The sequence below is a fragment of the Mycobacterium sp. IS-1742 genome (assembly GCF_001500125.1).
In the GTDB taxonomy this organism is placed as follows: domain Bacteria; phylum Actinomycetota; class Actinomycetes; order Mycobacteriales; family Mycobacteriaceae; genus Mycobacterium.
Map to the genome: position 1 here is coordinate 1 of NZ_LQIV01000008.1, position 57,097 is coordinate 57,097.

General features: G+C 69.5%; 53 protein-coding genes (1 of these 53 cut by a window edge). 22 read left to right on the forward strand and 31 right to left on the reverse strand.

The window, feature by feature from the left end:
* A partial coding sequence (locus AU196_RS06410; RefSeq protein ID WP_059094269.1) for an Mrp/NBP35 family ATP-binding protein occupies positions 1-1,073 on the forward strand: 1,073 nt, incomplete at its 5' end.
* 4 nt (positions 1,074-1,077) lie between these two features.
* On the opposite strand, the gene tatB is transcribed toward AU196_RS06410, so the two are convergent.
* From tatB to sigE, 4 genes are all read right to left on the reverse strand, one after another.
* Complete coding sequence (tatB, locus tag AU196_RS06415; RefSeq protein ID WP_059094270.1) at positions 1,078-1,491, reverse strand: Sec-independent protein translocase protein TatB; 414 nt, start codon at positions 1,489-1,491, stop codon at positions 1,078-1,080.
* Positions 1,491-2,984, reverse strand: coding sequence for a serine protease HtrA (gene htrA, locus AU196_RS06420; protein WP_059094271.1), 1,494 nt, complete (start codon positions 2,982-2,984; stop codon positions 1,491-1,493). The genes tatB and htrA overlap by 1 nt, the downstream gene beginning before the upstream one ends.
* 71 nt (positions 2,985-3,055) lie before the next feature.
* A complete protein-coding gene (gene rseA / locus AU196_RS06425) occupies positions 3,056-3,454 on the reverse strand; it encodes an anti-sigma E factor RseA (protein ID WP_059094376.1) in 399 nt (132 codons plus the stop codon).
* Positions 3,455-3,540: 86 nt separating this feature from the next.
* On the reverse strand, positions 3,541-4,320 hold the full coding sequence (sigE, locus tag AU196_RS06430) for an RNA polymerase sigma factor SigE (RefSeq protein WP_059094272.1): 780 nt from the start codon (positions 4,318-4,320) through the stop codon (positions 3,541-3,543).
* Between the two features lie 178 nt (positions 4,321-4,498).
* On the opposite strand from sigE, the gene AU196_RS06435 reads away from it, so the two are divergent.
* From AU196_RS06435 to AU196_RS06450, 4 genes are all read left to right on the forward strand, one after another.
* A complete protein-coding gene (locus AU196_RS06435; RefSeq protein ID WP_059094377.1) occupies positions 4,499-5,161 on the forward strand; it encodes an O-methyltransferase in 663 nt (220 codons plus the stop codon).
* Positions 5,162-5,237: 76 nt separating this feature from the next.
* Positions 5,238-5,924: a TetR/AcrR family transcriptional regulator gene (locus AU196_RS06440; RefSeq protein ID WP_059094273.1), complete on the forward strand. Its 687-nt coding sequence runs from the start codon at positions 5,238-5,240 to the stop codon at positions 5,922-5,924.
* Positions 5,887-6,828: an ABC transporter ATP-binding protein gene (locus AU196_RS06445; RefSeq protein ID WP_059094274.1), complete on the forward strand. Its 942-nt coding sequence runs from the start codon at positions 5,887-5,889 to the stop codon at positions 6,826-6,828. Before AU196_RS06440 ends, AU196_RS06445 begins: the two co-directional genes overlap by 38 nt.
* Entirely contained in the window at positions 6,825-8,426 is a 1,602-nt protein-coding gene (locus tag AU196_RS06450) for an ABC transporter permease (protein WP_059094275.1), read from the forward strand. The genes AU196_RS06445 and AU196_RS06450 overlap by 4 nt, the downstream gene beginning before the upstream one ends.
* 16 nt (positions 8,427-8,442) lie before the next feature.
* On the opposite strand, the gene glgC is transcribed toward AU196_RS06450, so the two are convergent.
* Complete coding sequence (gene glgC / locus AU196_RS06455) at positions 8,443-9,657, reverse strand: glucose-1-phosphate adenylyltransferase (RefSeq protein WP_059094276.1); 1,215 nt, start codon at positions 9,655-9,657, stop codon at positions 8,443-8,445.
* A 173-nt stretch (positions 9,658-9,830) separates the two neighbouring features.
* Between glgC and glgA the strand changes: the two genes are divergently transcribed.
* Positions 9,831-10,994 carry a glycogen synthase gene (gene glgA, locus AU196_RS06460; protein ID WP_157546095.1) on the forward strand — a complete coding sequence of 388 codons (1,164 nt, stop codon included), beginning with the start codon at positions 9,831-9,833 and terminating at the stop codon, positions 10,992-10,994.
* A gap of 75 nt (positions 10,995-11,069) precedes the next feature.
* On the opposite strand, the gene AU196_RS25035 is transcribed toward glgA, so the two are convergent.
* The 7 genes from AU196_RS25035 to log all read right to left on the reverse strand — a co-directional run bounded on the left by AU196_RS25035 (position 11,070) and on the right by log (position 16,600).
* On the reverse strand, positions 11,070-11,237 hold the full coding sequence (locus AU196_RS25035; protein ID WP_005059648.1) for a DUF3117 domain-containing protein: 168 nt from the start codon (positions 11,235-11,237) through the stop codon (positions 11,070-11,072).
* A 114-nt stretch (positions 11,238-11,351) separates the two neighbouring features.
* A complete protein-coding gene (locus tag AU196_RS06465; RefSeq protein ID WP_059094277.1) occupies positions 11,352-11,954 on the reverse strand; it encodes a DNA-3-methyladenine glycosylase I in 603 nt (200 codons plus the stop codon).
* Complete coding sequence (locus tag AU196_RS06470) at positions 11,951-12,274, reverse strand: DivIVA domain-containing protein (RefSeq protein ID WP_059094278.1); 324 nt, start codon at positions 12,272-12,274, stop codon at positions 11,951-11,953. The genes AU196_RS06465 and AU196_RS06470 overlap by 4 nt, the downstream gene beginning before the upstream one ends.
* A gap of 32 nt (positions 12,275-12,306) precedes the next feature.
* Complete coding sequence (locus AU196_RS06475) at positions 12,307-13,281, reverse strand: glucosyl-3-phosphoglycerate synthase (RefSeq protein WP_059094279.1); 975 nt, start codon at positions 13,279-13,281, stop codon at positions 12,307-12,309.
* The gene (gene folP, locus AU196_RS06480) at positions 13,278-14,102 is read right to left on the reverse strand and encodes a dihydropteroate synthase (RefSeq protein WP_231737431.1); all 825 of its coding nucleotides are present in this window, start codon (positions 14,100-14,102) and stop codon (positions 13,278-13,280) included. Before folP ends, AU196_RS06475 begins: the two co-directional genes overlap by 4 nt.
* Before the next feature lie 69 nt (positions 14,103-14,171).
* A complete protein-coding gene (gene fadD6 / locus AU196_RS06485) occupies positions 14,172-15,980 on the reverse strand; it encodes a long-chain-acyl-CoA synthetase FadD6 (RefSeq protein WP_059094281.1) in 1,809 nt (602 codons plus the stop codon).
* A gap of 53 nt (positions 15,981-16,033) precedes the next feature.
* Positions 16,034-16,600, reverse strand: a complete 567-nt coding sequence (log, locus tag AU196_RS06490) for a cytokinin riboside 5'-monophosphate phosphoribohydrolase (RefSeq protein ID WP_059094282.1) — start codon at positions 16,598-16,600, stop codon at positions 16,034-16,036.
* Between the two features lie 26 nt (positions 16,601-16,626).
* Between log and AU196_RS06495 the strand changes: the two genes are divergently transcribed.
* Entirely contained in the window at positions 16,627-18,735 is a 2,109-nt protein-coding gene (locus AU196_RS06495; RefSeq protein ID WP_059094283.1) for an ATP-binding protein, read from the forward strand.
* Positions 18,736-18,744: 9 nt separating this feature from the next.
* The gene (locus AU196_RS06500; RefSeq protein ID WP_231737410.1) at positions 18,745-19,098 is read left to right on the forward strand and encodes an ESX-1 secretion-associated protein; all 354 of its coding nucleotides are present in this window, start codon (positions 18,745-18,747) and stop codon (positions 19,096-19,098) included.
* A gap of 3 nt (positions 19,099-19,101) precedes the next feature.
* Here AU196_RS06500 and AU196_RS06505 read toward each other — a convergent pair whose 3' ends face one another.
* Positions 19,102-20,715 (reverse strand): ABC-F family ATP-binding cassette domain-containing protein, encoded by a 1,614-nt coding sequence (locus AU196_RS06505; protein WP_059094284.1) that lies wholly within the window; start codon positions 20,713-20,715, stop codon positions 19,102-19,104.
* 98 nt (positions 20,716-20,813) lie between these two features.
* Positions 20,814-21,914 carry a succinyl-diaminopimelate desuccinylase gene (gene dapE / locus AU196_RS06510; RefSeq protein WP_059094285.1) on the reverse strand — a complete coding sequence of 367 codons (1,101 nt, stop codon included), beginning with the start codon at positions 21,912-21,914 and terminating at the stop codon, positions 20,814-20,816.
* On the opposite strand from dapE, the gene dapD reads away from it, so the two are divergent.
* Positions 21,913-22,887, forward strand: coding sequence for a 2,3,4,5-tetrahydropyridine-2,6-dicarboxylate N-succinyltransferase (gene dapD / locus AU196_RS06515; RefSeq protein ID WP_197415720.1), 975 nt, complete (start codon positions 21,913-21,915; stop codon positions 22,885-22,887). The two genes, dapE and dapD, sit on opposite strands and share 2 nt — an antisense overlap.
* Here dapD and AU196_RS06520 read toward each other — a convergent pair.
* Complete coding sequence (locus AU196_RS06520) at positions 22,862-24,223, reverse strand: MBL fold metallo-hydrolase (protein WP_059094287.1); 1,362 nt, start codon at positions 24,221-24,223, stop codon at positions 22,862-22,864. The genes dapD and AU196_RS06520 overlap by 26 nt on opposite strands.
* Before the next feature lie 13 nt (positions 24,224-24,236).
* Positions 24,237-25,010, reverse strand: coding sequence for a sulfite exporter TauE/SafE family protein (locus AU196_RS06525; RefSeq protein WP_059094288.1), 774 nt, complete (start codon positions 25,008-25,010; stop codon positions 24,237-24,239).
* Positions 25,011-25,181: 171 nt separating this feature from the next.
* On the opposite strand from AU196_RS06525, the gene AU196_RS06530 reads away from it, so the two are divergent.
* A complete protein-coding gene (locus AU196_RS06530) occupies positions 25,182-25,451 on the forward strand; it encodes a metal-sensitive transcriptional regulator (RefSeq protein ID WP_059094289.1) in 270 nt (89 codons plus the stop codon).
* A 36-nt stretch (positions 25,452-25,487) separates the two neighbouring features.
* Positions 25,488-25,886 (forward strand): DUF302 domain-containing protein, encoded by a 399-nt coding sequence (locus tag AU196_RS06535; protein ID WP_059094290.1) that lies wholly within the window; start codon positions 25,488-25,490, stop codon positions 25,884-25,886.
* A gap of 7 nt (positions 25,887-25,893) precedes the next feature.
* On the opposite strand, the gene AU196_RS06540 is transcribed toward AU196_RS06535, so the two are convergent.
* The gene (locus tag AU196_RS06540; RefSeq protein ID WP_059094291.1) at positions 25,894-26,241 is read right to left on the reverse strand and encodes a VOC family protein; all 348 of its coding nucleotides are present in this window, start codon (positions 26,239-26,241) and stop codon (positions 25,894-25,896) included.
* Entirely contained in the window at positions 26,232-27,635 is a 1,404-nt protein-coding gene (locus AU196_RS06545; RefSeq protein WP_059094292.1) for an acyl-CoA synthetase, read from the reverse strand. The genes AU196_RS06540 and AU196_RS06545 overlap by 10 nt, the downstream gene beginning before the upstream one ends.
* Positions 27,636-27,676: 41 nt before the next feature.
* On the opposite strand from AU196_RS06545, the gene AU196_RS06550 reads away from it, so the two are divergent.
* From AU196_RS06550 to AU196_RS06565, 4 genes are all read left to right on the forward strand, one after another.
* A complete protein-coding gene (locus AU196_RS06550) occupies positions 27,677-28,222 on the forward strand; it encodes an NUDIX domain-containing protein (RefSeq protein WP_059094293.1) in 546 nt (181 codons plus the stop codon).
* 85 nt (positions 28,223-28,307) lie between these two features.
* Positions 28,308-29,942 (forward strand): HNH endonuclease signature motif containing protein, encoded by a 1,635-nt coding sequence (locus AU196_RS06555; protein ID WP_059094294.1) that lies wholly within the window; start codon positions 28,308-28,310, stop codon positions 29,940-29,942.
* Between the two features lie 43 nt (positions 29,943-29,985).
* The gene (locus AU196_RS06560; RefSeq protein ID WP_059094295.1) at positions 29,986-30,378 is read left to right on the forward strand and encodes a YybH family protein; all 393 of its coding nucleotides are present in this window, start codon (positions 29,986-29,988) and stop codon (positions 30,376-30,378) included.
* Between the two features lie 115 nt (positions 30,379-30,493).
* A complete protein-coding gene (locus tag AU196_RS06565; protein ID WP_059094296.1) occupies positions 30,494-31,018 on the forward strand; it encodes an Rv2253 family sensor-like surface protein in 525 nt (174 codons plus the stop codon).
* Between the two features lie 89 nt (positions 31,019-31,107).
* Here the strand turns inward: AU196_RS06565 and AU196_RS06570 are convergent, their stop codons facing one another.
* Together AU196_RS06570 and pruA are read right to left on the reverse strand one after the other, a co-directional pair.
* Positions 31,108-32,064, reverse strand: coding sequence for a proline dehydrogenase family protein (locus AU196_RS06570; protein WP_059094297.1), 957 nt, complete (start codon positions 32,062-32,064; stop codon positions 31,108-31,110).
* Between the two features lie 3 nt (positions 32,065-32,067).
* Positions 32,068-33,696, reverse strand: a complete 1,629-nt coding sequence (gene pruA / locus AU196_RS06575; protein ID WP_059094298.1) for an L-glutamate gamma-semialdehyde dehydrogenase — start codon at positions 33,694-33,696, stop codon at positions 32,068-32,070.
* An 83-nt stretch (positions 33,697-33,779) separates the two neighbouring features.
* Here pruA and AU196_RS06580 point away from each other — a divergent pair, with 83 nt between their 5' ends.
* Positions 33,780-35,435 (forward strand): PucR family transcriptional regulator, encoded by a 1,656-nt coding sequence (locus AU196_RS06580; protein WP_059094299.1) that lies wholly within the window; start codon positions 33,780-33,782, stop codon positions 35,433-35,435.
* On the opposite strand, the gene AU196_RS06585 is transcribed toward AU196_RS06580, so the two are convergent.
* From AU196_RS06585 to mshB, 7 genes are all read right to left on the reverse strand, one after another.
* The gene (locus AU196_RS06585) at positions 35,336-37,081 is read right to left on the reverse strand and encodes an acyl-CoA dehydrogenase family protein (RefSeq protein WP_059094300.1); all 1,746 of its coding nucleotides are present in this window, start codon (positions 37,079-37,081) and stop codon (positions 35,336-35,338) included. The two genes, AU196_RS06580 and AU196_RS06585, sit on opposite strands and share 100 nt — an antisense overlap.
* A 31-nt stretch (positions 37,082-37,112) precedes the next feature.
* On the reverse strand, positions 37,113-38,198 hold the full coding sequence (dapC, locus tag AU196_RS06590) for a succinyldiaminopimelate transaminase (protein ID WP_082695637.1): 1,086 nt from the start codon (positions 38,196-38,198) through the stop codon (positions 37,113-37,115).
* Between the two features lie 55 nt (positions 38,199-38,253).
* Positions 38,254-38,577: a ferredoxin gene (fdxA, locus tag AU196_RS06595; protein WP_059094301.1), complete on the reverse strand. Its 324-nt coding sequence runs from the start codon at positions 38,575-38,577 to the stop codon at positions 38,254-38,256.
* Positions 38,578-38,842: 265 nt separating this feature from the next.
* Positions 38,843-39,409, reverse strand: a complete 567-nt coding sequence (locus AU196_RS06600) for a YceI family protein (RefSeq protein WP_059094302.1) — start codon at positions 39,407-39,409, stop codon at positions 38,843-38,845.
* 99 nt (positions 39,410-39,508) lie between these two features.
* Positions 39,509-42,088, reverse strand: a complete 2,580-nt coding sequence (locus AU196_RS06605) for a bifunctional FO biosynthesis protein CofGH (RefSeq protein ID WP_059094303.1) — start codon at positions 42,086-42,088, stop codon at positions 39,509-39,511.
* 95 nt (positions 42,089-42,183) lie between these two features.
* Positions 42,184-42,591 carry a hypothetical protein gene (locus AU196_RS06610; RefSeq protein ID WP_059094304.1) on the reverse strand — a complete coding sequence of 136 codons (408 nt, stop codon included), beginning with the start codon at positions 42,589-42,591 and terminating at the stop codon, positions 42,184-42,186.
* 112 nt (positions 42,592-42,703) lie between these two features.
* Positions 42,704-43,555, reverse strand: a complete 852-nt coding sequence (gene mshB, locus AU196_RS06615; RefSeq protein WP_059094305.1) for an N-acetyl-1-D-myo-inositol-2-amino-2-deoxy-alpha-D-glucopyranoside deacetylase — start codon at positions 43,553-43,555, stop codon at positions 42,704-42,706.
* A 192-nt stretch (positions 43,556-43,747) separates the two neighbouring features.
* Between mshB and AU196_RS06620 the strand changes: the two genes are divergently transcribed.
* The 3 genes from AU196_RS06620 (at position 43,748) to AU196_RS06630 (ending at position 51,634) form a co-directional block, all read left to right on the forward strand.
* Complete coding sequence (locus AU196_RS06620) at positions 43,748-44,914, forward strand: hypothetical protein (protein WP_231737419.1); 1,167 nt, start codon at positions 43,748-43,750, stop codon at positions 44,912-44,914.
* Positions 44,915-45,978: 1,064 nt separating this feature from the next.
* On the forward strand, positions 45,979-49,989 hold the full coding sequence (locus AU196_RS06625; protein WP_231737422.1) for a hypothetical protein: 4,011 nt from the start codon (positions 45,979-45,981) through the stop codon (positions 49,987-49,989).
* Between the two features lie 409 nt (positions 49,990-50,398).
* A complete protein-coding gene (locus tag AU196_RS06630) occupies positions 50,399-51,634 on the forward strand; it encodes a hypothetical protein (RefSeq protein ID WP_059094307.1) in 1,236 nt (411 codons plus the stop codon).
* 52 nt (positions 51,635-51,686) lie between these two features.
* Here AU196_RS06630 and AU196_RS06635 read toward each other — a convergent pair whose 3' ends face one another.
* Both AU196_RS06635 and typA read right to left on the reverse strand, forming a co-directional pair.
* Positions 51,687-53,573: an ABC transporter family substrate-binding protein gene (locus tag AU196_RS06635; RefSeq protein WP_059094308.1), complete on the reverse strand. Its 1,887-nt coding sequence runs from the start codon at positions 53,571-53,573 to the stop codon at positions 51,687-51,689.
* Between the two features lie 34 nt (positions 53,574-53,607).
* Complete coding sequence (typA, locus tag AU196_RS06640) at positions 53,608-55,497, reverse strand: translational GTPase TypA (RefSeq protein WP_059094309.1); 1,890 nt, start codon at positions 55,495-55,497, stop codon at positions 53,608-53,610.
* Positions 55,498-55,592: 95 nt separating this feature from the next.
* Between typA and AU196_RS06645 the strand changes: the two genes are divergently transcribed.
* Entirely contained in the window at positions 55,593-55,811 is a 219-nt protein-coding gene (locus tag AU196_RS06645) for a hypothetical protein (RefSeq protein ID WP_059094310.1), read from the forward strand.
* A gap of 100 nt (positions 55,812-55,911) precedes the next feature.
* Entirely contained in the window at positions 55,912-56,184 is a 273-nt protein-coding gene (locus AU196_RS06650) for a hypothetical protein (RefSeq protein ID WP_059094311.1), read from the forward strand.
* 1 nt (position 56,185) lies between these two features.
* On the opposite strand, the gene AU196_RS06655 is transcribed toward AU196_RS06650, so the two are convergent.
* A complete protein-coding gene (locus tag AU196_RS06655; RefSeq protein ID WP_059094312.1) occupies positions 56,186-56,584 on the reverse strand; it encodes a (deoxy)nucleoside triphosphate pyrophosphohydrolase in 399 nt (132 codons plus the stop codon).
* Between the two features lie 27 nt (positions 56,585-56,611).
* Here AU196_RS06655 and AU196_RS06660 point away from each other — a divergent pair, with 27 nt between their 5' ends.
* Entirely contained in the window at positions 56,612-56,896 is a 285-nt protein-coding gene (locus AU196_RS06660) for a 4a-hydroxytetrahydrobiopterin dehydratase (RefSeq protein ID WP_059094313.1), read from the forward strand.
* Here AU196_RS06660 and AU196_RS06665 read toward each other — a convergent pair.
* Positions 56,841-57,097, reverse strand: the 3' portion of a protein-coding gene (locus AU196_RS06665; protein ID WP_059094314.1) for a mannosyltransferase. It continues 1,066 nt past the right edge of the window; the window shows 257 of its 1,323 coding nt (coding positions 1,067-1,323); its start codon lies beyond the right edge, outside the window; its stop codon occupies positions 56,841-56,843. The two genes, AU196_RS06660 and AU196_RS06665, sit on opposite strands and share 56 nt — an antisense overlap.

Sequence of the window (57,097 nt, forward strand, 5' to 3'; positions counted from 1 at the left end):
GCCGACCGATCACCGAGCTCGGCATGGTCAAGAACGTCACCGTCGATCCCGGTGACGGCTCGGTCCACGTCGAGGTGTACCTGACCACCGCGGCGTGCCCCAAGCGCGCCGAGATCACCGAACAGGTTCAGCGGGCGGTCGCCGATGTGCCCGGCACCGGCGCGGTCCGGGTCAGCCTCGACGTGATGAATGACGAGCAGCGCGCCGAACTGCGCAAGCAGCTGCGCGGCGACTCCCGCGAGCCGGTGATCCCGTTCGCCCAGCCCGGTTCCCTGACGCGCGTCTACGCCGTCGCGTCCGGTAAGGGCGGGGTCGGCAAGTCGAGCGTCACGGTCAACCTCGCCGCGGCCATGGCGGCCCGCGGCCTGTCCGTCGGGGTGCTCGACGCCGACATCTACGGCCATTCCGTGCCGCGCATGATGGGCACCACCGACCGGCCCGTCCAGGTCGATTCGATGATCGTGCCGCCCGTCGCCCATGACGTGAAGGTCATCTCGATCGCGATGTTCACCCAGGGCAACACGCCCGTGGTGTGGCGCGGCCCGATGCTGCACCGCGCGCTGCAGCAGTTCCTCGCCGACGTGTTCTGGGGCGATCTCGACGTACTGCTGCTCGACCTGCCCCCGGGCACCGGTGACGTCGCGATCTCCGTCGCCCAGCTGATCCCCGGCGCGGAGATCCTCGTGGTCACCACACCGCAGCTGGCGGCCGCCGAGGTGGCCGAGCGGGCCGGGGCGATCGCCCTGCAGACCCGCCAGCGCATCGTCGGCGTCGTCGAGAACATGTCGGGTCTGCTGATGCCCGACGGCACGACCATGCAGCTGTTCGGTGAGGGCGGAGGCCGTCAGGTCGCCGAACGGCTCACCCGCGCGGTCGGCGCCGACGTACCGCTGCTCGGTCAGGTCCCGCTGGATCCGGCGCTGGTCGCCGCGGGCGACTCGGGCGTGCCGTTGGTGCTCTCGGCGCCCGATTCACCGGCCGGCAAGGAACTGCGCGGCATCGCCGACGCCCTGTCCGCGCGCAAACGCGGGCTGGCCGGCATGTCGCTCGGTCTGGATCCCGCGGGCCGCTGACCCGCTAGGTGGCGTCGCTGTCGAACGGCGTCGCCGTCGACTCGCTCGACGGCGCGGCCGCGGCGGACGGGTTCACCTGGCTGACCGGCTTCTCCTGGCCGGTGGCCGGTTTACCGTTCTGCTGCTCGAACTTCCCCGTGAAGAACGACTCGTCGCCGTCGAGCAGGTGTTTGGTCAGCGCCGCGCGCGGGGTCATACCGCGCAGCTTCTGCAGTTCGGTGATGGGTTCGCGGAGGTCTTCGAACTCCGGGCCGAAATCCTGGCGCAGCTGCGTGGTCGCGCCGCTGACGTAGTCGCGGGCCTGGCGCAGCGCGCCGGAGGTCCAGCGGATCGCCCCGGGCAGCCGTTCCGGCCCCAGGATCACCAGCCCGGCGATCACCAGGATCAGCATCTCCCCCCAGCCGATGTTCGCGAACATCAGTCGGTGCTGGCGTCCGGCGTGGGCGTGACGGTCAGCGTCACCGGGCGGCCATCGCGCATGACCTCGATCGGCGCGGGTTCGCCGATCTTGAGCTGACGTACGGCCACCACGAATTCGTCGGCGTCCGCGACGTCGCGGTTGCCGACCTTGACCACCACATCGTTCTCCAGGATGCCTGCGCGTTCGGCGGCGCTGCCCGCCTTGACGTTGGCGACCTGGGCGCCGGAGGCCACGTCGTTGCTGACGGATTTCGCGGTCAGGCCGAGCGTCGGGTGGGAGATCTTGCCGTCCCTGATCAGCGCCTCGACGACGGTCTTGACCTCGTTGACCGGGATCGCGAAGCCCAGGCCGCTGGCGCTGTCGGACAGCGACTTGCCCGCGGTGTTGATGCCGATCACGTTGGCGTCCATGTCGATCAACGGGCCGCCGGAGTTGCCGTGGTTGATCGACGCGTCGGTCTGCACCCCGTCGATCACGGTGTCGGTGTCGGAGCCGTCGCCCGACAGCGGCACCGGCCGGTGCAGGGCGCTGATGATGCCGGAGGTGACGGTGCTGCGCAGACCCAGGGGCGCGCCCGCGGCGATCACTTCCTCGCCGACCTGAAGCGTGTCCGAGTCGCCCATCTTGGCGACCGTGAGGTTGTCGACGTTGTCGACCTTGAGCACGGCGAGGTCGGTCTTCGGGTCACGGCCGACGAGGTTGGCGGGCACCTCTTTGCCGTCGTTGAACACGACGGCCATCTTGTACTTGGCGGGGTTGGTGGCCGCCTCGGAGATCACGTGGTTGTTGGTGACGATGTAGCCGCGGCCGTCGATCACCACACCGGAGCCCTGGGAGCCCTCCTGGTCGCTCTTGGCCTCGATGGTCACCACGGAATCGGCGACCGCGTCGGCCACCTTGGTGATGCGTCCCTCCGGCGGGTCACCGCTGTCGCTGGTCTCGAGCGTCACCTTCGAGGTGGTGAACGCCTGCACCGTCTCGGCGGTCTTGTTGCCGACCCAGCCGCCGAGCGCGCCCACCATCAGCGCGGTGAGCAGGAGGATGGCGAGGCCGACGTAGGACACCTTCCGGCCGAAGAGCACGTCGCGGACACCGAGTCTGCCGACCTGTGCGGGGGCGTGCGTCGGGGCGGGGGCGTGGACGGCCGGAGTGCCCAGCGCCACCGGCGCGTTGGGGTCGCGCCACGGATCGGGTTCGATGTCGCCGGTGTCGCCGCCCCGTTCGGCGTCGAGCGCCCCGGCGTCGGCGGGGTGGCGCTGCAGGGAGTCGGCACCGGCGTACGGGGGACGGCCGAAGGCTTCGGCCAGCACCGGATCGGGCGCCTTGTTCGTCGGGGTGTACTCCCCCTGGTCACGGAACTTGTCGACACCGAGGAACGAACCGCTGACACCGTTCGGCCGGCCGAACGCGCGTTGGGCAGCCGGGTCGACCGGGGGCCGCTCGACGGGGCGAGGTGCCATGCGTCGGCTGGCCTGGTCCTGGTTGGTCACCGGTGGTATCACTCTCTATCGGAGCACCCGGCACGGCCGGGCGCAGCGCTGCTCGACTCCTGGAATCCAGCCTACCGGCGTCTGCGCCGGTCACGCGTGGGGTCGTCAGCAAACTTCGGTTGCTCGGTGTCCTCAACCGGCGAATGGGGCATGTGCTGAGGGATCTGCGACAACATCCCGAGGAGTGTGTTGGGTATCGCGATCGGCTGGGAGTCCCGCAACGCCTTCCGGGCCTGCCCCTGCGCATCGACCTCCGCGGCGCACTGCGGGCACAGCGACAGGTGATTGGCCGCCCGCATGTGTGCGGTCATGCTCAGTTCCCCGTCGACGAAGGCCGCGACGGCCTCGATGGACAGATGCTCCGTGGAGCCGAATTGGCGGGGTGCGCCCACCGGGGCATCACTCTGGGAAGCGAACTGAGCGGGGAGCCAGGAAAACGCCCGCCGGAACATATGTCCGGGATCGACCATCACCTGACTCCTCTCGGTTCGCTCACCGGTCTGTACGTCACCGCTCCCACGAATGTAGCGCGGACGGGTCCGCCGGGACATCGTGATCAGGCGGATGCGGCGGCGTCCGGCGCGTGACGGGCCAGGTAGTCGCGCAGCGCCTGGCGGCCACGGTGGATCCGGCTGCGGACCGTTCCCAGCTTGACGCCGAGCGTCGCACCGATCTCCTCGTAGGACAGACCTTCGATGTCGCACAGGACGACCGCGGCGCGGAACTCCGGCGGCAGCGAGTCGAGCGCGGCCTGCAGGTCCGGACCGAGCCGGGAGTCGTGGTAGATCTGCTCCGGGTTCGGATCGTCGGCGGGCACCCGGTCGTAGTCCTCGGGCAGCGCCTCCATGCGGATGCGGCCACGACGCCGCACCATGTCGAGGAACAGGTTCGTGGTGATGCGGTGCAGCCAGCCCTCGAAGGTGCCGGGCTGATAGTTCTGCACGGAACGGAAGACGCGGATGAACGTCTCTTGCGTGAGGTCCTCGGCGTCGTGCTGATTGCCCGAGAGGCGGTAGGCCAGCCGGTACACCCGGTCGGCGTGCTGACGCACCAGCTCGTCCCAGGACGGCATCGTCGTCTTGTCTCCGGTGGCGTCGAACACGGCCGTCCCGGTGAGTTCGTCGGTCGGCTCGACCCAGTCCGAATCGCTGAACTGTTCGAGATGCGCCATCGAAACGGGAGCGGCTTGCGCCGCAGTCGTGGTGGTCGTCGGATCCTCCAAGTCAAGGCCGGCTGAGTCGTGACCGGCGTCGGTCATGGTCGTCGGCTGGTCACTGTGGGCAACACGATCGGCGGGGTGCCTATTCCCGAAGCGCAGACGCCTCCCGTGTTCCATGCCAGCCACCGTCCCCGAGCGGGGTGTGGTAGCGGTATGAGCAATATGAACGTTCCCTGAGAATGCCGGATACCCGTTTGTTCACCTGCGAAAACAGGCTCAATCGGACATACATCACACGTTGCCGCGCGGGCGTGTCGCGGGCGCGCGCCTCGCGGCGGCGCTCTACAGTGCGGGCATGGCCAGCACCGACGACCCGGCGGGTCAGCGACCGAGCCGCGCCGAGGCGATCGTCGCGCACGCCGAACAATCCATCTCCGAGGACGCGATCGTCGCGGCGGCCCGCGATCGCGCGGTCGACATCGGTGCCGGCGCGGTCACCCCCGCGGTGGGGGCGCTGCTGTCCGTGCTCGCCCGGCTGACCGAGGCGAAGGCCGTCGTGGAGGTCGGCACCGGCGCGGGCGTGAGCGGGTTGTGGCTGCTGTCGGGCATGCGCGAGGACGGCGTGCTGACGACCATCGACGTCGAGCCCGAACACCAGCGCATCGCCAAGCAGGCGTTCATCGAGGCCGGCATCGGACCCGGCCGGACCCGACTCATCAGCGGTCGGGCCCAGGACGTGCTGACCCGGCTGGCCGACGAGTCCTACGACCTGGTGTTCATCGACGGCGATCCGGTCGATCAGCCGCAGTTCGTGGTCGAGGGAGTGCGGCTGCTGCGCTCCGGCGGCGCGATCGTCGTGCACCGCGCCGCGCTCGGCGGCCGCGCCGGCGACGCCGGCGCCAACGACGCCGAGGTCAGCGCCGTCCGTGAGGCGGCCCGGCTGATCGCCGAGGACGAGCGCCTCACGCCGGTGCTCGTCCCGCTCGGCGACGGCCTGCTTGCCGCCGCCCGCGACTGACCACTCTCTGACTGCGAGACGTCGATCTCGCATCAACCCTTGACCGGCGACTGAACGCGCGTTTAGCATATTGAACATGCGTTCAGCCACGGAGGACCGCACGACCATCGCCCGCATCCGCGATGCGGCGATCGAGCAGTTCGGTCAGCACGGCTTCGGTGTCGGGGTGCGCAGGATCGCCGAATCCGCCGGGGTGAGCGCCGCTCTGGTGATCCACCACTTCGGTTCCAAGGACGGTCTGCGCCGGGCGTGCGACGACTACGTCGCCGAGGAGATCCGCAGTGGGAAGTCGGCGTCGATCCAGAGCAAGGACCCGGCGACCTGGCTGGCGCAGATGGCCGAGATCGAGTCGTACGCCCCGCTGATGGCCTACCTGGTACGCAGCATGCAGTCCGGCGGGGACCTGGCGAAGACGTTGTGGCGGCGCATGATCGACAACGTCGAGCAGTACCTCGACGAGGGGGTCAGGGCGGGCACCGTCAAACCCAGCCATGACCCCCGGGCCCGGGCCCGCTTCCTGGCGATGGCCAACGGCGGCGGGTTCCTGCTGTACCTGCAGATGCACGACGACCCGACCGATCTGCGCCGGGTCCTGCGCGACTACTCCTCCGACATGGTCCTGCCCGCACTCGAGCTCTACACCAGCGGGCTGATGGCCGATTCGACGATGTACGACGCCTTCCTCGCACAGCGCGACGCCCTTCTCACACATCAAGGAGACGGTGATGACGGTTCAGACGAGCAGGTCCCCGCGACGGCCTGAGGGCACCGCCCCCCGTGCCGTCGAGATCCGCGGACTGGTCAAGACTTTCGGCCGCACCCGGGCGCTCGACGGTCTCGACATGAGCGTGTCCCCCGGTGACATAGCCGGATTCCTCGGCCCCAACGGGTCGGGCAAATCCACCACGATCCGGGTCCTGCTCGGGTTGCTGCGCGCCGACGCCGGCGAGGTGCGCCTGCTCGGCGGCGACCCGTGGCGTGACGCGGTCGACCTGCACCGCCGCATCGCCTACGTGCCCGGCGATGTCACGCTGTGGCCGAATCTCACCGGCCTGCAGGCCATCGACTTCCTCGCCCGGTTGCGCGGACCGGACGCGCTCGACATCCGCCGCCGCGACGAACTGATCGAACGCTTCGAACTCGACCCGCACAAGAAGGCCCGCACCTACTCCAAGGGCAACCGGCAGAAGGTGGCTCTGGTCGCCGCGTTCTGCACCGGGGCCGATCTCTTCATCCTCGACGAGCCGACATCCGGATTGGACCCGTTGATGGAGAAGGCTTTTCAGCACTGCGTCCAGGAGGTGGCCCGCGACGGGGCGGCGGTCCTGCTGTCCAGCCACATCCTCGCCGAGGTCGAGAAACTCTGCGACACCGTGACGATCATCCGGGCGGGCCGCACCGTGCGCTCGGGACCACTCGACGAACTGCGCCACCTGATGCGCACCACGGTGACCGCGCGAACCCGCGGCGACGCCGCCGTGCTGAGCGACGCCCCGTTCGTCCACGAGTTCACCGCGGTCGACGGCGGGGTTCGGTTCGCAGTGGACCGCGCGGATCTCGACGCGGCCATGGCCCGGTTGTCCGAACTGGGAATCCTCGAACTCACCGTCACCCCTGCGTCGCTCGAGGACATGTTCCTTCGCGAGTACTCAGGGGCCGGGCGATGACCACCACCATGGCGGCACAGGCCCGTACCGCGTCCCCGTACACCGGTGTGGGCCAACTGATCCGGCTCGCGTTGCGCCGCGACCGGTTGCGGCTCGGCGTGTGGATCGCCGTGCTGACACTGATGATGGTCTACGCCCCGAACGCGGTGAAGCTCGCCTATCCCGACGAGCCGCAGCGGCTGGCCCGGGTCAACCTGATGAAGACGCCCGCGGGAATCATCATGGGCGGCCCCATGTTCGGCGTTCGCGAGACCGACCTGGGCGCGATGATGGCCAACGAGCTGATGCTCACGATGATCGTGGCCGCCTCGATCCTGTCCATCCTCACCGTCATCCGGCACACCCGGGCCGAAGAGGAGAGCGGCGCAGCCGAACTGGTGTTGTCCTCGGTGGTCGGCCGCTATGCGCGCACGACCGCGGCACTCACCCTGGTCGGCGCGGTCAACGCCGTGCTCACGGTCACGATGGCGGTGGCGATGTCGGCGGCGGGTTTCCCGTTCGTGGACACCTTCGCGATGTGCCTCGGCGTCACCTCGGTCTCGATGCTCTTCGGCGCCGTCGCCGCGGTCACCGCCCAGCTGTGGCGGCAGGCCCGGGCGGCGACCGGCGCCGCGATGGGGGCGCTGGCGGCAGCCGCGCTGGTCCGCGGGATCGGTGACGTCATCGACAACTCGGGGAGCGCGCTGAGCTGGTTCTCCCCCATCGCCTGGGCCCAGCAGATGCGGGCGTTCGTCGCGCTGCGCTGGTGGCCGCTCGCGCTGCTCGTCGCCGTCACCGTCGCGCTCATCGCGCTCGCCGCGTACCTGGAGAACCGCAGGCAGTACGACGACGGCACACTGCCCACCCGCGGTGACCGGCCCGGCGCCCCGGCCATCCGCGGCGTGCTGGGTCTGCACCTGACGCTGCAGCGCGGCCTGACCGTCGGCTGGGTTGTCGGCCTGTTCCTCGGCGGACTGGCGTTCGGCTCGATGACCAGATCGCTGATCGACGCCGCCGCGACCAACGAACTGCTGGCCCGGGTGCTCGCCGTGCAGGGCAACGACGGCGTCTACACCACGATGACGCAGTTCCTGGCGGCCGCGGCGACCGCGTACGTGGTGAGCGCGGTGCTGCGGGTGCACGCCGACGAACAGTCAGGCACCGGCGAAGCCGTGCTCGCCGGTGCGGTGTCCCGGTGGCGCTGGCTGCTGGGCGCGGTGGCCGCCGCGATGCTGGGGGCCACGCTGCTGATGCTCGGCGCGGGCCTCGGCAACGGGCTGGGCGCCGGCCTGACCCTCGGCGAGCCGGCGACCATCGCGAGGCTCACCGTCGCCGGGCTGGCGTTCGTCCCTGCGCTCGCGGTGGTCGCCGGTGTCGCGGCCCTCGCCGTCGCGGTGCGCCGGCCCTGGATCGCCTGGCTGGCGGTGGCCTACATCGTCGTCTCGCTGTACCTCGGCGCGCTGCTGCGGCTGCCGCAGTGGCTGCTCGACGCGTCACCGGTCCTGCAGACGACCGCGCCCACCGACTACCCGGTGACGGCGATGGTGGTCATGGCTGTGGTGGCCGCAGCGCTGGCCGCGCCGGCCGGGTGGCTGTACCGCCGTCGGGACGCGGTGTGACCGAGCGGGTGACCGCTCAGATCCAGATGCCCTTGCCGACCGCCACCACGCCGCCGGCGCTGACGGAGAACCGTTCCCGGTCCTTCTCGAGGTCCACCCCGACCATCTCGCCCGGGCCGACGACGACGTTCTTGTCGAGGATCGCGTGCCGCACGACCGCGCCCCGGCCGATCCGGGTGCCGGGCATGATGACGCTGCCCTCGACGATCGCGCCGTCGTCGATGTAGACGTTGGACGACAGCACCGAATTGCGGACCGAGGCCGCGGAGATGATGCTTCCGGCGCCCACCACCGACTCCTGCGCGGAACCGCCGTTGACGAACTTGGCGGGCGCGAGGTTCTCGGACTCACCGCGGATCGGCCAGCGCTTGTTGTACAGGTTGAAGATCGGGTGCACCGACACCAGATCCATGTGCGCGTCGTAGAACGCGTCGAGTGTCCCGACGTCGCGCCAGTAGCCGTGGTCGCGTTCGGTCGCGCCCGGCACCTCGTTGTCGCTGAAGTCGTAGACCGCGGCCATCCCGTCGGACACCAGGCGCGGGATGATGTCGCCCCCCATGTCGTGATCGGAGTCGTCGTCGTCGGCGTCGGCGCGGATGGCGTCGATGAGCACCTTGGTGGTGAAGATGTAGTTGCCCATCGAGACGAACGCCTCGTCGGGGTTGTCCGGTGTTCCCGGCGGATCCGCGGGCTTCTCGACGAAGCTGCGGATGCGGCCCGACTCGTCGGCGTCGATGACCCCGAAAGCGCTGGCCTCCGACCGCGGCACCCGGATCCCGGCGACCGTCGCGCCCGCACCGCTCTGGATGTGGAACTGGACCATCTGCTCGGGGTCCATCCGGTAGACGTGATCGGCGCCGAACACCACGATGTAGTCCGGGTCCTCGTCATAGATGAGGTTCATCGACTGGTAGATCGCATCGGCGGAACCGGTGTACCAGCGGGGTCCGAGCCGCTGCTGGGCGGGAACCGGGGTGATGTACTCACCGGCCAGACCGGACAGGCGCCAGTTCTGCGAGATGTGCCGGTCCAGTGAATGCGACTTGTACTGGGTGAGAACACAGATCCGCAGGTAGCGCGCGTTGACGAGGTTCGACAGCACGAAGTCGATGAGCCGGTACGCCCCACCGAAGGGAACCGCGGGCTTGGCACGGTCCGCCGTGAGCGGATACAGCCGCTTGCCCTCCCCGCCGGCCAGGACGATGCCCAGCACGTGTGGCAATTCCCTCATGTCTCAAACCTATCCGGCGCCGGGGACTGGGGCCAGCCATTGACACCATCGGTCACGTGTTCGCGGGTGGTAGAACGACGATTTCGACTGTCGGCATACCCGCAGTGATCCGCGGCAATCGCGTTCGCGAACCGGACTGTCGTCAGCCGGGTGCGACCACTACCGTCGTACCCATGCGGGTGGCGATGATGACTCGGGAGTACCCACCCGAGGTCTACGGCGGAGCAGGCGTACACGTCACCGAACTCGTCGCCCAGTTGCGCCGCCTGTGTGAGGTCGACGTGCACTGCATGGGGGCACCGCGCGCGGACGCCTTCGTCGCCGCACCCGACCCGGCGCTGGCTGGCGCGAATCCGGCGTTGTCCACGCTCTCGGCGGACCTCACCATGGTCAACGCCGCCGGTGACGCCACGGTCGTGCACTCCCACACCTGGTACGCGGGGCTCGCCGGCCATCTGTCGGGACTGCTGTACGGCATCCCGCACGTGCTCACCGCGCATTCGCTGGAGCCGATGCGGCCGTGGAAGGCCGAACAGCTCGGCGGCGGCTACCGGGTGTCGTCGTGGGTGGAGAAGACGGCAGTGGAGGCCGCCGACGCGGTGATCGCGGTGAGCTCCGGTATGCGCGACGACGTGCTCAAGACTTATCCCGCGCTGGACCCCGGCCGCGTGCACGTGGTGCGCAACGGCATCGACACCGACGTCTGGTACCCCATCCAACCCGCCGCGGACGAGTCGGTGCTGGCCGAACTCGGCGTCGACCCCGACCGGCCGATCGTGGCGTTCGTCGGCCGGATCACCCGGCAGAAGGGGGTGGCGCATCTGGTCGCCGCCGCCCACCACTTCGCCCCCGAGGTGCAGCTGGTGCTGTGCGCCGGCGCCCCCGACACCCCGGAGATCGCGGCGGAGGTGACGGCCGCGGTGCAGCAGCTGGCCCGGGCACGCACCGGCGTGTTCTGGGTCCGCGAGATGCTGCCCATCGGCAAGATCCGCGAAATATTGTCGGCAGCAACAGTTTTCGTCTGCCCTTCGGTGTACGAGCCACTGGGCATCGTCAACCTCGAGGCCATGGCGTGCGGGACGGCGGTGGTCGCCTCGGATGTGGGCGGAATCCCCGAGGTCGTCGCCGATCACCAGACCGGGTTGCTGGTGCACTACGACGCGAACGACACCGGCTTCTTCGAGACCCGGTTGGCCGATGCGGTCAACGCACTGGTCGCCGAACCGCAGCGCGCCCGGGCGTACGGCGCCGCGGGCCGCGAGCGGTGTATCGCCGAGTTCTCGTGGGCGCACATCGCCGAGCAGACCCTGGAGATCTACCGCAAGGTGTCGGAGTAGCCCGACCGGACACCGCGGCAGCCGGGATCCGGCGCGGGGCCCGCAGGCCGCCGCGCCGGGAAATTCCGAAAACCGCTAGCTGGTGACGTTCTTCAATTCGTCGCCCAGCGCGGCCGCCTCGTCGGGAGTCAATTCGACGACGAGCCGGCCACCACCTTCCAGTGGTACCCGCATCACGATGCCGCGCCCCTCCTTGGTTGCTTCCAGGGGACCGTCACCGGTCCGGGGCTTCATCGCCGCCATCGAGAGCTCCCTCCACACTGAACCAACCGCCAGGCCGCCCACCTCTCGGCGGAACCGGGCACTCAACTCCTCCATTGTTCCCTATCCGCGCGACCACGTCTGCAAAGACCCGTTTTAACCGCTGTGTCGAAGGGCCCCGGCGGCCGGCGGCACCCAGCACGTGGCGACGTGGTCGTCGACCATCCCGGTCGCCTGCATGAGGGCGTAGGCGGTCGTTGGACCGACGAAGCGGAATCCGCGGCGTTTGAGTTCCTTGGCCATGGCGGTCGATTCGGGTGTCGACGCGGGCACGTCGGACAGGGTCGCCGGCCTGGCGCGGCGCGCCGGTGCGAACGACCACAGCAGCTGCGCGAGGTCGGTGTCCAATGCGGCCGCGGCCCTTGCATTGGCGACGGTCGCCTCGATCTTCGCGCGGTTGCGCACGATTCCGGTGTCGGCCATCAAGCGGTCGACATCGTCTTCGGTGTAACCCGCGATGCGGTCGATGTCGAAGCCGTCGAACGCCCGCCGGAAGTTGTCCCGCTTGCGCAGGATGATGAGCCACGACAGACCACTCTGGAAGGCCTCCAGGCTGATCCGCTCGAACAGCGCGGGCGACTCACGAACCGGTTGGCCCCACTCGAAATCGTGATAGTCCCGGTAGAGCTCGAAATCCGCTGTGGCGAGCCGTGATCCGTCCAACCAGCCGCAGCGCACCCGTCCGTCGTCGACGGTCACGGGGAGTCCTCGGCCATGTTCTCGGCCATATCCGCGGCGGCGCGCACCGCGGCCAGTTCACCGCGCAGCGCGTCGATCTCCTGGCCGAGCCGGTCGAGCACCCAGTCGACCTCACCGGGTTTGTAGCCGCGCAGCGTCTGCGTGAACTTCACCGCGTCGACGTCGGCGCCGGTGACGCCGGAGGCCGGTAACACCGTCGCGGTGGTGGCGTGCGGGAGCGGCGGCAGCGACTCGCCCCGGCCGAACAGCACACTGCCCACCCCGAACAGCACGACGGCCACGAGGATGAGCACCACCAGGTAGAGCAGAATCAGCGTCACGACACCGATACTGCCTGACCGGTGTGACAGCGCTACCGCGGACGCAAGGTGACCATCGGCGGCCGGTCCTCGAGCGAGACGCCGGACGCACGCGGGGTGAAGCCCTCCCCGTCGGCGAAGAACTGGGTGAGCCCGACACCGGAGTCGCCCACCCCGCAGCGTGACATCAGCGTCGCGATGACCTGCCGGCTCATCGACGCCAGTTCGGTCAGCGGGCGGTTGCGGTGGCTGCGCACGCCGAGGTTGACCTGGGCGATGCCGTCGAGGCCCAGCCGGTCATAGGTGTCGACCAGCAGGCCGATCTCCACGCCGTAGCCGGGTGCGAACGGCACCGAGGTGAGCAGTTCGCGGGTGCCCGCGTACTCGCCGCCCAGCGGTTGCAGCAGACAGGTCAGCTCGGGCCGCAGCGAGGCCAGCAGCGGGCGCGCCACCAGTTCGGTCACGCGGCCGCCACCGTTCGCGTCCTCGCGGCCGCTCACCTTCAGCGGCCGCCGGTAGAAGCCCTTGACCAGATGCACACCCGGGGTGAGCAGCAGCGGGCCGAGCAGTTTCGGCACGAACATCGGATCGGGGTCGAGCAGGTCGGAGTCGACGAAGGCCACCACATCGCCGGTCGTCGCCGCCAGTGAGCGCCACAGCACCTCACCCTTACCGGGCTGCGGGGTCACCTCGGGCAGCGCGGTCTCCCGGCTGACCACCCGCGCTCCGGCGGCCAGCGCCCGGATCGCGGTGTCGTCGGTGGAGCCGGAGTCCAGCACGATCAACTCGTCGACCAGGCCGCCGAGCAGCGGGCTGATCGTCTCGATCACCCCGGCGACGGTCTCCTCCTCGTTGAGCGCAGGCAGGACCACCGACACGGTGCGCCCGGCCTTGGCGGCTTCGAGTTCGGCGATCGTCCACGTCGGACGGTTCCAACTGTGGGTGTCGAACCAGCGGTGCCGCGCGATCGCATCGGCGGAGTGCAGTTCGGGTGTGTCCAATTCCGGTAACCGCGAAATAACAGTCATGCCAGTCCCCTCACCGTGCGCGTCGGCGGACGCACGCCTTGAATCGACGCGACCATCTCCAGTACGCGCCGAGTGGGCCCGACCTCGTGCACCCGGAACATCGCCGCCCCGGCCGAGGCAGCCAGAGCGGTTGCAGCGAGGGTGCCCTCGAGGCGTTCAGTCAAACCCACACCCAGAGTCTCCCCGACGAAATCCTTGTTGCTCAGCGCCATCAGGACCGGCCATCCAGTTTTTACAAGCTCTTCCACGTGCCGCAACAAACTAAGACCGTGGTAAGTGTTCTTGCCGAAATCGTGCGTCGGATCGATGAGGATCCGGTCCGGCGCCACGCCCGCGGCGACCGCCCGCCGTGCCGCCGCGGTGACCTCGGCGATGACGTCGTCGACCACGCCGCGTTCGGTGATGCCGTAGCTCACCCGGAACGGGCGGGTGCGCGGCACCGCTCCCCCGGTGTGCGAACACACCAGGCCCGCGTTGAACTCCGCGGCGACCGCGGGCAGATCCGGGTCGACACCGCCCCAGGTGTCGTTGATCAGGTCGGCGCCGGCGGCACAGGCCTGCTTCGCCACCGCGGCCCGCCACGTGTCGACGCTGATCACGACGTCGGGGAAGGTGCCGCGCAACCATTCGATGAACGGCACGACGCGGGCGATCTCCTCGTCGGCGTCCACGGTCTGACCGGGCCCGGCCTTCACCCCGCCCACGTCGACGACGTCGGCCCCGTCCTCGACCACGCGGTGTGCGGCCGATTTGGCGGCCTCGTCGGTGAACGTCGCGCCCCGGTCGTAGAACGAGTCCGGCGTCCGGTTCACGATCGCCATGATCAACGCACGATCACCGGCCACCCGACGTCCGCAGAAGGTCGACTCCACCTCTTCAGGCTACGGGCGTCACTTCGGCTTCTTGCCGTCCTTCACCTCGGTCAGGTACTCGTCGTAGAAGGGGACGTAACCCTCGTCGGGGCCCGACAGCACGTAGATCGGATCCTCGATCTTCACGTCGTCGTCGTCGCCCTCGCCGCTGCTCCCGCCGTAACCCTCCTTGCGGAGGTCCACCTTCTGACTCTTGAACGTCGAGGTGTGGGCGAGTTCCTCCACCACGCGGACGAACAGCGGCACCGCGTAGACCGGCAACTTGTCGAACGCGGCCTTCGCCAGGGCCTTGCCGTCGAACTCCTGACCGTCCTTGAGCTGGATCGCCACCATGCCGGCGCGGCCTCCGGTGTCGGGCACCTCGACGCCGAACACCGTGCACTCCTCGACCTGCGGATCGGTCGACACCGCCGCCTCCACCTCGGTGGTGGCGACGTTCTCGCCCTTCCATCGGAAGGTGTCGCCCAGCCGGTCGGTGAACGCGGCGTGGCCGAAGCCCTGCGAACGCATCAGGTCGCCGGTGTTGAACCACACGTCGCCGTCCTTGAAGGCGTCGCGCACGAGCTTCTTCTCAGACTCCTTCTTGTCGGTGTAGCCGTCGAACGGCTGGAAGTTGCTGACCTTGGACAGCAGCAGGCCCGGCTCGCCGTTCTTGACCTTCTTCACGCGGCCCTTCTCGTCGCGGACAGGGTCGCCGCTCTCCTCGTCGTACTCGACGAACGCGACAGGCGTCGGGCAGATGCCGGTGGTCTTGTCGAGGTTGAAGAAGTTGACGAACGCGGTGTTGCTCTCGCTGGCGGAATAGAACTCGCAGACCCGGTCGATGCCGAACCGCTCGGTGAACTGGTCCCAAATGGCGGGCCGCAGACCGTTTCCGGCGACCACCCGCACGCGGTGCTTGCGGTCGGTGTCCTTCTCCGGCTGGTTGAGCAGATAGGCGCAGATCTCGCCGATGTAGACGAACGCGGTCGCGTCGTAACGGATTACGTCGTCCCAGAACTTCGACGCCGAGAACGACTTGCCGATCGCCAGCGCCGCCCCCGAGTTGAGCACCGAGGACAGCGCCACCGTCAGCGCGTTGTTGTGATAGAGCGGCAGGCAGCAGTAGAGGATGTCGTCGCTGCCCAGCCGCATGCCCATCCCGCCGAAACCGGCCAGCGCGCGCAGCCAGCGGTAGTGGGTCATCACGCTGGCCTTCGGCATGCCGGTGGTGCCGGAGGTGAAGATGTAGAACGCCTTGTCCTTGGCCAGCACCGCCGACGCGGTCGCGGGGTTGGACGTCGGGGCGGTCTCGGCGAGCCGGTGGAATTCGTCGAGGGTGATCAGCTTGTCGGTGTCGGCGCCGCTCTCCTTGATCGGGTCGACGAAGTCGGGGTCGGCGACGACGACCTGCGCCGACAGCAGGCCGAGGCTGTGCTCGAGCACTTCGCCGCGCTGGTTGTAGTTCAGCATCCCGGAGACCGCGCCGCACTTGACGGCGGCCAGCATCAGGAGGATCGGTTCGGGCGAGTTGCGCAGCATGATCGCGACGACGTCGCCCTGCCCGACGCCCCGCGCGGACAGCACGGCGGCGTAGCGGTTCACCGTCTCGTTGGCCTCGCGGTAGGTGAGCTCCTGATCCTCGAACTTGAGGAAGACCCTGTCGGCGTGGCGGGCGGCCCGCTCCTGGAACACCTTGCCGATCGACGTCTTCGCCGAGGGGCGTGCCAGGAAACCGGTCAGCGCGCCGCGGACGATGATCGGCACGTCCATGATCAGGCCGGGCACCTGGCCCGCGATGTCGAGTAACCCGACGCTGTGCCGAGTCCCCGATTTCTCGTCGCTCATACGGTGCAACCCCTCCGATCGTCGTGCGTGCGCAACACCCTAACCACGCTCGATCAGGGGCGAGGGGCGCACGCTTCCATCGCCTTGTCGACGTCGTCCACGACGATCAACCGGTCCAGAGCACTGCGGGCGACGTAACCGCTGTCGACCAAACCGCGCAACCAGGCCAGCAGACCGTCGTAATGACCGATCGGATCGAGCATCACCACCGGCTTGCTATGCATACCCAAATACGCCGCAGTCCAGGCTTCGAAAAATTCCTCGAGTGTGCCGATACCGCCGGGAAGCGACAGAAACGCGTCGGCGCGGTCCTCCATCACCTGCTTGCGCTCGCGCATCGTGTCGGTGACGACGAGCTCGTCGGCGTCGACATCGGCCACCTCGCGGTGCACCAGCGCCTTGGGGATCACGCCGACCGTTCGGCCGCCGTGGGCGCGCGCGGCGTGTGCGACGGCGCCCATCGCCGAGACGTTCCCGCCGCCGGACACCAGGGTCCACCCGCGATCGGCGATCGCCTCACCGACGCGGGCGGCCAGGGCCAGTAGCCGTTCGTCGGTCGGACTGGAGGCGCAGTACACGCAGACAGCCCACGCGCGGTCGGGTCGATCGGGCACATGCACAACCTAGACGGTCCTACAATCCGGCGGTGCCTGTCGACTGGGTGGTGGCGCCGCACGAACCGGCGCTGGAATCCATCGAGGCGGGCGTCCGCCGACGCTCCGGCGCCGTCGTCATCGGCCCGGCCGGGGTGGGTAAGACGACGTTGCTGCGGGCGGCCGCACAGCGCCTGGGAGCGGGCCCGGCGGTGACGGGAACCGCATCCCACGCCGTCATCCCGTTCGGCGCCTTCCGCGATCTGATCGACATCCCGGCGACCGGGAAGACCGCGGCGATCGTGCGGGCCGCGCGCGAGAGACTGCGCGATCAGCTGCTGTACGTCGACGACGCACATCTGCTCGACGCGCTGTCGGCGACCCTGCTGTATCAGCTCGGCCTGACCGGCACCGCGAGGCTGGTGGTGTCGGTGGCCGCGGGTGGACCGGTGCCCGCGCCGTTGGCTGCGCTGTGGGACGACGGTCTGCTGGCCCGCATCGACCTGCAGCCGCCGGGCCACGACGACGCCCGGGTGGCCGCGCAGGTCGAGTCGTTCATCGCCGATCTCCCCGCCCCGGCGCGGCACGCGCTGGAGTACCTGGCGGTCTGCGATCCGCTCCCGGCGGCGCAGTTGCGAGCGCTGGCCGGTGACGACGCCGTGGCCGCGGCGACCGCGGCCGGGGCGGTCACCGTCGACGGTGCGGCGGCCCGCGCCGGGCATCCGCTGTTCGTCGACGCCGTACGCGATCTGATCGGCGGACCGGAACTCCGGCGGTTGCGCACCGAGGTGGTCGACCGGCTGTCGGCGACGCGCCCGAGCGGTGTGCTGGAGCGGCTCCAGGTGACGGCGATGGCACTCGACAGCGACCACGCGGTGCCCGCCGCGGAGTTGACGGCCGCGGCCGAGGAGGCGTTGCGGCTCGGCGACCTCCGGTTGAGCGAACGGTTGGCGCGGGCGGCGATGCAGGAATCAGGAGACCTCAGGGCCCGGTTGGCGCTGGGCTACGCGCTCGGTTGGCAGGGGCGCGGACGCGACGCCGACGAAGTGCTCGCCGGCGTCGACGAGGCCTCGCTCACCGACACGGAGTTGATGGCCTGGGCGTTGCCGTGCGCGGCGAACCGGTTCTGGATGCTGTCGGAACCCGAACGCGCGACGGCCTTCCTGCGCACTGTGCGCGGCCGGGTCCGGCGCCCGGCCGCCAGGACCACGATCGACGCGCTGTCGTCGACCTTCGCGATGAACGCGGGCACCCCGGCGCGGGCGGTGGAGATCGCCTCCGAGGTGCTGGCCTCCCCCGACGCCGACGACACCGCGATCGGGTGGGCGGCCGCCGCCGCGGCACTCAGCTGTGCGCGGATGGGCCGGTTCGTCGAGATCGACGCGCTGGCGGAGCGGGCGGCCGCCGCCCATCATCCCGGACTGCTGCGGTTCACCAGCGGGTTCGGGCAGACCACGGCGCTGATGATGTCCGGTGACCTGGACGGCGCACACGACCTGGCCCGCCGGCTCACCGAATTCGCCGAACTGCAGCAGCCGGGCCGGGCGATCGGTGAGGTCTTGACCGCCGACGTGCTCGTCGCCCGCGGTGACGTGGACGGCGCGGTGGCGCTGCTGCGGGAGGCGGCCGCGGCGCTCGCACCGACGGGCTATTCGTGGGGTCCGTTGGCGTGGATGCTGCTCGCACAGGCGCTGGGTGAGCAGGGCGCCGCCGTCGAGGCGGGTAAGGCGTTGGCGCGCGCGGAGTCTCGGCACGGGCTGAAGTCGATGCTGTTCGCACCCGAACTCGGCCTCGGCCGGGCATGGACGATGTCGGCACGGCGCGACAACCACGCAGCGGTCGCGGCGGCCCGCGACGCGGCGCGCACCGCCGAGCGGGGCGGTCAGCTGGCGGTCGCACTGCGGGCGTTGCACATCGCGGTGCGCCTCGGTGATGCCCGCGCCGCCGACCACATGGCCCGCCTCGGCCTCGATTGCGAGTTCGGGCGGGTCGCCCTCCTGCACGCCAGGGCCGTCACGGCGTCGGACCCGGCCGCCCTGGACGAGGCGGCCGCGGCGTTCGCCGGGATGGGTCTGCAGGGCGCCGCGTCCGACGCCGCGCGCCAGGCCGACGCCGTGCGCACCGGCAAACTGCCGCCGACCGGTCCTGGCACCCACCCTTAAACTGGCTCCATGACCGGTCGGCCGTTGTTCGTGCAGACCGATGGTCTGCGCCAGTTCTCCGAGAAACACGCCGAGATCGCCGCGGGCGTCTCCCGGCTCATCGGTGGTGCCCCGACGGTCGCGAGCGTCGAGGCGTCCCACGGGCAGATCGCCTTCGCGGTGCAGAACGCGCTGGGCACCCTGCTCGCGGCGCGGCGGGGCACGCTGCAGACCACCGCCGACAGCGGTGACAAAATCGCCGAGTTGCTCCGCAAGGCCGCCACCGCCTACGACAAGGGCGACGAGCGTTCGGCGGGCAAGCTCAAAGCGGCGATGGACGACCAGCGCGAACCCTCCACTCCGCCCCCGACGCAGCAGGTCTGACCCTCACACCTCGGCGAGCGCCCCGTCGGCCAGGCGCAGCCACCGGTTCACACCGATCTCGGCCAGAAACCGCTCGTCGTGGCTGACCACCACGAACGCCCCCCGGTAGGCGTCGAGCGCCGATTCGAGCTGACCGACGCTCACCAGGTCGAGGTTGTTGGTCGGTTCGTCGAGCAGCAGCAGCTGCGGCGCGGGTTCGCCGTAGAGCACACAGGCCAGCGTCGCCCGCAGCCGCTCCCCACCCGAGAGCGCCGACACCGGCAGGTGTATACGGTCGCCGCGGAAAAGGAACTGCGCCAACAGATGTCGGCTTCTGGTCACGGTCATGTCGGGGGCGAAGCGGGCCAGGTTACCGGCCACTGACAGGTCGTCGTCGAGCAGGTCCAGCCGCTGCGAGATGTAGGCGGTGCGTCCGTCGGCCCGTTGCACGGCACCCGCCTCGGGTTCGAGGGCCCCGGCGACGATCCGCAGCAGCGTGGATTTGCCCGCGCCGTTCGGACCCGTCAGCGCGATGCGTTCCGGGCCGCGGATCGACAGATCGATCCCGTTGCCCGCGAACAGATTCCGGTCGCCGCGGCGAACACACAGCCCCCGGCCGGTGAACAGGTTGCGACCCGCGGGCACCTCGGTACCGGGAAGGTCCAGCACGATCGCATCGTCGTCCCGCAGGGAACGTTCGGCGTCGTCGACCCGCGCTCGCGCGTCCCCCACCCGCCTGGCGTGGACGTCGTCGGCCTTGCCCGCGGACTCCTGGGCTCGGCGCTTCCTCGCTCCCGCGAGGATCTTCGGCAGACCGGCGTCGGCCAGGTTGCGGGCCGCGGTGTTCGCACGCCGCGCCGCGCGTTCGCGGGCCTCCTGCATCTGGCGCTTCTCGCGTTTGAGCTGTTGTTCGGCGTTGCGCAGGTCGCTTTCGGCCGCCCGCTGCTCGAGCGCCACCGCCTCCCGGTAGGCCGTGAAATTGCCGCCGTAGAAGACGATCTCGCCCCGGCTCAGCTCGGCGATCCGGTCCATCCGATCCAGCAGCACCCTGTCGTGGCTGACCAGCAGCAGGGTGCCGCCGAACTCGTCGAGCGCGGCGTACAGCGAACGCCTGGCCGCGGCGTCGAGGTTGTTTGTCGGCTCGTCGAGCAGCAGGACGTCGGGCCGCTCGAGCAGTTGTGCCGCCAGGCCGAGCGAGACGATCTCGCCCCCGGACAGCGTTCCGAGGCGCCGGTCCAGACCGACGTGTCCGAGGCCCAGGCGGTCGAGTTGGGCGCGGGCGCGTTCTTCGATGTCCCAGTCGTCGCCGATCGCGGTGAACACGGCGTCGCCGGCGTCACCGGCGGCCAGCGCGTTCAGTGCCGCGATCACCGGGGCGACACCGAGCACGTCGGCGACGGTGAGGTCGGCCGTCAGCGGCAGGGTCTGCGGGAGGTGACCCAGCGCACCGGCCACCGACACCGTGCCGGAGGTCGGCTGCAACTCCCCCGCGATCAGCCGCAGCAGCGTGGACTTGCCCGCGCCGTTCGGTGCGACCAACCCGGTGCGGCCGGTGACGAAGGTGGTGGACACGTCGGTGAACACGACGGTGTCGTCGGGCCAGGCGAACGACAGACCGGAACAGACGATCGATGACATGGGGGGACTTTCGGGACGGTACGAGTACGGACGATCGGCTTCCGGTCACCCGGAGATGTCGTCGTCTCCCCACATGTGTTCCAGGGTAAGTGGACGCGTCAAGCGGATAAGTAGCGCCGCAGCACCTCGGTGGTCGCGGTGATCTGCCCGACCTCGACGCGCTCGTCCGCGCGGTGGGCGAGGTTCGGATCGCCCGGTCCGTAGTTGACGGCCGGGATACCCAGCGCCGCGAACCGCGCCACGTCGGTCCACCCGTACTTCGCCCGCGCCTGCCCGCCGGCGGCCTCGACCAGGGCCGCTGCGGCCGGCCTCGACAGCCCCGGGAGCGCACCGGGCGCCGCGTCGGTCTGCTCGACGGTGATGTCCAGACCGTCGAGCACCTCGTGCACATGGGTCAGCGCCTGCTCGACCGTGCGGTCGGGGGCGAACCGGAAGTTGACGGTGACCGACGCGGCGTCGGGGATCACGTTGCCGGCGATGCCGCCGTCGATCCGGACCGCGGAGAGCCCCTCGCGGTAGACGCAGCCGTCGATGTCGACGCTGCGCGCCCGATAGGCCGCCAGCCGGTCGAGGACCGGGGCGAGTTTGTGAATCGCGTTGTCGCCCAGCCATGATCGCGCCGAATGCGCCCGCGTCCCGGTGGTGCGCACCACGACTCGCAGGGTGCCCTGGCAACCGGCCTCGATGAAGCCGCCGGACGGTTCGCCGAGGATCGCGACATCGGCCTGCAGCCAGTCGGGCAGTTCGCGTTCGATGCGGCCGAGTCCGTTGGCCGACGCCTCGATCTCCTCGCAGTCGTACATCACCAGCGTGATGTCGTGGGCGGGCCGGGTCACGGTCGCGGCCAGATGCAGGAACACGGCGTCGCCGGACTTCATGTCGGAGGTGCCGCAGCCGTGGAGTTCGTCGCCCACCAGGCGGCTGGGGAGGTTGTCCGCGGCGGGCACGGTGTCGATGTGCCCGGCCAGCAGGACGCGGGAGGCGAGGCCGCGGTTGGTGCGGGCCAGCACCGCGTCACCGTTGCGGATGATCTCGAAGCCCTCGGTCTGCGCGCGCAGCGCAGCCTCGATCTCGTCGGCGATGCGCTGCTCGTGGCGTGACTCGCTGGGGATGTCGACCAGTGCGGCGGTGAGGTCGACGGGGTCACCACGGAGATCGAGCGATGAGCCGCTTGCGCGAAGAGCCTGTGAGGTGCCCATGGCGTCAACGGTAATCTCTAGCCCCGTGACTTCAGCTGCAGGAATCGGCCTGGCCACCATCGCCGCCGACGGAACCGTCCTCGACACCTGGTACCCGGCGCCCGAACTGGGTGCCGATCTCGGGGAATCCGGCACTGTCCGGATGTCGGTCGCCGAGGTTCCGGCCGAACTCGGTGAGCTCACCGGCCGGGACGAGGACCGCGACGTCGACATCGTCGCCGTGCGCACCGTCATCTCCTCGCTGGAGGACAAACCCGCCGACGGGTACGACGCCTATCTGCGGTTGCACCTGCTGTCGCACCGTCTGATCCAGCCGCGCGGCGCGAACATGGACGGCATCTTCGGCGTGCTGGCCAACGTGGTGTGGACCAACTACGGACCCTGTGCGGTCGAGGGCTTCGAGACCATTCGCGCCCGGCTGCGTCGGCGGGGCACCGTGACCGTGTTCGGCATCGACAAGTTCCCGCGGATGGTCGACTACGTGGCCCCGACGGGTGTGCGCGTCGCCGACGCCGACCGGGTGCGGCTGGGTGCGCACCTCGCGCCGGGGACGACGGTGATGCACGAGGGCTTCGTGAACTACAACGCGGGCACGCTGGGTTCGTCGATGGTGGAAGGCCGGATCTCGGCCGGTGTGGTGGTCGACGACGGATCCGACGTCGGCGGCGGCGCGTCGATCATGGGCACCCTGTCCGGCGGCGGCACGGAGGTCATCTCCATCGGCAAGCGCTGCCTGCTGGGGGCGAACGCCGGGGTGGGCATCTCGCTGGGCGACGACTGCGTGGTCGAGGCCGGGCTCTACGTCACCGCGGGCACCAAGGTGCAGACCTCGGACGGGCAGACGGTCAAGGCCCGGGAGCTCTCCGGCGCGAACAATCTGCTGTTCCGGCGCAACTCCGTGTCCGGCGCCGTCGAGGTGGTCAAGCGCGACGGCACCGGCATCACGCTCAACGAGGCGCTGCACGCCAACTGAGCGGCAACCCCTTGGCGTTGTCGAAGTCGTCGTCGATCAGGACGACGTCGCGGCCGGCACGGTCGAGCAACGACGCCGCGATCGACGACCGGTAGCCCGACGCGCAGTGCACCCACACCGTGCCCGCCGGCACCTCGTCGAGCCGCTGTGGAAGTTCGTGCAGTGGGACGTTGACGGCTCCGGTGATGTGGCCGTCGTCGTACTCGTTGCTCTGCCGCACGTCGAGGACGGCCACCCCGTTGTCCTCCAGTTGTGTTGCCAGACCGGCGAAGTCGGACACCGGATAGCCGGCGAGCGGGGTCCCGTCGCGCAGTTCGCCGATGTCGCCGGCGGCCGAACCGGTGAGCCGGTCCACCCCGATGCGCACCAGTTCCCGCTTGGCGTCGGCGATCTGGTCCGGCGACTCCCCGATCAGCGTGACCGGGGCGCCCCACTCGTAGAGCCAGCCGAAGTAGCTGACGAAGGATCCGGACAGCTCGAAGCCCAGGGTTCCCCGCAGGTGTCCCGCGGCGAACGCGGTGCGGGTGCGCAGGTCGACCACCCATTCGCCGGCCTCGATGCGGCGGCGTAGCTCGGCGGGGTCGACGGGTGCGGGCGGGGTGAGGTCCACCGGTTCCGGGCCCTCGCGGTTGATGACGCCCATATGTGCGTAGTAGGCGGGGTAGGCCGCCAATCCGGCGAGCAGTTCGTCGACGAAGCTCTGTTCGTCCTGGGTCAGCGCCGGGTTGGCCTGCCGCTGTTCGGCGATGGTTGACGCGTCACCGGAAGCCGGTGTGGCCGAACAGAAACTGCCGAATCCGTGGGTCGGGTAGACGCGGGTGTCGCCGGGCAGGCGGTCGGCGAGTTTGCGCACCGAGTGGTACTGCGCGTGCGTGAGCTCCTCGGTGTCGTCGGCCGCGACCAGATCGGTGCGTCCGGTGGTCCCGAACAGCATCGAGCCGCCGGTGAAGACACCGTGGACCGCGCCGGAGCCGTCGCGCAGCACATAGCTCACGTGGTGGTGGGTGTGGCCCGGGGTGTGCAGCACCTCGAGTCGCATCGGCCCGGCGTCGACGACGTCCCCGTCGGTGACGGCCCGACGGGTGTAGCCGACGTCGTCGCCGGCGGGCACCACGTATTCGGCGCCGACGGTGCGCGAGAGTTCCAGTCCGCCGGTCACGTAGTCGTTGTGCAGGTGGGTTTCCAGCACGTGCGTGATGCGTGCGCGGCGTTCGGCCGCGACGGCGAGCACGCGGTCGATGTCGCGCTGCGGATCGATCACGACGGCGGTGCCACCGTCGCTGATCAGATAGCTGCGGTCACCGAGGCCTGAGGTTTCGATGATGGAGACGTCCATGGGATCCCTTCTGTCAGCGTAGAAGAATGGTGTCGACGAGTACGTACGCGGCGACGGCGAACACGAGGTAGGCGAACCACCGTTGCAGCCGGGCGGTGTCGATGTTGGTGCCCAGATGTCCGGCCACCAGCGACGCCGCCATCGCAGCGGCGACGAACACCCCGGTCACCGTCCAGTCGACGGTGACGGCGTCGAGGTGCGAGAGCACGCCGGCCACGGAGTTGGCGGTGATGATGAGCAGCGACGTGCCGATGGCGGTGGCCATCTCGACGCCGAGCACCATCACCAGCGCCGGGATGATGAGGAACCCGCCGCCGACGCCGAAGAGGCCGGTCAGCAGTCCGACGAGCAGCCCGGCGCCGATCGACCGGGGTGCGCAGCGCCGCCAGTTCACCCGCCCGCCCCGGACTTCGCATGCGGTGCCGGTGTTCTCCTGGTCGGTGAGCAGGCGGATACCGGCGACCACCATCACCACCGCGAACCCGATCAGCAGCACCGACTGGGGTAGGTGCCTGCCGATCGCGCTGCCCGCGACGGTCGCCGGGACACCGGCCGCCGCGAAGATGCCGGCGAGCCGCCATCGCACCTGTCCGGCACGAATCTTCGGCAGTACCCCGACGACGGAGGCGGCGGCGACGACGATCAGCGAGATGGGAATGGCCTGCTCGATGCCGAGTCCCATCCCGTAGACGAGCGCGGGGACGGCGAGGATCGAGCCTCCACCGCCCAACAGCCCGAGCAGCACGCCGATCAGCGCACCGAGGCCCAAACCTGTCGCCAGCGCCATACAACCCCCTCTGTTGTCCCGATCGGGGCGTCGCGGCCGTCGTGGTCAATACCCTGTGGGGTATATTGCGCCTGTAACAATACCCCCGCGGGTACGCTTGTCAAGTATTTGACCGTCGCACGAAGATACCCGGACGGGTATGCTCGTCGTAGGTGAACGAAAGGAACAGCCATGGTCGGCGACCAGGAAGCCATCGACGCGGTTCTCAACCGGCTCCGCCGGGCCCAGGGCCAACTCGGCGGCGTCATCTCGATGATCGAGCAGGGGCGCGAGTGCAAAGATGTCGTGACTCAGCTGGCCGCGGTGTCACGCGCACTCGACCGTGCCGGATTCAAGATTGTGGCCACCGGATTGCGGGAATGCGTTGCAGGCGAAGGGGCCGATTCAAGGGACCCGATGACGGTCGCCGAACTCGAGAAACTGTTTCTCGCCCTCGCTTGATCCGCATCGGCCTGACGTATCGACAAAGGAGTCACGATGAGCATCGCACTGTCCACCAGCCTCAAGACCACCTTCGACGACGCCGTCGCGCGTACGCGTGAGGCATTGTCCGAACAGGGTTTCGGCGTCCTCACCGAGATCGACGTCAAGTCGACGCTGAAGAACAAACTCGACGAGGACATGGAGAACTACCTGATCCTCGGCGCCTGCAATCCCCCGCTGGCCCACCGCGCGATCGGCGTGGACCGCCAGATCGGCCTGCTGCTGCCGTGCAACGTGGTGGTGCGCAGCGATCCCGACGATCCGCAGACCACGCTGGTGGAGGCGATGAACCCGCAGTTGCTGGTGGACGTCAGCGGGGAACCACAGCTGCAACCGATCGCCGAAGAGGTCACCACCCGGCTGCAGGCCGCCATCGACGCGCTCGCCGCCTGACGGCGCGCTATTCGCCCGAGAGGACGCAGAACTCGTTGCCCTCCGGATCGGCCAGCACGACCCAACTCTGGTCACCCTGACCGATGTCGACCCGGCGGGCACCGAGCCGGATCAGCCGGTCCACCTCGGCCTGCTGGTCGTCGGGTGTGAGGTCGATGTGCAGGCGGTTCTTGACCACCTTGTCGTCGGGCACGGCGAGGAACAGGATGTTCGGGCCGGCGCCGTTGGGCGGCCTCAGGATCACGTCACCGTCATCGGTGACCTCCTGGGTGTAGCCGAGCACCTCGGCCCACCAGCCGCCCAGCGCGTGGATGTCGGCGGCGTCGACACACAGATCGGTGAACGTCAGACCCATTGCATCAGCTCCTTTTTGAGCACTTTGCCCATCGCATTGCGGGGCAGGCTGTCGACGAGGCGCACCTCGCGGGGGCGTTTGTGCACCGAAAGTTGTTCGGCCACGTGATCGATCAGCGCGGCCGGCGTCGCGTCACCGACGACGAATGCGACGATGCGCTGGCCGAGGTCGTCATCGGGCACCCCGACCACCGCAGCCTCGCGGACGCCGTCGTGGCCCAGCAGTACGGTCTCGATCTCCCCCGCCCCGACGCGGAAGCCGCCCGTCTTGATCAGGTCCACCGACTCACGCCCGACGATGCGGTGCATACCGTCCGCGTCGACGACCGCGACATCACCGGTGCGGTACCACCCGTCCGCATCGAGCACGTCCGCCGTCGCATCCGGCCGGTTCAGATACCCGTCGAACAGCATCGGTCCCCGAACCTCAAGCCGTGCAATGGTTTCGCCGTCGTGGGGCACCGGTGTGCCGTCGTCGCCGACCAGACGGGTCTGCACACTGGTCAGCGGGAGGCCCACCCAGCCGGGGCGGCGCTCCCCGTCCACGCGGGTGCTGAGGGTGATCAGCGATTCGGTGCTGCCGTAGCGCTCGACCACCTCGTGGCCGGTCAGGGCGGCGACCCGGCCGAACACCGGGACAGGTAACGGTGCACTACCCGACACCAGCAGCCGCGCGGAACTCAGTGCGCGCGCGGAGTTCTCGTCGGCGGCGATGCGGGACCACACCGTCGGCACCCCGAAGTAGAGCGTGCCCCGCGCCTGCGCGTAGGCCTCGGGAGTCGGCTTGCCGGTGTGGACGAACCGGTTTCCGATGCGCAGCGAGCCGAGGAGTCCCAATACCAGGCCGTGCACGTGGTAGAGCGGCAGACCGTGAACGAGGGTGTCCTCGGCGGTCCATCGCCAGGCCTCGGCGAGCGCGTCGAGGTCGGCGGCGATCGCGCGGCGGCTGATGACGACGCCCTTCGGCGGGCCCGTCGTGCCGGAGGTGTAGATGATCAGTGCGGCGTTGTCGGGATGGGGTTCGGCATAGCGGTGCCAGGACCGTGCGTGCAGTCGAACGGGGATGTGCGGGAGGTCGGTGTCATCCGGCTTCTCCCCGAGCCAGGCCTGCGCACCGGAGTCGGCGAGGATGTGACGGCGTTCGGCGGCGCCCACGTCAGCGGGAACCGGGACGACGGGAACGCCCGCGATCAGGCAGCCGGTGATCGCCAGCACGGTCGCCGGGGTCGGTGTGGCCAGCACCGCGACCCGGTGAGCGCCGCCGACGCGCTCGGCGACCGACGTGGCGGCCCCGACGAGATCGCTTCGGCTCAACACGGCCTCCCCGATGGTGACCGCGTCGGCGATGTCGGCGCCGCCGGCCACCGCGGCGGGGTTCAGCGAGGTCAGCAACACGCCGACGAGGCTACTCGTCCCGGCTGGGCGATACTGGGCCCGTGGATTCGATCCGGCAGATGTTGTCGCGTGAGGTGTACCGGAACGACTGGCTGACGTTGCGCGAGGACGCCATCAGGCGCCCGGATGGCAGTGACGGGATCTACGCCGTCGTCGACAAGCCCCACTACGCGTTGGTGATCGCCTGTGACGGTGACCGCCTCAAGCTGGTGGAGCAGTTCCGGTACCCGCTCGGGTTGCGCCGGTGGGAGTTCCCGCAGGGCACCGCCCCGGGGCGGGTCGACATGGACCCGCACGCCCTGGCCGAGCGGGAGCTGCGCGAGGAGACGGGGCTGCGCGCCGCGAACATCACGCAGCTGGGTCTGCTCGACGTGGCGCCCGGGATGAGCAGTCAGCGCGGCTGGGTGTTTCTCGCCACCGACCTGACCGAGGGGGACCACGACCGCGAGCACGAGGAGCAGGACATGCGCAGCGCGTGGTTCACGCGTGGTGAGTTCGAGCGGATGGTCGCCGACGGGGAGATCACCGATGCACAGAGCATCGCGGCCTACGGGATGCTGCTGCTCCGGGAACGCCTGCCGCGCTGAGGAGTTGTCCCCAGGCCCGAATCTATCCACAGGAGTGCGGTTTTCGGGTCCGGAAGTGTCGGACCTGTCTGCTTGAATCGAAGACATGTTCGATGGTTCGTTGCCCGGGATCGCCGAGTTCGCCGCGTGCAGTGACGCGGAGTTGGTGGCGGCCTCGGCCGGTTGGGCGAGGGTCGAATCGGCGGCCGCGGCCCGCAAGTTGGCCGCGATGGCCGAGATCTTCCATCGTCGCACCAATATCGAGGACCCCGACGAACGCGAGAACTGGTTCATCGACCCGGAAACCTCGGTGTTGAACGATCTGGCCGGGGCGCACAACATCACCGAGGGTCTGGCTCGGAGTCAAACCCAACGCGGCGTGATGCTGGCCAACCGCTTCCCCCAAGTCGCCGCGCTCTTCGAAGCCGGCCTGATCACCGACCTGCTGATCCGCGCCATCTGCTTTCGCACCTATCTGGTCACCGACCCCGATGCGATGGCCAGCATCGACGCCGCCCTGGCCGAACAGATCCTCACCTGGGGAGCCAAATCCCAGGCCAAAACCGAAGAAGCCATCGACGCCCTGATCGAGATCCACGACCCCGGCGCCCTGCGGCGCCAGGAACCCACCACCCAGACCCGCACCCTGGACTTCGGCGCCATGTTCGACGCGCCCGGGTTCATGACCGTCAACGCGCGCGTGTACACCGCCGACGGTGTGGCGCTCAAAGAACGTGTCACGCTGATGGCCCGCTCGGTCTGTGACGGCGACCCCCGGCCCTTCAAGGAACGCCTGCACGACGCCTTCGCCGCCCTGCAAGCCGGCATCACTCTTCGGTGTGAATGCGACAACCCCGACTGCTCCGCCAGAACCGGCGACGGGCTGACGCCCAACATCGTCGTCCACGTCGTCACCACCGAAGAAGCCCTCGCCCAAGCGCAACAGGCGGCAGACTCCGGTGCGCAGGAGACCGATTCGGGTGACGATCAGGCTCCTGCCGAAGAGCCGAAGTCCGAAGGCGCACCGGCCGAGTGCAAGCCCGCCCCCTCGGCGACGAAGCCCGAGCCCACGGTGATCGACGAGCCCGAACCCTGCGACCATCGCGTAGATACCCCCGCCGCCACGGCTCCGCAACCCACCCCCGCGGTGGGGTACCTGTTCGGTGGCGGTGTGCTCACCCCCACCGCACTGCCCACCCTGCTCGAGCGGGCCCGCATCCGCCGACTCAACCACCCCGGCGACGCCCCGCCCGAACCACACCACCGGCCCTCGACCGCCCTGCAGGACTTCGTGCGATGCCGCGATCTGACCTGCCGCTTCCCCGGCTGCGACCGGCCCGCCTACGGCTGTGACGTCGACCATGCCGTGCCCTACCCGGCCGGCCCGACCTGCGCCTCCAACCTGCGATGCCTGTGCCGAAAACACCACTTGCTGAAGACCTTCTGGGTCGGTGAAAACGGTTGGCGAGACCAGCAGTTCGCCGACGGCACTATTGTGTGGACGTCGCCCACCGGGCAGACCTACACCACCCAACCCGGCAGCGCCCTGCTGTTCCCCACCCTGTGCGCACCGACCGCGCCGGCACCGCCGCGGCACGCGGAAGCCACCGACACCGACCGCGGTCTCATGATGCCCAAACGCCGCCGCACCCGCGCACAGGACCGCGCCCGGCGCATCGACGAAGAACGCCGACTCAACGACAACCTGGTCACCGAACGCACCAAACCCCCACCCTTCTGAAACGCGGCGATGACTTATACCCGGCCGCCGGGTCCATATCGGCATGAGCAACGAAGCGACCATCCGCGAACTGATCACCCGGTGGGTCGACGCCGTCGCCGCATGCGACCTCGACGGTGTGCTGGCCGACCACGATCCCGACATCGTGATGTTCGATGTCCCCCCGCCCCACACCGGTCTGAGAGGGCTCGACGCCTACCGCGACAGCTGGCCGCCGTTCTTCGAATTCCTCCGCAGCGGCGGCCGGTTCGAACTCCTCGAACTGACCGTCACCGCGGGCGCCGACGTGGCCTTCGCCCATGCCCTGCTCTGGTGCGGCACCCAGGAGACCCGTGACACCGCTCCCGACACCCGTCTGCGGATGACCATCGGCCTGCGCCGACGCGACGGCCGGTGGCTGGTCACCCACGAGCACCACTCTTTTTGCACGCTGTGACCGGTTTGCGGTAACAAGATCGACAAGTTCGCATAACGGCGCGAGTCCGGCCCAATTGCACTGCTACGCTGGCGCTTCCGGCATGAGAAGTGTCCTGAAGAGTGCGAGGAAGGCGATGGCTACCCGTCGAGCGTTAGTGGCCTTGTTGACCGCCACGGTCGTATTGGTCGCTATGGTCGGAATGCTCATCCGCCCCGTGGACACCGCCTCCGCCGCACCCGTCGGTCAGATCTGGACGGGCAGGTTCTCCGTCGTGAGCTACGCCTCGCAGAAGGCCGGCACCAGTCCGGCGGCTCAACAGCCCGAGGCCGACTTCACCGGTCAGTACGTCTTCAAGACGGACTGCTCCAGCGGCGTCTGCATCGCCACCGTGACCAGTGGTCCACGCTCATCGAACCCCACCGTCCCGCAACCGCTGCGCTACACCTGGGACGGCGCCCGCTGGACCCAGTCCTATGACTGGCAGTGGGATTGCTTCATGGGCGACGGGGCTCCGAAGGTGTGGGCGCCGGCGCGCAGCTTCGTCTACTACGTTCCGCAACGCGACGGTTCACTCGAAGGCAGTTGGCGCACCGACATCCTCGGCGGACCCTGCAGCGGCAATGTCACCATGTCGGTCGCCGCGTTCCCCGTGTGGTGACGGCGCCCGTGTGACCGACTCACCGCGTTCCCCCGAACCCAAGGTGGGCACGGCCAGACACGGCGCCGATCATGATCATTACAGACACATCAGCGGCCCGCCAGCGCCCGCAGGAAGAACGCCATGTTGGCCGGCCGCTCGGCGAGCCTCCGCACGAAGTAGCCATACCACTGCGTTCCGAACGGAACGTACACGCGAACAACGTTTCCTGTATCGGCGAGCCGTTGCTGTTCCGGGTCGCGGATGCCGTACAGCATCTGATACTCGAAATCGCCGGATTTCCGGCCGTGCGCGGCGGCCAACGCGGGCACCGCGTCGATGATCGCCGGATCGTGCGACGCCACCATCGGATACCCGCTCCCCGCCATCAGCGTCTCGAGGCAGCGCAGATACGAATCGGTGACCGCGTCCGCGTCGCGGAACGCCACCGACGCGGGTTCGTCATAGGCCCCCTTGCACAACCGGATTCGCGCCCCCGACGCGGCGAACTCCGCACAGTCGGCCTGCGTGCGGCGCAGGTACGCCTGCAGCACCGTGCCCAGCCAGTCGAACTCGGCCCGCAGGTCTCGCACGATCGACAGTGTCGAGTCGGTGGTGGTGTGGTCCTCGGCGTCGACGGTGACCCACACACCGACGCGTCGGGCATGCGTACAGATCGTGTGTGCGTTCTCCAACGCGATCTTCTCCCCGTCCCGTGGCAGCGCCTGTCCCAACGCGGACAGTTTCAGCGACACCTCCAGCGGCCGCGCGCCACCGGCCGGTTCGTCGCGACGGCCCAGCGCGTCGAGCAGTTTGATGTACGCCTCCACCGTCGCGTTGGCGGTGTCGACATCGGTCACGTCCTCGCCGAGGTAGTCGACGCTGACCACACGACCCGAATCACGCAGCGTGGCAACCGAACGCAACGCCTCGTCGACGCTCTCCCCCGGCACGAACCGGTGCACCACGCCCCGCGTGACGGGCAGCCGTTCGGCCGTGTGACGCAATGAGTCCGAGCGGGCGGCGGCGAGGATCACCGGGCGCGCGAGGCGCTGGAAGGCCCCCATCGCTCACACCCCCATGTGGGGATAGTCGTGGTCGGTCGGCGGGACGAAGTTCTCCTTGAGTGAGCGCGCCGACGTCCACCGCAGCAGGTTCAGCGCCGACCCGGCCTTGTCGTTGGTGCCGGACGCGCGCGACCCGCCGAAGGGCTGTTGCCCCACCACCGCACCCGTCGGTTTGTCGTTGACGTAGAAGTTGCCCGCGGTGTGCCGCAGCCGGTGTTGCGCGGCGAGCACGGCGCTGCGGTCATCGGCGATCACCGCTCCGGTCAACGCGTATTTCGCCCCGGTGTCGACGACACCGAGAATGCGCTCGTAGTCGCCGTCGGGATAGACGTGCACCGACAGGATCGGCCCGAAGTACTCGGTGCTGAACGACTCGTCGGACGGGTCGTCGGAGAGCAGCACCGTCGGCCTCACGAAATAGCCGTCGCTGTCGTCGTATTCGCCGCCCGCCGCGACCGTCACCGAGGGCGCGCTCTTCGCCCGCTCGATCGCCGCGACGTTCTTGGCGAACGACCGCGCATCGATCAGCGCGCCGCCGAAGTTCGACAGGTCGGTCACGTCGCCGTAGCGCACCGCCTCTGTGGCGCCGAGGAAGTCGTCGCCCATCCGCTGCCACACCGACCGCGGGATGAAGGCCCGCGACGCCGCCGAGCACTTCTGCCCCTGGTAGTCGAAGGCGCCGCGGATCAGCGCCGTGCGCAGCACATCCGGTCGCGCGCTCGGGTGGGCGACGACGAAATCCTTTCCGCCGGTCTCCCCCACCAGCCGCGGATAGCCGTTGTAGCGCTCGATGTTGGCGCCGACCTCACGCCATAGATGCTGGAAGGTGGCCGTCGACCCGGTGAAGTGGATGCCCGCGAGCCGTGGATCGGCCAGCACCACGTCCGACACCGCCTTGCCGTCGCCGGTCACCATGTTGATCACACCGTCTGGCAGACCCGCGGCTTCGAGGAGCTGCATCGTCAGGTACGCGGCGAAGGTCTGCGTCGGCGACGGCTTCCAGACGACGGTGTTGCCCATCAGCGCCGGCGCGGTCGGCAGGTTGCCGGCGATCGCGGTGAAGTTGAACGGGGTGATCGCGTACACGAAACCCTCGAGCGGACGGTAGTCGGTGCGGTTCCACACCCCGCGGCTGCTCACTGGCTGCTGGGTGAGGATGCCGCGGGCGAAGGCGACGTTGAACCGCCAGAAGTCGATCAGCTCGCACGAGGCGTCGATCTCCGCCTGGTAGGCCGACTTCGACTGCCCGAGCATCGTCGCCGCGACCAGCTTCTCCCGCCAGGGACCCGCCAGCAGGTCGGCCGCGCGCAGGAACACCGCCGCGCGCTCGTCGAACGGCGTCGCCTCCCACTCGGCCTTCGCGGCCAGCGCGGCGTCGACGGCCGCCCTGGCGTCGTCGTGCGAGGCGTTGGTCAGCGTGCCCAGCCGCGCGGCGTGCCGGTGGGGCTGCACCACATCGATGCGCTCGCCGTCGCCCATGCGGTGGTGGCCGCCGATGACGTGCGGCAGGTCGAGGGGCGCCGACGCCACCTGGGACAGGGCGTCGGTGAGGCGGGTACGTTCACCCGATCCGGGGGCGTAGTCGTGAACCGGCTCGTTGGCCGGCATGGGTACCTCGGTGATCGCGTCCATGGGTCAAGAATCCCCGAGACGAGACCTGCGTCACTTAGCCGATCAGCCAAATAACCGGCTGCCTGTCATTACGATCGGACAATATGCGCGGCGCCCGCATCCGGCTCGGCGAGTTGCTGCTGGCGTTGGACCGCACCATGGTGACGCTGCAGCAAGCGCCTCGCGGCCTCGACCTGCCGGTGGCCTCGGTCGCACTCGTCGATGCCGACGACGTCCGGCTCGGCGTCGCCCCCTCCGCAGGCAACGCCGACCTGTTCTTCCTGCTCGGCGTCCCGGCCGATGCCGCGGTGCGCTGGCTCGCCGCGCAGCCGCGGCCCCCGGTCGCCGTCTTCGTCAAGGATCCGGCGCCCGAACTGGTGAAGCGCGCGATCGCGCGCGGCGCGGCGGTGGTGGCCGTCGACCCGCACGCCCGGTGGGAACGGCTCTACCGACTCGTCAACCAGTTCTTCGACCATCGCGGCGACCACGACGACCCGCCGCTGCCCGGCGGCACCGACCTGTTCGGCCTGGCGCAGTCGATAGCCGACCGTGCCCGCGGCATGGTCAGCATCGAGGACGCCCAGTCGCATGTGCTCGCGTACTCGGCGTCCAGCGAGGAGGCCGACGAGCTGCGCCGCTTGTCGATCCTGGGCCGGGCGGGCCCACCCGAGCACCTGGCGTGGATCGGACAGTGGGGCATCTTCGATGCGCTGCGAGCCGGTCGCGACGTGGTGCGGGTGGCCGAACGGCCCGAGCTCGGGTTGCGACCGCGCATGGCGGTCGGCATCCACCTGCCGCCGGGCGCCAGGCGCACGCCCACGTTCGCCGGCACGATCTGGCTGCAGCAGGGTTCGGCGCCGTTCGCCGACGACGCCGAAGAGGTGCTGCGGGGTGGGGCGGTGCTGGCGGCGCGGGTGCTCGGCAGGATGGCGGCCACCCCGTCCACCCACACCCTGCGGGTTCGGGAACTGCTCGGACTGTCCGACGACGCCGACGCCGACATCGCCGCCATCGCCCGCGAACTGGGCGTCGACGGCGGCGGCCGCGCCGCGCTCATCGGGTTCAGCCCAGCCCCGGCCGACGTCATCGCCCTGAGCGCCACGGCCTTTCGCACCGACGCCCAGGTCGCGTCGGCCGGTGACCGGGTGTACGTGCTGCTCCCCGGGATCGGGGCGCCGTCGGTGACGTCGTGGGTGCGCGGCGTGGTCGGAGTGCTGCGCCGCGAGGCGGGGATGACGCTGCACGCGGTGATCGCCGCACCGCTTCCGGGGCTCGCCGACGTGGCGGGGGCGCGCGCGGAGATCGACCGGGTGTTCGACAGCGCGGCACGGCATCCCGGCGCCATCGGGCAGATCACGTCGCTGGCCGACGCCCGGGCGACGGTGCTGCTCGACGAGATCGTCGCGCACGTCGCCGGCCGGCCGGGGCTCGTCGACCCGCGGGTGCGGACCCTGCGCGAGCGGGAACCGCTGCTCGCCGAGACACTGCACGCCTACCTCGACGGGTTCGGCGACATCGCGGCGGTGGCCGGCCGAATGCACGTGCACCCGAACACGATTCGTTACCGGGTGCGCCGCATCGAGACGCTGCTCGGCGCCTCGCTGGACGACCCCGACGACCGGCTGGTGCTCGCGCTGGGGTTGCGCGCCACCGAGGGCGATCAGCCGGTGAACGCGCCGCCGACCAGTTCGTCGAAGCGCTCCAGCGCCTCGTCACCGTCGTCGTCGATACCGCGCAGCGGACCGCGATCCTCCAGGTAGCGGCGCGCATACAGCCTCGCCACCAACGCCTTTCGCTCACCGCCGCGTTCGGCGCGCTCCCACGCGGCCTGTTCGGTCAACAGGGCACCGGCGTACACGTCGGCCATGAACTGCGCCAGCGGGAACAGCCGCGCCTCGGCGACGGCGCCGTCGAGCTTCGTCCACGCCGTGATCGCGGCGTCGAGGTCGTCGACACGCTGGGACACCAGGTGTGTGGTCGGTTCGTCGTCGGACACCGAGACCGCATCGCGCACCCGGCCCAGCAGCGCTTCGTGCGCCTGAGCACGCCGGATGCCGCGTGCCACGTCGAGGCACAGGATGTTGTCGGGACCCTCCCAGATGGTGTTGACCTGCGCATCGCGTAGCAGCCGGGCGACCGGCCAGTCCTCGATGTAGCCGTTGCCGCCGTGCATCTCGATCGCGTCCGATGCGGCGGTGATGCCGAGCCGGCACACCTTGAGCTTCGTGACGGGCACCGCGATGCGCTGCCGGACGCGCCGCGGCTGACGGTGGTTGGCCAGTCCGGTGCCGTCGAAGACCATCGCCTGCGCGGCCTCGACGTCGACGATCAGCTCGGCGAGCTTGCGCCGCACCAGCGGTTTGTCGATCAGTGCGGAGCCGAAGGCGTGCCGGTGGCGCGCATAGGTCAGCGACTCGACCAGCGCCCGTCGGGCGTTGCCCAGGGCGAACAGCGCGATGCCGAGACGCGCGGCGTTGGTGAGCTCCATCATCCGGCCCAGCCCTTTGCCGTCGGACGGCCCGGCCTCGGTGCTGGGCTCACCCGAGAGCAGGAACGCCTCGGCGTCGACGAACTCCACCTCGCCGGAGGCCACCGAGCGAGTGCCGAGCTTGTTCTTCAGCCGCCGGATCCGCACCCCGTTGCGGGAGCCGTCGCGCCGGGTGCGCAGGACGAGGAACGAGGCGACCCCGCGCCCCGAGTCCGGCGCGCCCTCCGGTTTGGCCAACACCACGAACGCCTCGCCGTCGCAGTTCGACGCGAACCACTTGAACCCGTTGAGCGCCCAGGCGTCACCGCGTCGGGTGGCCGTCGTCTCGAGTGCGCCGAGGTCCGAGCCCCCGGTGCGCTCGGTGAGCATCTGGGCCGTCTCCCCCGCCCACTCGCCGGACTCGAACTTCGCGAGCACGTGCTCGCGCACGTCGGCCGGGGCGTACGCGGCCACCAGCGCCTGCACCATCCCACCACCGGTGCCGAGCGCGCAGCCCATCCCGATGTCGGCCTGGTCGAGCAGGTAGTTGGCGGCGAACATCGGGATCGACGAGCGGCCACCCGCGGCGCGCACCCCGTCGCGAAGCGCCTCCTGGGCGTCCAGCACCGCCCGCTTGGCCTCGGTGAACGACGGCGGCATGACGACACGGCCCACGTCGTGACCCCAGCGGTCGTAGCGCTCCAGCCGCGGCGGGTTGCGGTCGGTCTCCTCGGCCCACCGGGCGACCGCGCCGCCCATCAGCTCGCCGATGCGCGTCAGATGGGTTTCCGCGACCGCCAGGTGCTCCGGCGGGACGTAGTAGGCGAGCGTGAACTGCAGCGTGGGGTCGGTCGTGTACCAGTTCAGGCCGACGGCCCCGCCGAAGCGGTCCGTGCGGTAGCGGTCGGCTTTCTCCTGAGTGTGGAACGAGTCGCTCATCGTCAGCGACGGTATTACGCGCGGCGGCGGGCTAAGCCGGGTTCGCCGAAAGCCGTTCGGCGGCGGCGGCGATGCGCTCGTCGGTGGCGGTCAACGCCAGCCGCACGTGCCGGGTGCCGCGGGGCCCGTAGAACTCGCCCGGTGCGGCGAGGATCCCGAGCCGCGCGAGCCGGTCGACGGTCGCCCGGCACTCCTCACCGCGGGTGGCCCACAGGTACAGCCCCGCCTCGGAGTGGTCGACGGTGTACCCGGCGGCCGTCAGCGCGGGCAACAGTACGTCGCGGCGGCGGGCGTAGCGCTCCCGCTGCACGAGTTCGTGTGCATCGTCGTCGAGAGCGGCCACCATCGCCGCCTGCACGGGTGTCGGCACCATCATCCCGGCGTGCTTGCGCACCGCCAGCAGTTCGGCGACCACCGCCGGGTCCCCGGCGACGAAGCCGGCGCGGTAACCGGCCAGCGACGAGGTCTTCGACAGCGAGTGCACCGCCAGCAGACCGCTGTGGTCGCCGTCGCAGACCGAGGGGTGCAGCACGGAAACCGGTGCGGCATCCCAGCCGAGGCCGAGATAGCACTCGTCGGAGGCGACGAGCACCCCGCGGTCGCGGGCCCAGCCGACGACCTTGCGGAGGTGGTCGACGCCGAGCACCCGGCCCGTCGGGTTGCTCGGGGAGTTCAAGAAGACCAGCACCGGGGTCCGGGGGCCCAGCTGGGTGAGCGAATCGGCCCGGATGACCTGGGCCCCGGCCAGCCGCGCGCCGACGTCGTAGGTCGGGTAGGCGAGTTCCGGCACCACCACCAGATCGTCGGACCGCGCGCCGAGCAGCGTGGGCAGCCAGGCGATGAGTTCCTTGGTGCCGATCACGGGCAGCACCGCGTCGTCCGCGAGGCCGGTGATGCCGTAGCGGCGTTCGAGCGCGGCCTTCGCCGACGCCCGCAACGCGGGTGTGCCCGCCGTCGTCGGATACCCGGGTGCGCCGCCGGCCGCGGCGAGGGCCTCCCGGATCACCGGCGCCACCTCGTCCACGGGCGTGCCGACCGACAGGTCCACGATGCCGCCGGGATGTGAGCGGGCCAGCGCACCAGCCGCCGCCAGCGTGTCCCAGGGGAACTCGGGCAGCGTCGAGGAGACCGCCCGGCGGGCTACCTCGGGGACGGGCTCATGGGGAGGCGTGTCAGTCCTCGCCCTGCGGCGGCAGGTCCTTCACGGCCTGCGGATCGTTGTCGGTCTGGCCGACCTTGGACGCACCGCCGGGAGAACCGAGCTCGGCGAAGAAGTCCGCGTTGTGCTGGGTGTAGGCGCTCCACTGATCCGGGACGTCGTCCTCGTAATAGATCGCCTCCACCGGGCACACCGGTTCGCAGGCTCCACAGTCGACGCACTCGTCGGGGTGGATGTACAGCATGCGTGCGCCCTCATAGATGCAGTCGACTGGGCACTCCTCGATGCATGCCTTGTCCTTCACGTCGACACAGGGTTCGGCAATGACGTACGTCACCGGTTCTCCTAGGTGTTCCTCGGTCCAACTGTCCAGTGGGCTGCCCCGGAAGTATGCCCATCCGGCACCTGGACGGTTGTCTCAGCCTGCCCTAACTTTCCACGCGCCCTCCCGACCAGGATTGCGCGTGGTTACTGATACTAAACGTCGCACATACAAAACCGCCAACCGCCACACCTGATGCGCGTAAGCAATCGTGCGCTGGGACAACGAGGACGCCACGGTGCCGCACACTGCGCGTCACCGTGGCGTTCGGAGGGGGTCGTCAGGCCTGTTTGAGGGCCTCGATCTCGAGGGTCACGGTGACCTTGTCGCCGACGACCGCGCCGCCGGTCTCCAGCGGCATGTCGATGTCGATGCCGAAATCCTTGCGGTTGAGCACGACGGACGCGTCGAATCCCGCGACCTCGCCCTGCCCCATGCCCGGGTTGGTGCCGCTGAACTCCAGAGCCAGGGTGACCGGCCTGGTGCGGCCCTTGATCGTGAGTTCACCGTCGAGCGCGTAGCCGTCGCCGTCGGCGCGCACACCGGTCGAGGTGAAGGTGGCGACGGGGTGGTTCTCCACGTCGAAGAAGTCGGCCGCGCGCAGGTGGGCGTCGCGCTGGTCGTTGCGGGTGTTCACCGAGGCCACGGCGATCTCGGCGGTCACCGACGCGGCGCCGTCCTCACCCACCGTGATGATTCCGCTGAAGTCGTCGAAGGTGCCCCGCACCTTGCTCACCATGAGGTGGCGGACAGAAAAGCCGATGGTCGAGTGCACCGGGTCGATGGCCCAGGTGCCTGCGCCCAGCGCGGTGGTGGTGGCATCCGTCGTGTGGATTGCTTCGGTCATATGCGTCTCCTTCGCTCATGCGCCGAGCCCGATCCGGCGCTCCACCCGATGAAACGGACCATGGTCCGGTTCTATTCCGACGCGGGAGCGAACGAGGCCTCAGGCCGCCAGCGGCGCGTAGGTGGTGGTGCGCTGGCGTGCCGGACGGCCGATACCCTCGGCGATCGCGACGAGTTCGGCGGCCGTCTTGGCCGAACCGTTCTCCGAGCCGGCCATCCGCGAGATCGTCTCCTCCATCAACGTCCCGCCGAGGTCGTTGGCGCCGCCCTGCAGCATCACCTGCGTGCGTTCGACACCGAGTTTGACCCAGCTGGTCTGGATGTGAGAGATCCTGCCGTGCAACATGATCCGTGCGAGCGCGTGGACCGCCCGGTTGTCGCGGTGCGTCGGGCCGGGGCGGGCGCCGCCGGCCAGGTAGAGCGGAGAGGACTGGTGCACGAACGGCAGCGGCACGAACTCGGTGAACCCACCCGTGCGGTCCTGGATCTCCCGGAGGACCCGCAGATGGCCGACCCAGTGCCGGGGTTGGTCGACATGGCCGTACATCATCGTCGAACTCGACCGCAGCCCCACCTCGTGGGCGGTGGTCACCACGTCGATCCACATCGACGTCGGCAGCTTGCCCTTGGTCAGCACCCAGCGCACCTCGTCGTCGAGGATCTCGGCGGCGGTCCCCGGGATGGTGTCCAACCCGGCTTCGCGCAGCGCGATCAGCCACTCCCGCACCGACAGCCCGCTCTTCGTCACGCCGTTGGCGATCTCCATCGGCGAGAAGGCGTGGACGTGCATCGACGGCACCCGCGCCTTGACCGCACGCACCAGATCGGCGTATCCGGTCACCGGCAGTTCGGGATCGATACCGCCCTGCATGCACACTTCCGTCGCCCCGGCGACGTGGGCCTCCCAGGCGCGGTCGGCGACCTCGTCGGTCGACAGCGAGTAGGCGTCCGCATCGCCCTTGCGTTGCGCGAACGCGCAGAACCGGCAGCCGGTGTAGCAGATGTTGGTGAAGTTGATGTTGCGGTTGACGACGAACGTCACGTCGTCGCCCACCGTGTCGCGGCGCAGCGAATCCGCAAGCGCGGCAACGGCATCGAGGGCCGGACCGTCCGCGGTGGCCAGCGCCAGGTACGCGTCGTCGGACAGCGACGCGGGGTCGCGCTCCGCGGCGCGCAGGGCCGCCAGCACGTCGGTGTCCACCCGCTCGGGTGCCCGCGCCGCCAGTTCGTGGACCTTCTCGCGGATCGACTCCCAGTCGCCGAAGGCGCTGCCGAGGTCGCTGCGGGTGTCGGTGCGCCGACCCTCGCTGTCGATCGCCTCGTGCAGGTCGATCCGCCCCAGCGACTGCAGCGCCTCGTCCGGCTCCTGCCACGGGCGGCCTTCGGGATTGACGTCGAGCGCGAGACCGGTCTCCGGATCGGCCAGCGCGTCGACGTGGCCGCGCACCCGCGGATCGATCCACGCCGCACCGGCCTGCACGTACTGCGGCTGCGCGGTGAGCCGCTGGACCAGGTCGTACCCCGCCTCGGCGGTCACGTCCGCCAACTCGTCGAGAGCGGGCCACGGCCGTTCGGGGTTGACGTGGTCGGGGGTGAGCGGTGAAACGCCACCCCAGTCGTCGACTCCGGCGGCGATCAGGGCCAGGCATTCGTCGCGCGAGACCAGGTTCGGCGGCGCCTGCACCCGCACCTTCGGACCGAGCACGAGTCGGGTGGTCGCCACCGTCGCCAGGAAGTCGTCGATACCGGCGTCGGGCGACGACGCCATCGCCGTGTGATCCTTGGCCCGGAAGTTCTGCACGATCACTTCCTGGACGTGACCGAACTCCTTGTGCGACTTGCGTATCGCATGCATGGTCTCGGCGCGTTCGGCGAGCGTTTCGCCGATCCCGACGAGCAGGCCCGTGGTGAACGGGATGGACAGCCGCCCGGCGTCGTCGAGGGTGCGCAGCCGGACGGCCGGATCCTTGTCCGGGCTGCCGTGGTGCGCCAGCCCCTTGGTCTCGAAGAGTCGCCGGGAGGTGGTCTCGAGCATCATTCCCATCGACGGCGCAACGGGTTTGAGCCGGGAGAGCTCCGACCAGCTCATCACCCCCGGGTTGAGGTGCGGGAGCAGACCCGTCTCCTCCAACACCCGGATGGCCATGGCGCGGACGTAGTCGAGCGTCGAATCGTAACCGCGTTCGTCCAACCACCGACGCGCTTCGTCCCAGCGCGCCTCGGGACGGTCACCGAGCGTGAAAAGCGCCTCTTTGCAACCCATTTCGGCACCACGACGAGCGACGTCGAGGATCTCATCGGGCTCCATGTACATGCCCATCCCCTGGGCCCGCAGCCGTCCGGGCACGGTGACGAACGTGCAATAGTGGCAAGTGTCGCGGCACAGGTGGGTGACGGGGATGAAGACCTTGCGGGAGTACGTGACCGGCAACCGTCCGTTCGGCCCGAGACGACCGGCGGAGGTCAACCCCGCATCGCGCACGCGGGCGGCGCTGGCGCAGAGGTCGGCCAGATCATCGCCGCGCGCCGTCGTCGCGATCGCGGCCTCGTCGACGTTGAGCGCGACGCCGTCGCGAGCCCGGCGCAGTACGCGCCTCATCGCGGCGGAGCTGGGCACTGCGGACTGCGGCGGGACCGCCGGGCTCGGTAGATCAGCGCCGTGCTGGGGGTTCAGGGCCACTCCCCTGTAACCCCGGCGGTGGCAACTTTCATCCGCGTGTCTCACATCGTGGAAGCACTGGGTCCGGCATACCGGCCACAGTAGTCCGCGGCCGGTCAGCTGACACGGGCACGCCAGAGCAGCCACGCGGCCGGGGCGGCCCCGACCGCGGTGTAGATCACGAGGCCGAAGGCCATCAGGTCACGCCCGCCGAACACGACGTCTCCGCCGGGGCCGTAGAGGGCCAGGACGGCGAGGGTGGCCAACCACCCCCACAGCGGGAGCGCGGCGAGCCGGCCCTCGTCGGTCCACTGCGACGCGGCCCAGACGAGTGCGGCGTTGACCGCACCCACGATCAGCGCGCTGAGCGGGAACGGCGCCGTGCCGATACGCAATGGAAGAAAGAAGGCACCGAGGAGGGCGGTGATCACGCCGTCGAGGGTGAGCAGCGTCAGGACGACGCACCGGAACGCTGTCAGGTCGGGATGCTGTCGAACAGCGCCACGAACGAACCGACCACCCACTGCAAGTTGTCGAGGCGGTCCTGCCAGTGCTGCAGGTTCGGATCAAGGTCGGGATCCATGGATGCCCCTTCGAGTCGCCGGATGAGGTGGAGCTTACCGCGAGCCGAATTCGCTACGCCAGGTTCAATCCGGCGAGCAGGTCGGTTTCCCACCCCCGCTCGTCGCGCGGGCCGGGCACGCCGGACGCGAGGACGTAGTGCTCCAGGGCGGGGATCGGCAACGCGATGTTGTTCGACAGCGCGCACGTCTGGCCGTTGGGCGCGACCGAGATCTGCGTGGCGTGCGCGCGCATGGCGGCGACCTTCGCCTCGAGGCTGTCGCCGGCGTCGACGACGGCGTCGATCCGCTCGTCGGGATAGAGGAACGGCACGTCGTCGACGCTCACCTGCAACCACTCGGCGGGAACGTCACGGGCCGCGGCGAAGGCGTCACCCATACCGGTCTTGGACATGACGGTCCAGTAGAACTTCGACACCTGCCACTGCGCGCGCTCGACGGCCGCGGTGGTGACGCGGTGGGTCTGGATGTGGTCCGGGTGTCCGTACCCCCCGTCGGGGTCGTAGGTGACCACGACGTGCGGACGGAACTCGTCGAGGATCGCGGCCAGCAGGCCGGCGGCCTCGGCCATGTCGGCGTCGACGAATCTGCGGTGGTGACGCGCAGGCGTGTCCGCCATCCCGGAGTCGCGCCAATGTCCGGGTCCGCCCAGGTAGCGCGGTTCGTCCACGCCGAGCGCGGCGAGCGCGGCGGTCAGTTCGGCGATGCGGTACCCGCCGAGTTGGTCGGCGTGGTCGACGGCGAGTTGGGCGTAGCGCTCCCCGATCACCTCACCTTCTTCCCCGAGGGTGCAGGTGACCACCCGGACGTCCGCGCCCCGGCGGACGTAGTGGGCGATGGTGCCGCCGGTGGTGAGCGTCTCGTCATCCGGGTGGGCGTGGACGAAGAGCAGGCGAGGTGAGGACATCAGCGGTGAATCTACGCCAGCGCACCGGAAGTGCATGTCGCAGCAGCGACGGCAGAGACGCCGTCCCGGCTCGCAGAATTTCAAACGCGACCGGCGGAATTCTCAGGAATCAACCGTTTCGACCTGCTGCATTCTCAGGCGGGTCTCAGCTACGCTGTACCGATTGAACGCTGCGCACGTGGGGAGGGCGCCATGCGGCGGGCCATCGCCCCTTTTCTGGCCACCGGGGTCGTGCTGTCCGGTGCTGCCGTGGTCGTGGCGAATCCCGTCGTCCCTCTCCCGTCCGACATCCGCGTCTCGGCGTCGGACTTCACCGCCGACGGCGACCGGCTCGACGTCCTCGATCCTGAATTCCTCGAATCGATCGGTGCGATCCGTCAGGACTGGCTGAGCTCCATCGAACAACTGCAGCGCCTGTTCAACGACGTGTCCAACACCGGACGCGATTCCGTCATCTCCGCATTCGGCGCCGGGGTGAGCATCACCGAACCCTCCATCGCGCTGCCGGTCGACGAGTTCACCGCCGCTCATGAGCGGACCCTGGTCCCGCACACCCCGCTGCCCCCCGTCGCCCCCGGCGAGGCGATCGAGGGAGTCGTGGGGGCGCTGACCGACATCGGTACCAGCTTCGGGGAAGCCGGCATCACGTTCGTCAAGCAGGTCAGCTTGGCTCCCGCCGTCGCGCTCGTGCTGACACAGCAGGTCGTGACGCAGCTGATCTCCGGCGAGATCGGACCCGACGACGCACTGCGGCGGCTGATCGTGGAACCGCTCACCGCCCTGCTGGTCGGCCACCCGAACCTCACGGGCATCAAGGAGATCGACGAGGCCTTCCACGAGAGCGCGCTCAAACCCCTCATTCGCGCCCTGATGCGCGTCCTGCCGAGGCCCATCGGTCAGGCCGGCGGTCTGATCGACCAGGTCGACCAGACGGTGGACGATGTCGCCGCCGACATCCGCAACGGCGTTCAGCCTACGCCGGGAGCCACCGCGAAACCCCCGCAGCTGCAGTCAGGGACGGACGCGGAAGTGCCGCTGCCGGAACTCGTGGTCGATCCCGACGGGGACCCCGCCGGCCCGGGTGAGGCCACTCCGTCGAAGACGCCGAGACTGCCCAAGCCCGGTGAACTGGCGCGGGATCTCGGCGTGCGCGTCCAGCAGGGCATCGACAACTTCCACTCGACGATCAAGCGGCTGACCACGGGCGGTAAGAAGTCGACCCCGGGCAAGGACGACGCCGAGTCCGAGGACACCGCGGGCGGAAACGACACCGCCGACAAAGAGCCCACGTCCGGCCCGGCGGACGACGCGCCGTCGCAGGACGACGATGCGCCCGCCGACAACGGCGCCCAGGAGTAAGTACCGCGAATCGTCACTGTGACGGTTCGGGACGTCCATCCCCTTCATCGAGTTGTCGTCGCGCTCACCCACCCGCGTGCGACTCCGTGCATCCACTGGGTGGCAGCACCCAGCAAGCACCCGTCGACGCAGTTGTGCCGCCTACCAGACTGTTCGCTACGCGTGGTCAAAAGAAGTTAACTGAGCGACTCAGCTTGCTCTCAGAAAACAGGGTCTTTGACAAGGTGGCTAATCACTTTGACGGGCGAAATTCGCCTGCCAGCTACCCGTCAGCAACGTTCCGCTTATTGCGAGGCCTCCGCGTCGAACCGCAGGCTCACGACGCTGCCGAAGCACCCGGATCTCATAGGATAAACCCCCCGCTCGGAGACGGCGCGACGCCGGCGGAGCCCTCAGCAGATACCCATTTTCGTCCGCGTCAAAACATGTCACCTAGCAGCAGGATTGCGCCCGGATCGACCCCGGATCGCCCGGCGCACGGGCCCGTCGGCGAGCCGGTGGTCGCCGCGGCGAAGCGATCGACGATCTTGCAGATCTGAGGCGGCGGGCACCGATCGCCAACTCACCGGTAACGGGAGAAGCAGCGAAGAGCTGCGGAAACATCAGACGTGCCGGTCGATCCTTGCTAGAACAAGTACATCTCGGACGCTCCGCCTGGGCTCAGCCGACGCGCCATGACCGGCCGTGCCGGCGATCGCACGTCTGGCAACGCTGGGGAACACGTCCGCAGGCCCGTCCGTGCAGCCAAAACTCCCGAAACAACTTGTATCAGCAATGTTTGTTCGCCATGCGAACGACATGCTTCGCGCGATTGTGCAACCGCTGCCCATTTCCTGATTTATTTGCCGTTCGAGCCCCTCCCTGCACATAACGGCCGGGGAGGCTAATTCGCATCGCGAAAGCACAGGCAAACGTCGTGGAGAGGCTTAGAGAACCGTCATAGAAAAAGCCGTAGATCGCTTTGTTACTTAGGTAGTTCTCAGGTATGTTTTGCTCCGTCGGGCTGTTTTTGACTCTGAGGGGATGTCATGGAAGTTGCTGTTCGGTCATACTTGACCGCCGGTGTGGCCGTCGTTGGCGCCACATCGATCGCGTTGGCTCCGGTCGAGGTACTGCCGCCGGACTTCCAGATTCGGGGCGACCGGATGGTCGCCGTTCTCGAAGACGTGTCGCTGTCCTCACTGGCTGATCTGATCGCCGCCGCGCAGGCCGCGTGGGCGCCCATCGGCGGTGCGGTCGACAGCGCCTCCCAGGCCGCCCAGGCCGCCATCGTCGGACTGAGCGGCGCGCTCGAAGCCGCGCTCGTCGAGGCCGTCGGACAGGGCAACAACGCCTTCCAGGCGGTCGTCGACGGTCTGCTCGACGGTGGCAGCGTGCTCGCGACCGCGATCGACAACGCCATCGCCAACTTCCCGTCGCCGCAGGCGTTCGTCGACGCCGTGGTGTCGGCGTTCGCGTCGGTGAACATCGATCTGGCGGGCGTCATCGAGGTCGCGCTCGAAGCCGCACTCGAACTGGGCATCGAACTGGACGCCGGCGTGATCGGCGAGGCGTTCCTCGAGGCCGGAGCCGCTCTGGAGGCCGCGTTCAACGCCGCCCTGGCCGCCTTCCCCACGCCCGAAGAGTTCGTCGCCGCCTTCGAGGCCGCCCTCGGTGGTGTGATCCCGGGCTTCAACGCCGTCGCCACGGCCGCCGCCGAGGCGTTCACCGAACTCTCGGCTGAGCTCGCCGCCGCGATCGATGCGGGTATCGCCGCGGGCGTGACCGCGTTCGACGCGTTCGTCGCGGGACTGCTCGACGCCGGTGGTGAACTGGCCGCTGCATTCAACGCCGCCCTGGAGGCCTTCCCGACGCCCGAGGCGTTCGTCGACGCGTTGGTGTCGGCCTTCGGCGCCATCGACGTCGAATTGGGCGCTGCCCTGGAGGTCGCGCTCGAGGCGCTCGTCGACCTCGGGATCGACATCGACGCCGGCGCCATCGCCGAGGCGCTCATCGAAGCCGGCGCCGACCTTGCCGCGGCCTTCGAGGGTGCGCTCGAGGGCTTCCCGACGCCGGCCGAGTTCTTCGCCGCCTTCAACGCCGCGATCGCCGGCGCCCTGCCGGGGATCAATGCGTTCGCCGAGGCCGCCGCCGAGGCGCTCACCGACCTGTCGGGTGCGCTCGCCGCAGCCATCGACGCCGGTGCGGCAGCCGGGATCGAGGCGTTCGACGCCATCGTCACCGGCCTGCTCGACGCGGGTAGCGATCTCGCCGCCGCGTTCGCCGCGGCGATCGAGGCGTTCCCGACGCCCGAGGCGTTCCTCGACGCGCTGGTGGACGCGTTCGCCGCCATCGACGTCGACCTGGGTGCGGCACTCGACGTCGCACTCGAAGCGGTCGTCGACATCGCCCTGAACCCCGGGGCCATCGCCGAGGCGCTCATCGAGGCCGGCGCCGATCTGGCCGCCGTGTTCGAAGGCGCGATCGAAGGATTCCCGACCCCGGCCGACTTCTTCGCCGCCTTCAACGCCGCGATCGCCGGACTGGTGCCGGGCTTCAACATCTTCGCCGAAGCCGCCGCCGAGGCGTTCACCGACCTGTCGGGTGCGCTGTCGGGCGCATTGGAGGCCGGCTTCGCCGCGGGTCTCGACGCCTTCGAGTCGGTGATCGCCGGACTGCAGGACATCGGCGGTGAGCTGGCGACCGCGTTCGCGGCGGCCATCGAGGCGTTCCCGACGCCCGAGGCGTTCGTCGACGCCCTGGTGTCGGCCTTCGGCGCCATCGACGTCGACCTGGCCGGCGCGATCGACGTCGCGCTCGAGGCGCTCGTCGACCTGGGCATCGAGCTGGACGCAGGCGCGATCGCCGATGCGTTCCTGGAGGCCGGCGCCGAGTTCGCCGCACTGTTCAACGGTGTGCTCGACGGCTTCCCGACCCCGGAGGAGTTCATCGCGGCCTTCAACGCCGCCCTCGAGGGCGTCATCCCGGGCTTCGACGCACTCGCCGCGGCCACCGCCGAGGTGATCGCCGACCTCTCGGGCGCCCTGACGACGGCGCTGGAGACCGGTTTCGCCGCCGGGGTGGAGGCGTTCGACGCGATCGTCGCGGGTCTGCTCGACGCGGGAAGCGAACTCGCCGCGGCGTTCAACGCCGCGATCGAGGCCTTCCCGACCCCCGAGGCGTTCATCGACGCCCTGGTCTCGGCCTTCGGCGCCATCGACGTCGACCTGGCCGACGACATCGACGCCGCGCTCGAGGTGTTCGTGGAGCTGGGCCTGAACCTCGACGCCACCGCGATCGGCGAGGCGCTCGCCGAGGCGGGTGCGGAGCTGGCGGCGATCTTCGACGCCGCACTCGAGGGCTTCCCGTCACCCGCGGAGTTCGTCGCGGCCTTCGAGGCGGCTCTGGAAGGGGTCATCCCGGGGCTCAACGCGTTGGCCGATGCCACCGCCACGGCGCTCGCGAACTTCTCGGGCGCCCTGTCCGCCGCGATCGAGGCAGGCATCGCCGCAGGCGAGACCGCCTTCGAGGCGGTCATCGCCGGACTGCAGGATGCCGGTGGCCAGCTGGCCGCCGCGTTCGAGGCCGCACTGGAGGCGTTCCCGACCCCCGAGGCGTTCATCGACGCTCTCGTCGACGCGTTCGCAGCCATCGACGTCGACCTCGGCGCCTCCCTGGAGGCGGCACTGGAGCTCATCGTCGACCTCGGCGTCGACCTCGATGCCGGCGTGATCGCCGATGCCCTCGTGAACGCGGGGGCGGAGCTGGCCGCGGCGTTCAACGCAGCGTTCGAGGGCTTCCCGACACCGGCCGAGTTCGCCGCCGCGATCGAGGGTGCCATCGAGGCCTTCGCACCCGGCTTCAACGCGATCGCCGATGCGACCGCCGAAGCCCTCGGCAACCTGTCGGCCGCGCTCACCGCCGCCATCGAGTCGGGCATCGACATCAGCGGCGCCGCGTTCAACGCCTTCCTCGAGGCCCTGGTCGAGGGCGGTGGCACGCTCACCGCCGCGTTCGAGGCCGCGCTGGAGAACCTGCCCAGCCCGGAGGTGTTCATCAGCGCCCTGATCGAGGCGTCGGCTTCGCTCGGACCGGTGCTGGCCGACCTCGGCGCGTCCCTGGAGGCCGGCCTCGAAGCAGGCCTCGATCTGGGCGCCGCGGCGCTCGAGGGCTTCGCCGAGATCGGCGGGGAACTCTCCGCGGCGATCGGAGCAAGCCTGGAGGGCCTGCCGACGCCCGCCGAGTTCATCGGCGGCTTCGCGGAAGCCGGTGCGCAGTTCGGTGCGGCAGCCGACGCCATCACCGAGATCGGTGTCGACGCGGTCAACAACTTCGCCGCGGCGGCCAACGCCGTGGTCGAAGCGTTCCGCGCCACGGCGGTGTCGGCCCTGGAGAACGGCAACGACGCCCTCCAGGCGATCGGAGCCGGTATCTACGCCGCGGTGAACGCGTTCGCCGAGGCCGCGAGTGACGTCAACATCGGCGGTGCGATCAGCGCCGCGATCAGTGGCGCCATCCGCGGGGCCCTGGGTGGCTTTGGTGGCAGCCTCGGCGGTGAGCTCGGTGGCGGGATCAACACGCTGAGCGCCGATGCCGGTGAGGTCGCGTCGCCTGAGGTCACCTCGACCCGGATCGCGCCGGAGTCCCGGACCTTCTCGGTGGCCACGGCCCCCGTCGAAGAGGAGGCACCGGCTCCCGAGGCTAAGCTGCCTGCGCTGCCGGAGGTGAAGATCAATCCGGTCGTGCCGGCCAACCCGGCGGCCGAACTGCAGAAGCAGATCCAGCAGGGTCAGGTGCAGCTGCGTGAGGCTCTCGACACCGCGGGCAAGCAGGTCAACGACGGGCTGAACCAGACCCGCAAGAACCTGGAGGGGGCGGCGGAGCAGACCCGCAAGAACCTCGAGGGGGCGGCGAACCAGACCCGCAAGAACCTCGAAGGAGCGGCCAACCAGACCCGCAAGAACCTCGACGGGGTCCGGAAGAACATCGAGAACGCTGTCAGCGGCAACAAGAAGCCGGCCAGCGACTCGACGAAGAAGGAATCGGCTGACACCTCCAAGAAGAAGGAGACGGCCAGCGCCTCCGCTTCGGAGTAATCAGTAGCACCGCGGCCCCGGACTTTCGAGTCCGGGGCCGCTTTGCGCTGTCGGCCCGTGAGCGTCCGGGCCCGCCTGCAAAGATCCGACCGGTATGTGACGCATGGACTACCTGCACCGAGGTCTCGGGTCGCCCTTCATGCGCAAAGATTTTTGATTCCTCAATCGAATGATAACGATCTTGAATTTGCCAGTGGCTGTCAACTGTCAGCGTCAGACGTCTCTTTGCAGACGCGCCGAGAAGCTGATCATGGCGTCTACATGGGATTTCAGCGACCCATCTCCGTAGATCAGCGCTCGCACATCATCGCGAGCGTGACAAGAAAAAAGTTTGCCAATTCATTCATCCGTGATCTTACTGAGAGGTAAGTTGTCGGGCGTCATGATTTACGTCGACGTAAGGAGACCCATGCACATCGCAGCCCGTTCTTATCTCTGCACCGGGGTGGCGCTCGTCGGCGCCGGCGCGATCGCGATCAGCCCGGTCGCACCGCCTCTGCCCGACGCGACGGTGCCGTCGCTGTCCACGATCGACGTCGAGCTGAACGCCGCCGTCAATCCCATCCAGACCTGGATCGAGGTCTTCGGAGAGGCGGCCGAGAACCTCGCAAGCCTCGGGCAGACGGTGGCGGAGAACCCGGCACCGATCCTGCAGCAGGTGATCGAGAATCAGCTCGGATACATCGAACAGCTGACTCCGGCCTTCCAGGAATTCGCCGAAGGCTTCGTCGAGGCCCTGAACCCGTTGAACCCCGAAGGCATCCCCGCGAACGTGCAGGCGGCCGTCGAACAGATCGTCACGGGCAATCCGGCAGAGGGCTTCCCGGCACTCTTCCAGGCGTTCCTCACCCCGATCCTGTTCCCCGCGCTCGGGGTGCTGGTGGGTGTGCAGGAAGTCATCACGGCCAGCGCCGAGAACATGCTCGACGTCGCCAACATGGCCGTGACGGCCTTCGCGACGGTGGCGCTGGGGGCGATCCTCCCGGTCGCCAGTGTCTTCAGCGGGTTGGGTGCGGCCACCCAGGCCATCGTGGACGCCGCGGTCGACGGCGACATCCTCGGTGCGGTGGCCGCCGCGCTCGATGTTCCCGGCGTCGTCACCGGCGCATTCCTCAACGGCTTCGGCTTCGACGGCGGCCTGCTGACAGCCGGCTCGGGGACGATCGCCGGACTCCTCAACCTGCGTCAGATGATCGCCGACGCGCTCAAGCCCCCAGCGCCCGTCCTGCGCGTTGCCGACGTGACGTCGACGAACACCGAGGCCGCCGAGACGGTGACCTTCGACGTCACCGAGTCGGGTGTGACGCCCGCGGCACTCACGAGCTCGCCCGCCGCCGACGACGCATCCGAGACTCCCGCCCCCGAGCCGGGTGACGGCGCAGCCGCCGTTGACGAGGTGGACGAGAAGGGCGGCGAGGAGGTCGACGAGAAGACCGAGGGCTCCGAAGAAGAGGCCCTCGAGGAAGAGGTCCCCGCCGAGGACGCTGTCGACGACACACTCGAGGACGACACGCTCGAGGACGACGCACCCGAGGAGGAGACCGGGGACGACGGCACCACCGAGCAGGCGCCCTCTGACGACGACGCGAACGAGACCGGTGACGACGAGACCGGCGACAAGGAGACCGAAGGCGCCGAAGCCTGATCCGATCGCCGGAACGGCGGGCCCTCACCCCTCGGGGTGGGGGCCCGTTTCGTCACTGCGGCGACTTCACCCACCTGCCCGCATCTCCGACGATGCCGACGGGCACCGCGCCGGAGAGGCTCACGTTCTGCACACTCGGCCCGGCCGCGACGATCGTGGTGTCCTGCAGGATCGGCAGCACCGTCCACATGTTCCACAGCCGTGGCTCGACGGCGTCGATCACCTCGGCGATCGGCTCGCTGCCGTCCAGCGCGGCGTCGATCTTCGGTTGGATGCTGCGGTCGCACACACCGGTGATGTTGCTCGGCGCCTGCACCAGCGCACCGGATTCCGGTGCCGGGCTCGGCGTGGTCGTGGGGGTGGCCGTCGGAGCGGCGCGAGTCGTCGTGGGAGACGTGCGAGACGTGGTCGGCGAGGGTTGCGGCGGTCCGGGCGCCGGCGGCGCGGTCGCCACGGGCGTCGCCTCCAGCGCCGGGCAGCCGTACCGCGAGGCCAGCGCCGTGGCCAGGTCTCCCCCGGCCTGATGCCAGCCCACGACGGCGTCGACCCGGTTCTCGGCCAACGCCTCCCCGTAGAGCGTCACCGGGTCCAGCGCCAGCACCGACGCTTCGATCCCGACGTTGCGGAGTTGGTCGGCGGCGGTGTTCGCGACGGCGACCGACGTCGGATCGTTGGCGGCCACTCCGAGCACGAGGGTGAGCGGCACACCGTCCTTCGCGATCCGCCCGCGGTTGAGGTCCGGCGCGGGCGCACCGGGCTCCGTCGGCGGCGAATCTCCCACCGGCGCCATCTGGTACCCCGCCTCCGCCAACAGTTCCAGGGCCGCGTCGGTGCCCAGCGCGGGCGGCGCCGTCGGCACGTATCCGGGATCGGACGGTGAGCGCACCTGCGCCTGGGCCAGCGTGACGGTGTTGTCGTCGCCCGCGCCCACCGACGCCAGCAGGTCGACGTCGAGCAGGCCGAGGATCGCCCGGCGAACCGACGGGTCCGCGAGTTCGGGCAGCTGTCCGCGCAGCGTCACCTGCATGACCCGCGGTGTCACAATACGGGCCGTCCGCACATCCGGGATCGCGCTGAGTTGCGCGAAAGTCGCTGCGCCACCGTGCACCTGGGCGACCTGGGTGTCACCGTTGCGGATCGAGTCGGCCAGCGCGGCAGGCGCACCGCCCCGGCGGAACAGCACCAGGTCGGGTTTGGCGGGCGCACTCCAGTACCGGTCGTTGCGTGCCAGCAGGATCTCGTCGCGCTGCGGATCGATGGTCTCCACCCGGAACTGTCCGCCGGTCACGGGCATCGCCTCGGCCAGACCGGCGCCGAACCCGCCCGGCACGTCCTTGACGATGTGCGCGGGCAGGATGTTGTTGAACAGCTCGCGCCACGCCGGGTAGGGCTGCGAGAACGTCACCACGACCTGCTTGGCGCCCTCGACGGACTGCACGCCGGTGATGAGGTCGTAGCCGGCGGGGTCGACGACACCGGGCTGGCTGACCATCTGACGCCACAGATACCAGTAGTCGTCGGCGCCGATGGGCGCGTTGTCCGTCCACTGCGCCTCGGGCCGGATGTTGTAGGTGACGGTGAAGGGGTTCTCGTCGGTCACCTCGGCCGATTCCAGCAACGTCGGGTCCATCTCCCACCGCGACCCGGTCGGCGAGTTCTGATCCGGGATCGGCCGGAACGAACTCGGCAGCACCAGCGCGGCGATCGCGGCGTTCACCGGCGACTGATCGGAGAGCAGGTGCGGGTTGAACCCGGGGCCGATCGAATCGATCGCCACGATGATCTGGGTCGCCTTGGGCGCCGGCGGCGGGGTGGTCTCGGGCGTCTCCGTGCTCTGCGGCGCCGGCGGCGGGCTCACGGTGCAGCCGCCGAGCAGCAGCGCCGCGGTGGAGACCAACGCCCCCACGGTCACACGATGACGGCGGGGACGGGTCGGCACGCTCCTCAGAGTATCGGCCGCCGTGGCTCGGCCATCAATTCCGCGCCTTCGCCCGCGAGCGCGCACGCGCCCGCAGCGTGGCGTCCAGCTCGACCTTGCGCACCCGCACGACCTCCGGGGTGACCTCGACGCATTCGTCCTCGGCGCAGAACTCCATGGCCTGTTCGAGGCCGAGCTCGAGCGGACGGGCCAGCGTCTCCATCACGTCGGCGGTGGAGCTGCGCATGTTGGTCAGCTTCTTCTCACGGGTGACGTTGACGTCGAGATCCTCGGCGCGCGGGTTGATTCCGACGACCTGTCCCTCGTAGGTGTCGTCCCCCGGCTCGACGAAGAACTGGCCGCGGTCGGCGAGCTGGATCATCGCGAACGGTGTCACCGAACCGCTGCGGTCCGAGACCAACGAGCCGGTGTGGCGGGCGCGGATCTCCCCCGCCCACGGGCGGTAGCCGTCGAACACCGCGTTGGCGATGCCGGTGCCGCGGGTCAGTGTGAGGAAGTCGGTGCGGAAGCCGATCAGGCCGCGGCTCGGGACGATGAAGTCCATCCGCACCCAGCCCGCGGCGTGGTTGGCCATGTCCTCCATGCGGCCCTTGCGGGCGGCCATCAGCTGTGTGACGGCGCCGACGAACTCCTCGGGACAGTCGACGGTCAGCGCCTCGAACGGTTCGTGCAGCTTGCCGTCGATGGTCTGCGTGACCACCTGCGGCTTGCCGACCGTGAGCTCGAATCCCTCGCGGCGCATCTGCTCGACGAGCACGGCCAGGGCCAGCTCGCCGCGGCCCTGCACCTCCCAGGCGTCCGGCCTGCCGATGTCGACGATCTTGAGCGAGACGTTGCCGACGAGTTCAGAGTCCAACCGCGACTTGACCATCCGGGCGGTCAGCTTGTGGCCGGACACCTTGCCGGCCAACGGGGAGGTGTTGGTGCCGATGGTCACCGAGATGGCAGGTTCGTCGACGGTGATGCGCGGCAGGGCGTGCGCGTGGTCCGGATCGGCCAGCGTGTCGCCGATCATGATCTCCGGGATGCCGGCCACGGCCACGATGTCACCGGCGATGGCCTCCTCGGTGGCGGTCCGTTCGACACCGACGGTGACGAGCAGTTCGGTGATCTTGGCGTTGGTGATCACCGGGTGGCCGTCCACCTCGCGCATCCAGGCCACCTGCTGCCCCTTGCGGATGCGGCCCTTGTAGATGCGGATCAGCGCGAGCCGGCCGAGGAACGCCGAGGCGTCGAGGTTGGTCACCAGAGCCTGCAGCGGTGCGTCGGGGTCGCCCTGCGGCGGCGGGATGTGCTCGAGCAGCACGTCGAAGAGGGGGTCGAGGTTCTCCCCGTCGGGGTTCTCGCCGTTGGCGGGCTCGGTGGTGCTCGCGATGCCGGCTCGGCCGGAGGCGTACAGCACCGGCAGCCCGAGCGCCTCCTCGGCGGCCTTCTGCGCCTCGTCGTCGAGGTCGGACGCGACGTCGAGCAGCAGGTCGTGGCTCTCGGAGACCACCTCCGCGATGCGGGCGTCGGGGCGGTCGGTCTTGTTCACGACGAGGATGACCGGCAGGTGCGCGGCCAGCGCCTTGCGCAGCACGAAGCGGGTCTGCGGGAGCGGCCCCTCGGACGCGTCGACCAGCAGGAGCACACCGTCGACCATGGACAGGCCGCGCTCGACCTCACCGCCGAAGTCGGCGTGGCCCGGGGTGTCGATCACGTTGATGACGGTCATCGTCCCGTCGGGGTGATGCCGGTGCACCGCGGTGTTCTTCGCGAGGATGGTGATGCCTTTTTCCTTCTCCAGATCACCGGAGTCCATCAACCGCTCGACCGCGTCGTCACCGCGGTGGCTCAGCGCACCGGACTGCCGCAGCATCGCATCGACCAGGGTCGTTTTGCCGTGGTCGACGTGGGCGACGATGGCGACATTCCGAAAATCCACGTCGGTGATTGTCGCAGTGCGGTGACTCGATCGCGAAATGCACGCCCCGGCATGCGAGGGAGGTCACCGCCGGCCGATCGCGCCGTGGCAATGTAATGGCGCCCGACCTCCCGCCCACCAGCCACCGTCAGGATCCCGTCCGCGCCGTGAAGTCCAGCAAGTTCGCCGAGCTGAAACCGAAGAAGAAGTGCTGCCGCAGCAAGCCGCGGTGCAAACGGTGCCCGCTGGTGGTGCACAAGGTGCTCAAGGCCGAGCACATGGGCATCAGGGGCAAGGAGCTGGAGAAGGTCTACAAGCGCGCACGCAAGGCCTGACGACCCCGCTGACCTGTGAATTCTCCGCCGCGTCCGTCGTTCGGCGAGTACCGTTGATGGCACCCGTCGAGATCTGTCGTACGTGCTTGGAGGTGCGATCATGGCGGTTTACCAGGCGCTCACCGTCGCCCTGATCATCGTGTTGGCCGTAGCAACGCTCGCCGCGCTCTACATCGGGTTGATGAACTGGGTCGGCGCCGCGCACGTCGTGCGCTGCAGCACCTGTCATCACCTCACGGTGGCGTCGGCCAGACAGCCGCAGCAATCATGTCCGCACTGCCGCCACCCGGTGTTGACGCACCCGCTGTATGCGGTACATCACCCCCGCGGCACCGGGCGTGTGCGGGTGATCGACGACCGCCTGCGGTACTGAGCTACCCGGCGCCGTTGCGCAACGCCTGACCGAGGGCGCCGAGCCATGCCCGGTCCGCGGGCACCCACGGCAGGCCGTCGAGATCGCCGACGCCGACCCAGCGCAGTGCGCGATGGTCGATCGGCCGCAGGTCACCACCGAGGTGGGTGACGAGATACGCGCGCAGCACGGTCGTCGCGCTCAGGGCGACGTCGTCGCCGATTCGCGCGCCCACCGCGACCTCGATGCCCAACTCCTCCCGCAGCTCTCGCGTCAGCGCGGCGGCGTCACTCTCCCCGTAGGCGACCTTCCCGCCCGGCAGCTCCCACAGCCCGGCCAGGTCCGGTGGCCGGTTGCGCTGCGCGACCAGGAGTTCCGACCCCGCGATCAGGGCACCGGCCACGACGATCTGCACTGTCATCAGCGGTGACGGTATACCGTCGACGGTATGGCTGTGTTGACCGACGATCAGGTGGACGCCGCACTGTCGGACCTGGGCGGCTGGGAGCGCGCCGACGGGGCGCTGCGACGTTCGGTGAAGTTCCCGGCGTTCCTCGACGGCATCGAGGCGGTGCGCCGGGTGGCCGAGCGCGCCGAGGAGCGGGACCACCATCCCGATATCGACATCCGCTGGCGGACTGTGACTTTCGCACTCGTCACGCATTCCGAGGGCGGTATCACGGAGAAGGACGTGCAGATGGCTCGGGAGATCGACGCGATCCTCGACCGGTAGCGCCGGTGGTGGCCACCCATGTCAACGTCGCCAGCGTGGCGACGAGGTAGATCAGCCCGGCCCAGGCGAGGTACCACGGCCTGCCGATCTCCCAGATCGTCGGCTGGGCGAAGCTCAGCAGCCACGGCACGCCGACGAGCGTCAGTGCCAGCCACCCCCACCGCAGCACCCGCGCCCCGGACCGCTCCCGCAGCGGGCCGT

Coding starts and splice junctions, on each gene's coding strand:
- tatB (WP_059094270.1), bottom strand. CDS start 1,491: ATGTTCGCGAACATCGGCTGGGGGGAGATGCTGATCCTGGTGATCGCC.
- rseA (WP_059094376.1), bottom strand. CDS start 3,454: ATGGTCGATCCCGGACATATGTTCCGGCGGGCGTTTTCCTGGCTCCCC.
- sigE (WP_059094272.1), bottom strand. CDS start 4,320: ATGGAACACGGGAGGCGTCTGCGCTTCGGGAATAGGCACCCCGCCGAT.
- AU196_RS06435 (WP_059094377.1), top strand. CDS start 4,499: ATGGCCAGCACCGACGACCCGGCGGGTCAGCGACCGAGCCGCGCCGAG.
- AU196_RS06440 (WP_059094273.1), top strand. CDS start 5,238: ATGCGTTCAGCCACGGAGGACCGCACGACCATCGCCCGCATCCGCGAT.
- AU196_RS06445 (WP_059094274.1), top strand. CDS start 5,887: ATGACGGTTCAGACGAGCAGGTCCCCGCGACGGCCTGAGGGCACCGCC.
- AU196_RS06450 (WP_059094275.1), top strand. CDS start 6,825: ATGACCACCACCATGGCGGCACAGGCCCGTACCGCGTCCCCGTACACC.
- glgC (WP_059094276.1), bottom strand. CDS start 9,657: ATGAGGGAATTGCCACACGTGCTGGGCATCGTCCTGGCCGGCGGGGAG.
- glgA (WP_157546095.1), top strand. CDS start 9,831: ATGCGGGTGGCGATGATGACTCGGGAGTACCCACCCGAGGTCTACGGC.
- AU196_RS25035 (WP_005059648.1), bottom strand. CDS start 11,237: ATGGCGGCGATGAAGCCCCGGACCGGTGACGGTCCCCTGGAAGCAACC.
- AU196_RS06475 (WP_059094279.1), bottom strand. CDS start 13,281: ATGACTGTTATTTCGCGGTTACCGGAATTGGACACACCCGAACTGCAC.
- folP (WP_231737431.1), bottom strand. CDS start 14,102: ATGGCGATCGTGAACCGGACGCCGGACTCGTTCTACGACCGGGGCGCG.
- fadD6 (WP_059094281.1), bottom strand. CDS start 15,980: ATGAGCGACGAGAAATCGGGGACTCGGCACAGCGTCGGGTTACTCGAC.
- AU196_RS06500 (WP_231737410.1), top strand. CDS start 18,745: ATGACCGGTCGGCCGTTGTTCGTGCAGACCGATGGTCTGCGCCAGTTC.
- AU196_RS06505 (WP_059094284.1), bottom strand. CDS start 20,715: ATGTCATCGATCGTCTGTTCCGGTCTGTCGTTCGCCTGGCCCGACGAC.
- dapD (WP_197415720.1), top strand. CDS start 21,913: ATGGCGTCAACGGTAATCTCTAGCCCCGTGACTTCAGCTGCAGGAATC.
- dapE (WP_059094285.1), bottom strand. CDS start 21,914: ATGGGCACCTCACAGGCTCTTCGCGCAAGCGGCTCATCGCTCGATCTC.
- AU196_RS06520 (WP_059094287.1), bottom strand. CDS start 24,223: ATGGACGTCTCCATCATCGAAACCTCAGGCCTCGGTGACCGCAGCTAT.
- AU196_RS06525 (WP_059094288.1), bottom strand. CDS start 25,010: ATGGCGCTGGCGACAGGTTTGGGCCTCGGTGCGCTGATCGGCGTGCTG.
- AU196_RS06530 (WP_059094289.1), top strand. CDS start 25,182: ATGGTCGGCGACCAGGAAGCCATCGACGCGGTTCTCAACCGGCTCCGC.
- AU196_RS06535 (WP_059094290.1), top strand. CDS start 25,488: ATGAGCATCGCACTGTCCACCAGCCTCAAGACCACCTTCGACGACGCC.
- AU196_RS06540 (WP_059094291.1), bottom strand. CDS start 26,241: ATGGGTCTGACGTTCACCGATCTGTGTGTCGACGCCGCCGACATCCAC.
- AU196_RS06555 (WP_059094294.1), top strand. CDS start 28,308: ATGTTCGATGGTTCGTTGCCCGGGATCGCCGAGTTCGCCGCGTGCAGT.
- AU196_RS06560 (WP_059094295.1), top strand. CDS start 29,986: ATGAGCAACGAAGCGACCATCCGCGAACTGATCACCCGGTGGGTCGAC.
- AU196_RS06565 (WP_059094296.1), top strand. CDS start 30,494: ATGGCTACCCGTCGAGCGTTAGTGGCCTTGTTGACCGCCACGGTCGTA.
- AU196_RS06570 (WP_059094297.1), bottom strand. CDS start 32,064: ATGGGGGCCTTCCAGCGCCTCGCGCGCCCGGTGATCCTCGCCGCCGCC.
- pruA (WP_059094298.1), bottom strand. CDS start 33,696: ATGGACGCGATCACCGAGGTACCCATGCCGGCCAACGAGCCGGTTCAC.
- AU196_RS06580 (WP_059094299.1), top strand. CDS start 33,780: ATGCGCGGCGCCCGCATCCGGCTCGGCGAGTTGCTGCTGGCGTTGGAC.
- AU196_RS06585 (WP_059094300.1), bottom strand. CDS start 37,081: ATGAGCGACTCGTTCCACACTCAGGAGAAAGCCGACCGCTACCGCACG.
- AU196_RS06600 (WP_059094302.1), bottom strand. CDS start 39,409: ATGACCGAAGCAATCCACACGACGGATGCCACCACCACCGCGCTGGGC.
- mshB (WP_059094305.1), bottom strand. CDS start 43,555: ATGTCCTCACCTCGCCTGCTCTTCGTCCACGCCCACCCGGATGACGAG.
- AU196_RS06620 (WP_231737419.1), top strand. CDS start 43,748: ATGCGGCGGGCCATCGCCCCTTTTCTGGCCACCGGGGTCGTGCTGTCC.
- AU196_RS06630 (WP_059094307.1), top strand. CDS start 50,399: ATGCACATCGCAGCCCGTTCTTATCTCTGCACCGGGGTGGCGCTCGTC.
- AU196_RS06645 (WP_059094310.1), top strand. CDS start 55,593: ATGGCGCCCGACCTCCCGCCCACCAGCCACCGTCAGGATCCCGTCCGC.
- AU196_RS06650 (WP_059094311.1), top strand. CDS start 55,912: ATGGCGGTTTACCAGGCGCTCACCGTCGCCCTGATCATCGTGTTGGCC.
- AU196_RS06655 (WP_059094312.1), bottom strand. CDS start 56,584: ATGACAGTGCAGATCGTCGTGGCCGGTGCCCTGATCGCGGGGTCGGAA.
- AU196_RS06660 (WP_059094313.1), top strand. CDS start 56,612: ATGGCTGTGTTGACCGACGATCAGGTGGACGCCGCACTGTCGGACCTG.